This window comes from Oerskovia enterophila, from assembly GCF_044748475.1.
GTDB lineage: Bacteria > Actinomycetota > Actinomycetes > Actinomycetales > Cellulomonadaceae > Oerskovia > Oerskovia enterophila.
Genome location: NZ_JBIVFZ010000004.1, coordinates 99,307 through 155,057, shown reverse-complemented (window position 1 = coordinate 155,057; position 55,751 = coordinate 99,307). Strand labels below are relative to the sequence as shown.

At 72.4% G+C, this 55,751-nt stretch carries 52 protein-coding genes, 3 tRNA genes and 1 riboswitch (1 of these 56 running past the window's edge); of the genes, 42 read left to right on the top strand and 13 right to left on the bottom strand.

The features are described from left to right. The 13 genes from ACIPWA_RS13760 to ACIPWA_RS13700 all read left to right on the top strand — a co-directional run. A protein-coding gene (locus ACIPWA_RS13760; protein ID WP_400290989.1) for a DUF1684 domain-containing protein crosses the window boundary here: on the top strand, positions 1–846 show its 3' portion. It extends 99 nt beyond the left edge of the window; only the last 846 of its 945 coding nucleotides appear in the window; its start codon lies beyond the left edge, outside the window; it ends in the stop codon at positions 844–846. Continuing rightward, entirely contained in the window at positions 843–1,541 is a 699-nt protein-coding gene (locus ACIPWA_RS13755) for a GNAT family N-acetyltransferase (protein WP_068626079.1), read from the top strand. Before ACIPWA_RS13760 ends, ACIPWA_RS13755 begins: the two co-directional genes overlap by 4 nt. Before the next feature lie 95 nt (positions 1,542–1,636). Further along, positions 1,637–2,791, top strand: coding sequence for an amino acid ABC transporter permease (locus ACIPWA_RS13750; RefSeq protein ID WP_400290987.1), 1,155 nt, complete (start codon positions 1,637–1,639; stop codon positions 2,789–2,791). Further along, positions 2,788–3,645: an amino acid ABC transporter ATP-binding protein gene (locus ACIPWA_RS13745; protein WP_400290985.1), complete on the top strand. Its 858-nt coding sequence runs from the start codon at positions 2,788–2,790 to the stop codon at positions 3,643–3,645. Before ACIPWA_RS13750 ends, ACIPWA_RS13745 begins: the two co-directional genes overlap by 4 nt. Before the next feature lie 76 nt (positions 3,646–3,721). Then, positions 3,722–4,777 carry an ABC transporter substrate-binding protein gene (locus tag ACIPWA_RS13740; protein WP_083201436.1) on the top strand — a complete coding sequence of 352 codons (1,056 nt, stop codon included), beginning with the start codon at positions 3,722–3,724 and terminating at the stop codon, positions 4,775–4,777. 82 nt (positions 4,778–4,859) lie between these two features. Beyond that, positions 4,860–6,032 (top strand): FAD-dependent oxidoreductase, encoded by a 1,173-nt coding sequence (locus tag ACIPWA_RS13735; protein ID WP_400290982.1) that lies wholly within the window; start codon positions 4,860–4,862, stop codon positions 6,030–6,032. Positions 6,033–6,109: 77 nt separating this feature from the next. Next, a complete protein-coding gene (locus ACIPWA_RS13730) occupies positions 6,110–6,931 on the top strand; it encodes an NADPH-dependent oxidoreductase (RefSeq protein ID WP_400290980.1) in 822 nt (273 codons plus the stop codon). Positions 6,932–6,996: 65 nt separating this feature from the next. Beyond that, positions 6,997–8,283, top strand: coding sequence for an LLM class flavin-dependent oxidoreductase (locus ACIPWA_RS13725; RefSeq protein WP_400290977.1), 1,287 nt, complete (start codon positions 6,997–6,999; stop codon positions 8,281–8,283). A 99-nt stretch (positions 8,284–8,382) separates the two neighbouring features. Next, positions 8,383–8,793: a rhodanese-like domain-containing protein gene (locus ACIPWA_RS13720; RefSeq protein WP_056764690.1), complete on the top strand. Its 411-nt coding sequence runs from the start codon at positions 8,383–8,385 to the stop codon at positions 8,791–8,793. Beyond that, the gene (locus ACIPWA_RS13715; RefSeq protein ID WP_400290973.1) at positions 8,790–9,545 is read left to right on the top strand and encodes a GNAT family N-acetyltransferase; all 756 of its coding nucleotides are present in this window, start codon (positions 8,790–8,792) and stop codon (positions 9,543–9,545) included. The genes ACIPWA_RS13720 and ACIPWA_RS13715 overlap by 4 nt, the downstream gene beginning before the upstream one ends. A 56-nt stretch (positions 9,546–9,601) precedes the next feature. Continuing rightward, a complete protein-coding gene (locus tag ACIPWA_RS13710) occupies positions 9,602–10,759 on the top strand; it encodes an LLM class flavin-dependent oxidoreductase (RefSeq protein WP_400290970.1) in 1,158 nt (385 codons plus the stop codon). A 110-nt stretch (positions 10,760–10,869) separates the two neighbouring features. Then, positions 10,870–11,967 carry an LLM class flavin-dependent oxidoreductase gene (locus tag ACIPWA_RS13705; RefSeq protein WP_400290967.1) on the top strand — a complete coding sequence of 366 codons (1,098 nt, stop codon included), beginning with the start codon at positions 10,870–10,872 and terminating at the stop codon, positions 11,965–11,967. A gap of 199 nt (positions 11,968–12,166) precedes the next feature. Further along, positions 12,167–12,583, top strand: a complete 417-nt coding sequence (locus ACIPWA_RS13700; protein WP_400290964.1) for a hypothetical protein — start codon at positions 12,167–12,169, stop codon at positions 12,581–12,583. A 73-nt stretch (positions 12,584–12,656) separates the two neighbouring features. Here the strand turns inward: ACIPWA_RS13700 and ACIPWA_RS13695 are convergent, their stop codons facing one another. Together ACIPWA_RS13695 and ACIPWA_RS13690 are read right to left on the bottom strand one after the other, a co-directional pair. Further along, complete coding sequence (locus tag ACIPWA_RS13695; protein ID WP_400290961.1) at positions 12,657–13,223, bottom strand: flavin reductase family protein; 567 nt, start codon at positions 13,221–13,223, stop codon at positions 12,657–12,659. Further along, positions 13,220–13,936: an NADPH-dependent FMN reductase gene (locus ACIPWA_RS13690; protein WP_400290959.1), complete on the bottom strand. Its 717-nt coding sequence runs from the start codon at positions 13,934–13,936 to the stop codon at positions 13,220–13,222. Before ACIPWA_RS13690 ends, ACIPWA_RS13695 begins: the two co-directional genes overlap by 4 nt. A 20-nt stretch (positions 13,937–13,956) precedes the next feature. Then, positions 13,957–14,068, bottom strand: a riboswitch (SAM riboswitch). Positions 14,069–14,395: 327 nt separating this feature from the next. On the opposite strand from ACIPWA_RS13690, the gene gdhA reads away from it, so the two are divergent. From gdhA to ACIPWA_RS13630, 12 genes are all read left to right on the top strand, one after another. Continuing rightward, the gene (gene gdhA, locus ACIPWA_RS13685; RefSeq protein ID WP_056652431.1) at positions 14,396–15,733 is read left to right on the top strand and encodes an NADP-specific glutamate dehydrogenase; all 1,338 of its coding nucleotides are present in this window, start codon (positions 14,396–14,398) and stop codon (positions 15,731–15,733) included. 274 nt (positions 15,734–16,007) lie between these two features. Next, positions 16,008–16,763 (top strand): copper homeostasis protein CutC, encoded by a 756-nt coding sequence (locus ACIPWA_RS13680; RefSeq protein ID WP_056652428.1) that lies wholly within the window; start codon positions 16,008–16,010, stop codon positions 16,761–16,763. 377 nt (positions 16,764–17,140) lie between these two features. Then, a complete protein-coding gene (locus ACIPWA_RS13675) occupies positions 17,141–18,826 on the top strand; it encodes an ABC transporter substrate-binding protein (protein WP_400290956.1) in 1,686 nt (561 codons plus the stop codon). Positions 18,827–18,872: 46 nt separating this feature from the next. Continuing rightward, positions 18,873–19,868, top strand: coding sequence for an ABC transporter permease (locus tag ACIPWA_RS13670; RefSeq protein ID WP_400290953.1), 996 nt, complete (start codon positions 18,873–18,875; stop codon positions 19,866–19,868). Further along, positions 19,861–21,030 carry an ABC transporter permease gene (locus tag ACIPWA_RS13665; RefSeq protein WP_157257661.1) on the top strand — a complete coding sequence of 390 codons (1,170 nt, stop codon included), beginning with the start codon at positions 19,861–19,863 and terminating at the stop codon, positions 21,028–21,030. Before ACIPWA_RS13670 ends, ACIPWA_RS13665 begins: the two co-directional genes overlap by 8 nt. Then, positions 21,027–21,938: an ABC transporter ATP-binding protein gene (locus tag ACIPWA_RS13660; protein WP_400290951.1), complete on the top strand. Its 912-nt coding sequence runs from the start codon at positions 21,027–21,029 to the stop codon at positions 21,936–21,938. Before ACIPWA_RS13665 ends, ACIPWA_RS13660 begins: the two co-directional genes overlap by 4 nt. Continuing rightward, positions 21,935–22,822 carry an ABC transporter ATP-binding protein gene (locus tag ACIPWA_RS13655; RefSeq protein ID WP_400290948.1) on the top strand — a complete coding sequence of 296 codons (888 nt, stop codon included), beginning with the start codon at positions 21,935–21,937 and terminating at the stop codon, positions 22,820–22,822. Before ACIPWA_RS13660 ends, ACIPWA_RS13655 begins: the two co-directional genes overlap by 4 nt. Before the next feature lie 215 nt (positions 22,823–23,037). Further along, a complete protein-coding gene (locus tag ACIPWA_RS13650; protein WP_400290945.1) occupies positions 23,038–24,636 on the top strand; it encodes an RNB domain-containing ribonuclease in 1,599 nt (532 codons plus the stop codon). A 96-nt stretch (positions 24,637–24,732) separates the two neighbouring features. Continuing rightward, positions 24,733–25,110 (top strand): sterol carrier family protein, encoded by a 378-nt coding sequence (locus ACIPWA_RS13645; protein WP_068625975.1) that lies wholly within the window; start codon positions 24,733–24,735, stop codon positions 25,108–25,110. Positions 25,111–25,308: 198 nt separating this feature from the next. After that, on the top strand, positions 25,309–26,178 hold the full coding sequence (locus ACIPWA_RS13640; protein WP_400290943.1) for an META domain-containing protein: 870 nt from the start codon (positions 25,309–25,311) through the stop codon (positions 26,176–26,178). 370 nt (positions 26,179–26,548) lie between these two features. Next, on the top strand, positions 26,549–31,255 hold the full coding sequence (locus tag ACIPWA_RS13635) for an ExeM/NucH family extracellular endonuclease (protein WP_400290941.1): 4,707 nt from the start codon (positions 26,549–26,551) through the stop codon (positions 31,253–31,255). A 203-nt stretch (positions 31,256–31,458) separates the two neighbouring features. Further along, positions 31,459–31,887 (top strand): hypothetical protein, encoded by a 429-nt coding sequence (locus ACIPWA_RS13630; RefSeq protein WP_068625973.1) that lies wholly within the window; start codon positions 31,459–31,461, stop codon positions 31,885–31,887. 137 nt (positions 31,888–32,024) lie between these two features. Here ACIPWA_RS13630 and ACIPWA_RS13625 read toward each other — a convergent pair whose 3' ends face one another. Next, the gene (locus tag ACIPWA_RS13625; protein ID WP_400290938.1) at positions 32,025–33,389 is read right to left on the bottom strand and encodes a hypothetical protein; all 1,365 of its coding nucleotides are present in this window, start codon (positions 33,387–33,389) and stop codon (positions 32,025–32,027) included. A gap of 117 nt (positions 33,390–33,506) precedes the next feature. On the opposite strand from ACIPWA_RS13625, the gene purF reads away from it, so the two are divergent. Further along, on the top strand, positions 33,507–35,054 hold the full coding sequence (purF, locus tag ACIPWA_RS13620) for an amidophosphoribosyltransferase (protein ID WP_056652405.1): 1,548 nt from the start codon (positions 33,507–33,509) through the stop codon (positions 35,052–35,054). A 57-nt stretch (positions 35,055–35,111) separates the two neighbouring features. Further along, entirely contained in the window at positions 35,112–36,230 is a 1,119-nt protein-coding gene (gene purM, locus ACIPWA_RS13615; RefSeq protein WP_400290934.1) for a phosphoribosylformylglycinamidine cyclo-ligase, read from the top strand. Between the two features lie 175 nt (positions 36,231–36,405). Here the strand turns inward: purM and ACIPWA_RS13610 are convergent, their stop codons facing one another. Beyond that, positions 36,406–36,705: a DUF3073 domain-containing protein gene (locus tag ACIPWA_RS13610; RefSeq protein ID WP_369800640.1), complete on the bottom strand. Its 300-nt coding sequence runs from the start codon at positions 36,703–36,705 to the stop codon at positions 36,406–36,408. Between the two features lie 351 nt (positions 36,706–37,056). Here ACIPWA_RS13610 and ACIPWA_RS13605 point away from each other — a divergent pair, with 351 nt between their 5' ends. After that, positions 37,057–37,269 (top strand): BldC family transcriptional regulator, encoded by a 213-nt coding sequence (locus tag ACIPWA_RS13605; protein WP_030151000.1) that lies wholly within the window; start codon positions 37,057–37,059, stop codon positions 37,267–37,269. 165 nt (positions 37,270–37,434) lie between these two features. On the opposite strand, the gene ACIPWA_RS13600 is transcribed toward ACIPWA_RS13605, so the two are convergent. The 5 genes from ACIPWA_RS13600 to ACIPWA_RS13580 form a co-directional block, all read right to left on the bottom strand. Beyond that, positions 37,435–37,722 carry a DUF3618 domain-containing protein gene (locus tag ACIPWA_RS13600; protein WP_056652396.1) on the bottom strand — a complete coding sequence of 96 codons (288 nt, stop codon included), beginning with the start codon at positions 37,720–37,722 and terminating at the stop codon, positions 37,435–37,437. After that, positions 37,719–38,141 (bottom strand): phage holin family protein, encoded by a 423-nt coding sequence (locus ACIPWA_RS13595; protein WP_068625971.1) that lies wholly within the window; start codon positions 38,139–38,141, stop codon positions 37,719–37,721. The genes ACIPWA_RS13600 and ACIPWA_RS13595 overlap by 4 nt, the downstream gene beginning before the upstream one ends. A 301-nt stretch (positions 38,142–38,442) precedes the next feature. Then, positions 38,443–38,515, bottom strand: a tRNA-Phe gene (locus tag ACIPWA_RS13590). 45 nt (positions 38,516–38,560) lie between these two features. Beyond that, a tRNA-Asp gene (locus ACIPWA_RS13585) sits at positions 38,561–38,634 on the bottom strand. Between the two features lie 88 nt (positions 38,635–38,722). Next, positions 38,723–38,795 (bottom strand) — tRNA-Glu (locus ACIPWA_RS13580). Between the two features lie 173 nt (positions 38,796–38,968). Here ACIPWA_RS13580 and ACIPWA_RS13575 point away from each other — a divergent pair. From ACIPWA_RS13575 to ACIPWA_RS13530, 10 genes are all read left to right on the top strand, one after another. Continuing rightward, positions 38,969–39,331, top strand: coding sequence for a metallopeptidase family protein (locus tag ACIPWA_RS13575; RefSeq protein WP_068625970.1), 363 nt, complete (start codon positions 38,969–38,971; stop codon positions 39,329–39,331). 68 nt (positions 39,332–39,399) lie between these two features. Further along, positions 39,400–39,834: an ArsR/SmtB family transcription factor gene (locus ACIPWA_RS13570; protein WP_400290931.1), complete on the top strand. Its 435-nt coding sequence runs from the start codon at positions 39,400–39,402 to the stop codon at positions 39,832–39,834. After that, positions 39,831–40,757: a cation diffusion facilitator family transporter gene (locus ACIPWA_RS13565; protein ID WP_400290929.1), complete on the top strand. Its 927-nt coding sequence runs from the start codon at positions 39,831–39,833 to the stop codon at positions 40,755–40,757. The genes ACIPWA_RS13570 and ACIPWA_RS13565 overlap by 4 nt, the downstream gene beginning before the upstream one ends. A gap of 65 nt (positions 40,758–40,822) precedes the next feature. Beyond that, the gene (gene galE / locus ACIPWA_RS13560; protein WP_400290926.1) at positions 40,823–41,806 is read left to right on the top strand and encodes a UDP-glucose 4-epimerase GalE; all 984 of its coding nucleotides are present in this window, start codon (positions 40,823–40,825) and stop codon (positions 41,804–41,806) included. Positions 41,807–41,942: 136 nt separating this feature from the next. Further along, positions 41,943–43,127, top strand: coding sequence for a polyprenyl synthetase family protein (locus ACIPWA_RS13555; protein ID WP_400290924.1), 1,185 nt, complete (start codon positions 41,943–41,945; stop codon positions 43,125–43,127). A gap of 55 nt (positions 43,128–43,182) precedes the next feature. After that, on the top strand, positions 43,183–44,082 hold the full coding sequence (locus ACIPWA_RS13550; protein ID WP_400291606.1) for a phytoene/squalene synthase family protein: 900 nt from the start codon (positions 43,183–43,185) through the stop codon (positions 44,080–44,082). 17 nt (positions 44,083–44,099) lie between these two features. Next, on the top strand, positions 44,100–45,821 hold the full coding sequence (gene crtI / locus ACIPWA_RS13545) for a phytoene desaturase family protein (protein ID WP_400291605.1): 1,722 nt from the start codon (positions 44,100–44,102) through the stop codon (positions 45,819–45,821). Next, a complete protein-coding gene (locus ACIPWA_RS13540; RefSeq protein ID WP_400290922.1) occupies positions 45,818–46,237 on the top strand; it encodes a lycopene cyclase domain-containing protein in 420 nt (139 codons plus the stop codon). Before crtI ends, ACIPWA_RS13540 begins: the two co-directional genes overlap by 4 nt. Further along, positions 46,234–46,548 (top strand): lycopene cyclase domain-containing protein, encoded by a 315-nt coding sequence (locus tag ACIPWA_RS13535; protein WP_068625964.1) that lies wholly within the window; start codon positions 46,234–46,236, stop codon positions 46,546–46,548. The genes ACIPWA_RS13540 and ACIPWA_RS13535 overlap by 4 nt, the downstream gene beginning before the upstream one ends. Beyond that, a complete protein-coding gene (locus tag ACIPWA_RS13530; protein WP_400290920.1) occupies positions 46,545–47,465 on the top strand; it encodes a prenyltransferase in 921 nt (306 codons plus the stop codon). The genes ACIPWA_RS13535 and ACIPWA_RS13530 overlap by 4 nt, the downstream gene beginning before the upstream one ends. A 202-nt stretch (positions 47,466–47,667) precedes the next feature. On the opposite strand, the gene ACIPWA_RS13525 is transcribed toward ACIPWA_RS13530, so the two are convergent. The 4 genes from ACIPWA_RS13525 to ACIPWA_RS13510 all read right to left on the bottom strand — a co-directional run bounded on the left by ACIPWA_RS13525 (position 47,668) and on the right by ACIPWA_RS13510 (position 51,315). Continuing rightward, complete coding sequence (locus ACIPWA_RS13525) at positions 47,668–48,972, bottom strand: M15 family metallopeptidase (protein ID WP_400290918.1); 1,305 nt, start codon at positions 48,970–48,972, stop codon at positions 47,668–47,670. After that, positions 48,972–49,100 (bottom strand): hypothetical protein, encoded by a 129-nt coding sequence (locus ACIPWA_RS13520; RefSeq protein ID WP_400290914.1) that lies wholly within the window; start codon positions 49,098–49,100, stop codon positions 48,972–48,974. Before ACIPWA_RS13520 ends, ACIPWA_RS13525 begins: the two co-directional genes overlap by 1 nt. 290 nt (positions 49,101–49,390) lie before the next feature. Further along, on the bottom strand, positions 49,391–50,662 hold the full coding sequence (locus ACIPWA_RS13515; protein WP_400290912.1) for a threonine/serine exporter family protein: 1,272 nt from the start codon (positions 50,660–50,662) through the stop codon (positions 49,391–49,393). Between the two features lie 203 nt (positions 50,663–50,865). Next, positions 50,866–51,315: a hypothetical protein gene (locus ACIPWA_RS13510; protein ID WP_400290909.1), complete on the bottom strand. Its 450-nt coding sequence runs from the start codon at positions 51,313–51,315 to the stop codon at positions 50,866–50,868. A gap of 197 nt (positions 51,316–51,512) precedes the next feature. Here ACIPWA_RS13510 and ACIPWA_RS13505 point away from each other — a divergent pair, with 197 nt between their 5' ends. The 4 genes from ACIPWA_RS13505 to ACIPWA_RS13490 all read left to right on the top strand — a co-directional run bounded on the left by ACIPWA_RS13505 (position 51,513) and on the right by ACIPWA_RS13490 (position 55,593). Continuing rightward, positions 51,513–51,872 (top strand): iron chaperone, encoded by a 360-nt coding sequence (locus tag ACIPWA_RS13505; protein ID WP_056652365.1) that lies wholly within the window; start codon positions 51,513–51,515, stop codon positions 51,870–51,872. A 125-nt stretch (positions 51,873–51,997) separates the two neighbouring features. After that, complete coding sequence (locus ACIPWA_RS13500) at positions 51,998–52,594, top strand: antibiotic biosynthesis monooxygenase (RefSeq protein ID WP_400290906.1); 597 nt, start codon at positions 51,998–52,000, stop codon at positions 52,592–52,594. Between the two features lie 80 nt (positions 52,595–52,674). Further along, the gene (locus tag ACIPWA_RS13495) at positions 52,675–54,375 is read left to right on the top strand and encodes a mechanosensitive ion channel family protein (protein WP_400290903.1); all 1,701 of its coding nucleotides are present in this window, start codon (positions 52,675–52,677) and stop codon (positions 54,373–54,375) included. A gap of 78 nt (positions 54,376–54,453) precedes the next feature. Next, the gene (locus ACIPWA_RS13490; protein ID WP_400291603.1) at positions 54,454–55,593 is read left to right on the top strand and encodes a VanZ family protein; all 1,140 of its coding nucleotides are present in this window, start codon (positions 54,454–54,456) and stop codon (positions 55,591–55,593) included. The last annotated feature ends 158 nt before the right edge of the window (positions 55,594–55,751 follow it).

Genomic DNA, 55,751 nt, shown 5'->3' with positions numbered 1-55,751 from the left:
GCGGCCGCGTGGGCCGCCTGGCACGCCGAGCGCGAGCGGTCGCTGCGCGAGCCGCACGGCTGGCTCACGCTCACCGCGCTGCGCTGGGTCCCGGAGTCCCCGACGACGTTCGCCGGCCTGCCCGGTCAGTGGTGGTCGGACGCCGAGGGCGTGCACCTGCGTGCGGCCGCGGCCGACGCGATCGTCCCGGCCGGCAGCCAGGACGCGCTGCGCGGCACCCACGTCCAGGACGTCGCGGAGGGCGCGTCGCGCATCGTCGCGACCTTCGTGCCCGACGGCGCCGACCCGGCCTCCGCGGTCGCGGTCGAGCTCGTGCGGCGCACCGGGCGCTACGGGCTGCGCGTGCGTGACCCGAGGGCCCGTGCCCGGGTCGCGTTCGAGGGGGTCCCGACCTTCGCCTACGACCCGGCCTGGGTCCTCGACGCGCCGGTCCGCTGGTACGACGAGCCCGTCGCCGAGGTCGTGGGCGGCGCGCAGCCGGGGCTCGAGCACCACGTCCAGGTCGTGGGCGAGGTCGACGTGGTCCGCGACGGTGTCACGACGACGCTCCGGCTCACGGGCAAGCCCGGCGGCGGTGCCACGCTGCTGTTCACCGACCCGGCCCCCGGCGTCGCGGACTGGCGGATCCTGTTCGTCGACCGTGACGCTGCGGGCGGAGGAGCCGACGAGGACGAGGCAGGAGAAGGCGTCCGCAGCGACGGGCAGCCCGGCCCGACGCTGCGCCTCGACCTGAACCGCACGCTCAACCTGCCCTACGCCTTCAGCGACTTCGGCACGTGCCCGCAGCCCGTCGCGGGCAACGTCCTGCCGTTCTCGGTCGAGGCGGGGGAGAAGGTCCCCCGATGAGCGCGCCCACCACGACGAGGGAGACCACGACCGGGACGGGGGCGGCAGCGCACCAGGCCGCAGGGTCGGTCGCCGCACCCGTCGAGGTCCGGTCGGTGACCCTGCACGACCCGCTCGTGCGCCCGCTCCTCGACGAGCTCGCCCACGAGTACGCCACGCGCTACCGCAACCTCCTCGACGAGGACGACCTGCGCGCCGAGATGGAGCACTACCCGGCTGCCGACTTCGCAGCGCCCGACGGCGATCTCGTCCTGCTCCTCGCGGACGGCGAGCCGGTCGCGGGAGGGGCGTTCCGCCGTCGGGCAGAGCCTGAGCTCGGAGAGCCCGCGCGCCGGACCCGGCCCGGGGACGGGCGGTCCGCCCTGCGTGACGACCCCCGCCCGGACGCTCACGAGACGCACAGCGAGGACGGCACGCCCCTCGTCGCGACGGCCGAGCTCAAGCGCATCTGGACCCACTCGGCCCACCGGCGCCGCGGGCTCGCGCGCCAGGTCCTCGTCGAGCTCGAGGACCGCGCTGCCGAGCGCGGCTACGCGCGGATCTACCTGACGACCGGCCCTCGCCAGCCCGAGGCCGCCGGGCTCTACCTGAGCGCGGGCTACACCCCGCTGTTCGACGTGAGCCGGGACCCCGAGGACGTCGGGCCCCTGGCGTTCGAGAAGTGGCTCTGTCCGCACGTGTCAGCACCGGCGTGACCTCGACGTCCCGCTCGCTCTGACACGGCACGACCTGGCCCCGGCTCCCGCCGCGGCGCCCTCGCCCGACCCCTTCTCACCCGCCCGAGGTCCCCATGAGCACCCTGTCCCTGCCACAGGACGAGTCCCGCCAGCTCGTCCCGCCCCCCGGGGCGCTGCCCGACCTGCCGGGCGCGACGCCGCTCGCGCCCGCCACCCCGACGACGACCAGCACGACCAGCACGACCGACGTGTCGCCCACGCGCTGGGAGGACCTCAAGGTCGTCCCTGCCCGCCACCCGGGCCGCTGGATCGCGACCGCGGGCGTCGCGGTCCTGCTCGCGATGGTCGTGAGCTCGCTCGTGACGAACCCCCGGTGGGAGTGGTCGATCGTCGCGCAGTACCTGACGTGGCCCTCGGTCCTCGCGGGCCTGTGGGGCACCATCCGCCTGACCGCGGTCGCCGCAGTCCTCGGGTTCGGCCTCGGGACGATCCTCGCGCTCATGCGCCTGTCGCGCTCGCCCCTGCTCCAGGCCGTCTCGTCGGCCTACACGTGGGTGTTCCGCTCGGTGCCCCTGATCCTGCAGCTCCTGCTCTGGTACAACCTGGCCTACCTCTACCCGACGCTCTCGCTCGGCATCCCGTTCGGGCCCGGCTTCCTCGAGTTCGGGACGCTCGACGTGATCGACAAGTTCGGCGCCGCGATCCTGGGCCTGGGCCTCTCGCAGGCCGCGTACTCCTCGGAGATCGTGCGCGCCGGGATCCTCTCGGTCGACCAGGGGCAGCACGAGGCCGCGGCCTCGCTCGGCATCCCGCGCTCGCGCCAGACGCTGCGTATCGTGCTGCCGCAGGCCATGCGGACCATCGTGCCGACGTCGGTCAACGAGATCATCGGCCTCGTCAAGGGCACGTCGGTCGTGTACGTCCTCGCCTACGGCGAGCTGTTCTACACGATCGGCGTGATCTACGGCCGCAACCAGCGCGTCGTCCCGCTGCTCATGGTCGCGGCGATCTGGTACCTGGTCATCACGACCGTGCTGACGATCGCGCAGTACTACGTCGAGCGGCACTACGCCAAGGGCGCGGTGCGCACGCTGCCCCCGACGCCGGTCCAGCGGGTCCGCTGGACGCTCCAGGTCGCGTGGTCCCGCCTCTCGGGCCGCCCCGCGCCCGCCCACCTGCCCCCCGCCTACGCGGCCCGCGCCACGGTCGGCCGCGGCCACCTGCTGCGCACGGGGACGAGCGACCGCACCACCGGAGGTGCCGCATGACCGCCACGACCACTGCTGCTGCGACGGCCCCGGTGACCCGGACGACCGTGGTCGCCGGCGCCGCGACGACCACGTCCCCGGCCGGCTCCCCGGCCACGGGCCTCGTCGAGGTCCGGGGCGTCCACAAGTCCTACGGCACGCTCGAGGTGCTCGCGGGCATCGACCTCGAGGTCCGACCGGGCGAGGTCACCGTGATCCTGGGTCCGTCGGGCTCGGGCAAGTCCACGCTCCTGCGCGTCATCAACCACCTCGAGAAGGTCGACCGCGGGTTCATCGCGGTCGACGGCGACCTCATCGGCTACGCCCGCAAGGGCGACACCCTGCGGGAGCTCAAGGAGAAGGAGATCTTGGTCCAGCGGACCCAGATCGGCTTCGTGTTCCAGAGCTTCAACCTCTTCCCGCACCTCACGGCCCTCGAGAACGTCGTCGAGGGCCCCGTCTCGGCCCAGGGCAGGGACCGGACCAAGGTCGAGGCCGAGGCGCGCGAGCTCCTGGCCCGCGTGGGCCTCGCCGACAAGGCCGACGCCCGGCCCCGCCAGCTGTCAGGCGGTCAGCAGCAGCGCGTCGCGATCGCCCGCGCGCTCGCCATGCGCCCGCGCGTCCTGCTCTTCGACGAGCCGACCTCGGCGCTCGACCCCGAGCTCGTCGGGGAGGTGCTCGACGTCATCAAGGACCTCGCGCACGGCGGCACGACCATGCTCGTCGTGACGCACGAGATCGGCTTCGCGCGGGAGGTCGCCGACACGGTCGTCTTCATGGACGCCGGTCGCATCGTCGAGCAGGGACCACCCGCACAGGTCCTCGACGCACCCCGCCACGACCGGACCAAGGCCTTCCTCGACAAGGTCCTGTGACGCCCGGAGCCCGGCACACCCGCTGCCCGGGCCGCGTCACCCCACCGCACGTCCACCCACCACGAAAGAGAACACGATGACCCTGCACACCTCCGGCGTGGCCGCCGGCACCGCCCGATCCACGGCTGCGTCCCGCGCGGCCCGTCGTCCCTCCCGCCGCGCCGGCCGCGTCCTGGGGATCGCCGCGACCCTGCCGATCCTCGCGCTGCTCGCGGCGTGCGCCACGAACGCGGACGCCGACCCGGTGGGCGACGTCAACGCCGAGAACGCCGCGGCCGCCGGGCTCGTCGTCGACACCTCGCCCGAGCAGGACCGCATCCGCACGACCGAGTCGGCCGAGGCCGTCGCGCTCCTCCCGGCCGCTTTCGCGGACAAGGACACGATCAAGGTCGCGGTCAGCGCGTACGTGCCGCCGCTCGCTTTCCTGGCCGACGACGAGAAGACCCCGATCGGCAACGAGACCGACATCGCCCAGCTCATCGGCGACGCGCTCGGCAAGAAGGTCGAGTGGGAGGTCAAGGCCTGGGCCGACTGGCCGCTCGCCGTCCAGTCGGGCGACGTCGACGTCGTGATCTCCAACGTGACGGTGACCGAGGAACGCAAGGAGCTCTTCGACTTCTCGTCCTACCGCAACGACCAGCTCGGCTGGCTGACCAAGGCCGACAGCGACCTCACGTCCATCACCGAGGCCAAGGACGTCGCGGGCCTCACGGTCGCGGTCGGGTCGGGCACCAACCAGGAGAAGATCCTGCTCGCGTGGGACGAGGAGAACAAGGCCGCAGGGCTCGAGCCCGCCACGATCGAGTACTTCGAGAACGACGGCGACACGATCCTCGCGCTCCAGTCGGGCCGCATCGACGTGACGTTCGGGCCCAACGCGACCGCGTCGTACAAGGCCAAGGTCTCGCCCGAGGACTTCAAGGTGATCGGCACGCTCAACGGCGGCTGGCCCGCGACCGCGCAGATCGCGGTCGGCACGCTCAAGGGCAACGAGCTCGCCCCCGCGGTCACGGCCGCGCTCAACCACGCGATCGAGGACGGCAGCTATGCCGAGGTGCTCGAGCGCTGGGGCCTGGAGGACGAGGCCATCGAGACCTCCGAGACCAACCCCGCAGGGCTGCCCAAGTCCTGACCAGCACGGCCGACCGGCCCGCGGAATCCTCCTGGGACCCGCGGGCCGGCGGCACCCCACCTACCGACCGAGAGGCAGCCAGATGACCGAGCACGTGTCCCACGTCGTCGTCGGCGGCGGCGTCATGGGCTCCGCCGCGGCGTGGCAGCTCGCACGTGCGGGGCACGACGTCGTCCTGCTCGAACGCTTCGAGCCCGGCCACACGCAGGGCGCCTCGCACGGGGCGTCGCGCATCTACCGGACCACGTACACCCAGCCCGCCTACCTCGACCTCGCGCAGGAGGCGTTCGGCCTGTGGCGCGACCTCGAGCGCGACGCGGGCCTGGCCACCGGCGACGTCCTGACCCTGACGGGCGGCGTGAGCCACGGCTTCCCGCGCCCCGGCCAGATCGGCGACGCGTTCGTCGCGCGCGGCGTCGCGCACGAGTGGTTGCGTCCCGAGGAGGCCGGCGAACGCTGGCCCGGCCTGCGGTTCGAGGGCGACGTGCTGCACGAGACCGCGACGGCCGGGCGCGTCCACGCCGACCGCGCGGTCGCCGCCTTCCAGGCTGCGGCGCGCTCGCACGGCGCCGACGTGCGCCACGGCGTGCACGTGCGCCACGTCCATCCGGGCACCGGCTCGGTCCGGGTCGTCACCGACCGGTACGACCTGGTCGCGGACACGGTCGTGGTCGCGGTGGGCGCGTGGAGCGCGGGCCTGCTGGGTGCGGCCTTCACGGTGCCCGACGGCGGCCCGCCCGTCCCGCCCCTCGTCGTGACCCAGGAGCAGCCCGCGCACTTCGCGCTCGCTCCGGGAGCGCCAGCGGAGGACACGTGGCCCAGCTTCACGCACGCCCCCGCCGAGCCGCACCCGTGGCCGAGCGGGGTCTACGGGCTCGCGACGCCCGGCGAGGGGATCAAGGTCGGATTCCACGGGGTCGGGCCGCGCACCGACCCCGACCGGCGGACCTACCGTCCCGAGCCCGGGCAGCTCGCACAGCTCCAGGACTACGTGCGGACGTGGGTCCCGGGGGCCGACGCCGACCGGCTCGTGCCGATCTCCTGCACGTACACCACGACCCCGGACCACGACTTCGTGCTCGACCGCGTGGGCCGTGTCGTGGTCGCCGCGGGATTCTCGGGCCACGGCTTCAAGTTCGCGCCGTCGATCGGCCGGGTCCTGGCGGAGCTGGCTCGCGAGGAGCCGGCCGCCCAGCCCGTCGCCGCGGACCGGTTGTTCTCGCTGGCCCGGTTCGCGGGGGTGCCGGCGGGCTGACGCGGCCGGTCTGCATCCTCCTGCCCGGCCCCCGCATGCGCACTCGCGCCCCCCGCCCGCACGACCGAAAGGCCAGCATGTCGACCCTCACCACGGCCTCGCCCCTGACCGAGCGCTACGGCGCCCACCAGCCCGACGACGTCGCCCCGCTCACGGACGCGATCGCCGGCATCCTGCGGCACCGCACGGTCCGGGCCTACCTCACCGACCCGCTCGACGACACGGTCCTGCCGACCCTGGTCGCCGCCGCGCAGTCCGCGCCGACCTCGTCCAACATGCAGTTCTGGAGCGTCGTCGCGGTGACCGACCCGGCCCGCAAGGACCGGCTCGCGGCGCTCGCCGGAGGGCAGGCGCACGTCCGCCAGGCTCCGCTGCTGCTCGTGTGGGTCGCGGACCTGGCCCGCGCCCGGGCGATCGGGGCGGCCGACGGCACGCACCTGGCGGGTGCCGACTACCTCGACTCGACGGTCGTCGCGTTCGTCGACGCGGCGCTCGCCGCGCAGAACGCGGTCGTGGCCGCCGAGTCGCTGGGGCTCGGGACCGTCTACATCGGCGCGCTGCGCCACCACCCCGAGCAGGTCGCGGCCGAGCTGGGCCTGCCCGAGGGCACGGTCGCGGTCGTCGGCCTCGTCGTCGGGCATCCCGACCCCGCAGGCGGCGAACGGGTCAAGCCACGGCTTCCCCAGGCCGCGGTGCTGCACCACGAGACCTACGACCTGGCCGTCCAGGCGCCGTACGTCGACGCGTACGAGGACCTCATCGCGCCCTTCTACCGCGAGGAGGGGCTCGCGCAGAGCTGGCGCCGCCGCGTGGTCGACCGGCTCGCGGTCCCCGGACCCGAGCGCGGCCACGCGCACCTGCACTCGGCGCTCGCAGCGCGCGGGCTGCCCTCGCGCTGACCGGCGGACCGCCCGCTCGACCCCCCGCTCGACCAGGACACCCCCACGACCACCGAGGAACCCCGATGACCGTCTCCGACCAGCCGACCACCCCGCAGACCCCGCACCCGACCCGGGTCCCGCTGTCGATCCTCGACCTCGCGGTCGTGAGCGAGGGCTCGACCGGCGCCCAGGCCCTGCGCGACACCCTCGACACCGCGGTCCGCGCCGACGAGCTGGGCTATCGCCGCATCTGGTTCGCCGAGCACCACCTGTCCCCGGGCGTCGCCTCGGCGTCCCCCGCGGTCCTCGCGGCCCTCGTCGCCGAGCGCACGACGCGCATCCGCGTGGGGTCGGGCGCCGTGCTGCTGAGCACCACGAGCCCGCTCCTCGCAGCCGAGCAGTTCGGGACCATCGCGGCCCTGCACCCGGGCCGGGTCGACCTGGGACTCGGCCGGGCCTTCACCCCGCCCCTCGCGAAGAGCGAGGCGAGCACGGGAGCCGAGGCTCCGTCGTCGGGCACGCAGGCGACGACGGCGGGCGAGCCCGCGCCCGCCCCCGCGCAGCCCGCCGGGACGCGCGTGGTCGACGGCCTCCTGATCCCCGCCGCGCCCGGCGTCGCCTTCACCGACACCGCGCTGCGCCAGCGTCTGCTCGCTCAGAAGGAGGTGGTCGGTGCGAGCCGGACGCCCGCGGAGTTCCGCGACGAGCTCGAGCTGGTCCTGGGCCTGCGTGCGGGGACCTTCACCAACAGCGCGGGCACCGCGTACACGAGCCCGCCCGTCGAGGGCGCGGCGTTCGACCTGTTCGTGCTCGCGTCGAGCGGCGGCGTGAGCGCGCGCGTCGCGGGCGAGCTGGGCCTGCCGCTCGCCGCGAACTACCACGTGGGCCCGTCCGCGACGCTCGACACGATCGCGGCCTACCGTGCGGCGTTCCGGCCGGGCGTGCTCGACAGGCCGTACGTCGTGGTCTCGGCCGACGTCCTGGTCGCGGACACCGACGCCGAGGCCCGCCGGATCGCGGACCCCTTCACGGCCTGGGTCCTGTCGATCCGCCGCGGGGCCGACGGCGCGATCGCCTACCCCGCGCCCGGCACGACGCCCGCGTGGGACGACCTGTCCGACGCCGACCGCGCGGCCGTCCAGGACCGCGTCGACACGAGGTTCGTCGGGTCGCCCGAGACGGTCGTCGAACGCCTCGAGACCCTCGCGCGCGTGACGGTGGCCGACGAGATCGTCGTGACGACCGTCGCGCACGACCCCGCCGACCGGGCCCGGTCGTTCGAGCTGCTCGCGGCCCGCTGGGGCCTGTCGGCGGCGGACGCGGCCGGGCCCGAGGTCGCGGCCGACCGCGAACCAGCCCTCGCGAGGTAGAGGGAACCCGTCGAGGTAGAGGGCTCCAGACCTCTACCTCGACGGGAGGCCTCTACCTCGGCAGCAGCACCACCTGCACCACCCGACCCAGGAGACGACATGACCCAGCACCAGCCCCTGCTCACCCCGGCCACCGACGCGGGCGACCGCGTCGCAGCCGGAGCCTTCCTCGTCGACGTCCGCAGCGCGGGAGGCCGTGCGAGCGCGGGCGCCATCCCGGGCGCCACGGTCACGGACCGCGAGGACCTCGACGCGATCTTCGGCTCGGTCGCGGCGCCCGCAGTCTCTCTCGACACCCCGATCGTCGTGGTCTGCGGCTCCGAGCGTGGCTCGGGCCCCGTCGCCGAGGCCCTCGCCGCTCGCGGCTACACGAACGTCTCGCACGTCGAGGGCGGCTTTCCCGCCTGGCGCGACGCGGGCCTCCCGGCCGAGCCGGGCGCGGGTGCGCAGGACGCGGCGGGCGAGCCGGCGTCGTCGGGCCCGCACGAGCCCGTCCGGCAGCGCGCATGAGCGCGCCCACCACGTCGCGCGCGGGCGTCGGGAACCCGCCCGACGGCCTGGCCGACCCCCGCGAGTCCTCGCGCCGGGCCCAGCGGGTGCGCGAGGTGGCCGACGGCGTCGCCCGCCTCGTCGAGTCGGCGCGCCGCGACGGTCACGGGGGCAGGGCGCCCGACGGCGCCGCTCGCCCGGACGAGAGCCGTCACGGAGGAGCAGGGTCGCCCGGGGACGGCGCCGGGGTGACCGTCCGGCTCGTGACGCCCGCCGAGCACGAGGCCGTCGCCGACCTGCTCGAAGCGGCGTACGGGTTCGAGTACACGATCTCGGAGTCGTACCGGGACGTGCTGCGAGACGTCGCGAGCCGCGCGGCCGAGCACGACGTGTGGGTCGCGGTCGACGACGAGACCGGAGCGCTGCTCGGGACCGTCGCGACCCCGCCGCCTGGTCGGCACATCTCACCCCTGGCGCTCGACGGCGAGCTGGACTTCCGCCTCCTCGGCGTCGCCCCCGCCGCACGGGGACGGGGGGTCGGGACGACGCTCACGCGGCACGTCCTCGACGTGGCTCGTGCCCAGGGGGCGCAGCGGGTCGTCATGAACTCGGGTCCGCAGATGACCCGGGCGCACCGGCTCTACGAGGCGCTCGGGTTCAGGCGGCTGCCCGAGCGCGAGACCCGCGTGATCGAGGGAGAGGGCGGCGGGCGGCTGCACGCGTACGGCCTGGACCTCCCGCCCGTCGAGGCTCCCGCCCCGCAGTCACCCTGACCGCTCGTCCGCCACAGGGCACCCCACCCGCGCCCACCGTCCCGCTGAGGTGGTGCGTGCCTGCCGAGATCCCCACCCCACCTGAACCGGAGAAGACCATGCCCGTCGAGTTCCTCGGCATCGCCACCACGAGCGACGCCTCCGAGACCACGTCCCGCACGACCGCACCGTTCGACAAGCAGTACCTGGAGCGCATCGTGCGCGCCCACGAGGACAACGGCTGGACCCGTGTCCTGTTCGCCTACGGCTCGAGCGGACCCGAGCCGTCGGCGCTCGCGGCCTGGACCGCGGCCCGCCTCGACACGGTCGAGCTGCTGCTCGCGCACCGCCCCAACGTCTCCTACCCGACGTTCGCGGCCAAGTCCTTCGCGACCCTCGACCAGCTCTCCGAGGGTCGCCTGTCCGTCCACTTCATCACGGGCGGCAACGACCACGAGCAGCGGCGCGAGGGAGACACCCTGACCAAGGACGAGCGCTACGCCCGCACCCAGGAGTACATCCAGATCGTCAAGAAGGCCTGGTCGAGCGCCGAGCCGTTCGACCACCACGGGAGCTTCTACGACCTCGACGACTTCGTGCTCGACACCAAGCCCTTCGAGGGGCGCACGCCGACCATCTCGTTCGGCGGGTCCTCGGACGCGGCGTTCAAGGTCGGTGCGGCCGAGGCCGACATCTACGCGGTGTGGGGCGAGCCGCTCGACCGCACGGCCGAGCAGATCCAGCGCGTCCGCACCGAGGCCGCGGCTGCCGGGCGCTCCACGCCCCCGCGCATCCACGCCGCGTTCCGCCCGATCCTCGGCGCGACCGAGGAGCTGGCCTGGGAGAAGGCCCACCGCGTGCTCGACCGGATCGAGGAGCGCAAGGCCGCGGCGGGCGGCGTGCTGAGCCGTCGCCACCCGATCGACAAGCCCGAGAACGCGGGCTCGCAGCGCCTCCTGGAGATCGCGGCCCAGGGCGACCGGTTCGACACGGCCCTGTGGACCGCGACGGCCAAGGCCACCGGGGGCGCGGGCAACTCGAACGCTCTCGTCGGGACGCCCGAGACCGTCGCGCAGGCGCTGCTCGCTTACTACGACCTGGGCGTCCGCATCATCTCGGCGCGCGGCTACGACCTGCTCGACGACGCGACCGACTTCGGCCGCTACGTCATCCCGATCGTGCGCGAGGAGGTCGCCAAGCGGGACGCCGAGGCGGCGTCGGCGCAGGCGGCCTGAGCCTCCTTCCCCGCGAGGTAGAGGGCACCCGTCGAGGTAGAGGGCCCGAGCCCTCTACCTCGACGCCCGCCCTCTATCGCGGCACACCCCACCCCCACCAAGGAGCATCCGTGCGTTTCCAGGTCCTCGACATCGTCTTCAACCCGCCCCACCCCGTCACGGGCGAGGCCGTGCCCGCGGCCGACCGACTCGAACGCGTCGTCGAGACCGCGGTCCTGGCGGAGGAGCTCGGCCTCGACGCGTTCGCGGTCGGCGAGCGGCACGCGGGGGACGTGCTGTCGTCGTCGCCCACCGTGATCCTCGGGGCGATCGCCGCGCGCACGTCGCGCATCCTGCTGAGCACGGGCGTGACGGTGCTGTCCCTGCTGGACCCCATCCGCGTCGCGGAGGACTACGCGACGATCGACCAGCTCAGCCGGGGCCGGTTCGAGATGGTCATCGGCAAGGGCAACGAGGCGCTCCAGTACCCGCTGCTGGGCCTCGACATCGACCGGCAGTACGAGTACCTCGAGGAGAACTACGAGCTGCTCCGCCTGCTCCTGAGCGGTGAGGAGGTCGACTGGGAGGGCCGCCACCGCCCCGACCTGCAGGGCGCCACGACCCTGCCCCGCCCGTACGACGGCGCGTTCCGGATCTGGCACGGGTCCGCGACCTCGCGCTTCGCGGTCGAGCTCGCCGCGAGGTGGGGCGACCCGATCGTGAGCGCCAACGCGTTCCAGCCCCGCGAGAACTACCAGGTGCTGATCGACCACTACCGCGAGCAGTACGCGGCCGCGGGCCACGACCCGGCGTACGGGTTCGTCGGGTCCGGCTCGGGCGGGCTGTTCCTCGCGGACACGACCGAGCAGGCGATCGAGGAGTTCCGCCCCATCTACGAGGGAGCCGTCGCGCGCGCAGACCTGCGCAAGCACGACCCGGCCGCGGTCGGCAAGGTCACGAGCTTCCGGACCATCGAGGAGGCCGTCGAGCGCGGCCCGGCCCTCGTGGGCTCGCCCGAGCGCGTCGCCGAGAAGATCCTCGACTACCACCAGAGCTACGGGCACGACCTGCAGTCGGTCTCGATCAACCACCTCCTGGAGCCGGCGCGGCAGGACGACGTGCTGCGCCGGTTCGCGGAGGAGGTCGTGCCGCTCGTCAGGGCCGAGGTCAAGACCGACCTGTGGGGCCCGGCCGACGCCCGCCGGGCCAAGGGGTTCACGGCGGGCTAGCACGGGGCGTCGCCAGGCGATGCCCTACGAGACGCGAGAGGCGCCCGCCCGGACCCCGGTCCCGGCGGGCGCCTCCCGTCTCCCGCGCAGGGCCACGTGGCCGTCCCCGACCCTGGCGGAGCGCTCCCACACGTCCTAGGCTGGAAGTGTCCTGCGGGCACGTGCGCGGCGCGCAGGGGCGCGGAAGAAGGCTCCGACGATGTGGCTTCTCGTGATCTCCGGCGTGGTGGGCGCGGCGACAGTCGCCGTCATCGCGTGGCTCACGGTGCGCCACGACCGACCCCCCGTGGACGTCCTCCCTCCCCTCCGGCCGCACCGGACCACCTGGCGCGACCGGCGCCGTCGGGCACCCGACCCCCTCGTGGCGCTGGGCCTCCAGATCCGCCTGGGCCAGCTCGCGCACGAGCTGCGCGACGTCCAGGACGACCCGGGCGTCTACGCCCGGGCGCACCACTACCTCGCCGCGCAGGGCGCGTACGACGCCCTGCTGCGCGAGGCGTGCCGGCTCAGCGGTCTCGAGGTCGACGCGGACCCGCTCGCCGCGGGCCTGCGCAGCGACGAGGACGAGCGGCTGCGCGAGGAGCTCGAGCTCAGCGCGCGCGGCTGGACCTGGTAGCCGACCCACGACAAGGACGAGGGGCCCGACGGCGGTGCGCACCGCCGTCGGGCCCCTCGCCCTTGCCGTGGCCTCAGAGGGCCGAGTGGTCCCCGATCCGGTGGTAGGACCGGTCGTGGTAGACCAGCGGCGTCGCGTCGCTGCGCGTCCCCGACGCGAGCGCGCGCAACGAGACCAGGTAGCTGTCGCCCACGGGCGTGCGCTGGATGATGCGCCCGCGCACCCAGGACAGCGCGCCGTCGATCACGGGCTCCCCGGAGTCGAGCGGTGACCATCCGCCGGCTGCGAAGCGGTCGATCCCGCTCGTCGCGAAGCGCGCCGACACGTCGTCCTGGTCGGCGCTGAGGAAGTTGACCGTGACCGTGCGGGCCGCGGAGATCGCGGGCCACGACGACGACGTCGACGCGAGCGAGAACGCGAGCAGCGGCGGCGCGGCCGAGACCGAGATGACCGACGTCGCGGTGAAGCCCACGGGCCGCCCCTCGTGGTGCAGCGCGACGACCGCGACGCCCGCGGGGTGCTGCCGGAACACGGCCTTGTAGGCGTCGGGGCTGAGCTGGGGCTCGTCCTGCTCGTGGAGCAGGGCCTCGAGCCCGGCGAGGCCCGCGACGTCGGAGCGGGTGGTGGGGTCGGCGGTCATCGGGTCACCTCGGCGAGCTCGGGGGCGGTCTGGTGGGTGGGGACGTCCTGCCCGACGGCGGCGCTCGCCGCCCGGAGCAACGGGCCTCCCGCACGGTCGAGCCAGGCGTCGACGGTGCTCGCGAGCTCGGCCTCGCTCAGCTGGGAGTCCAGCAGGGCGAGCGTGCGCGCGGGGACCGTCGCGCCGAGCTCGACGAGGAGCGGGCGCAGGTGCACCTCGCCGGCCAGGGCGTGCGCCGGGTTGCCCGACACCACGACCGGCACCGCGACGACCCCGGCCAGGCCGTCCGGACCGTAGAGGTCGAGGAACGCCTTGAGCAGCCCGGTGTACGAGCCCTTGTAGACGGGCGTCGCGACGATCAGCACGGTCGCGCCCGCGACGATCTCGCGCGCGGCGTCCGCACGCGGGTGCACGGGGGTCAGGATCTCGGCCGCGATCTCGGCGAGGTCGATGGTCGCGGTGGTCGGGTTGCCCGGGGAGCTCGCGGGGTCTGTCGAACCCGCCTCTGCCGGCCCGGCCGCGAGGCCCAGGTGGTCGGCGACCCGGGCCGCGACGGCCTGTGCCGCGCCCAGGGTCCGTGACCCCGGGCGCGGGTTGCCGACCAGGGTGACCACGGCGGGCCGGGGCGGAAGGGGCGAGCCGTCGGCAGGGCCGGGTCGGGAGCCGAGGGCGCTGTCGGCTGGGTCGGTGGGCGGTGCCTGGTGCTGCGTCATGGTGTCCTCGCTGTCGTCGTGCTGCACGCTTGCCGCGCCGGTGCCGGCGCGACCAGGTCATCTCCCGGAGCACCCCGTCGTGGGAGGGGTTGCTGACCAGCGAGCCGGGGCTTGGCGCTGGTGCTCGTGACCGTTGGGTAGGGGTATAGCCCGGTCGGCGCGAATCTGTACCGATCCGGTCGAGATTTCTCACGGCGTGGACGGTTGTTTCGTGGCGGGGCCAGGGTGGGGCGCGGTCGGGGCTCTGGCGGGTGCCGTCCCGCGGGGTGCTGGCCGGGACGCGGCCCGGCCGCCGCCCGCGCTAGCCGGGTCCGGGGCGCGCCACGGGAAGTGGCCCCGGGCAACGGCGATGTCCCAGGTCGTGAGCCTGCCGTCTTTCAGAGTGGGACAGGAGTACGGCCGTGTTTACACGTACGTAACCTGGTGCAGTTAAGAGCCAGCCCTGCCGAGGAGCACTTCATGGATAGTCGTCTGCACTCCGTCTACGACGAGGTCCTCGCCCGAAACCCTGGTGAGGCCGAGTTCCACCAGGCGGTGCGCGAGGTCTTCGACTCGCTCGGCCCGGTGCTCCAGAAGAACCCCCAGTACGTCGACGCCGCCGTGCTCGAGCGCATCTGCGAGCCCGAGCGCCAGATCATCTTCCGCGTGCCGTGGGTCGACGACAAGAACCGCGTGCAGATCAACCGCGGGTTCCGCGTCGAGTTCAACTCGGCTCTCGGCCCGTACAAGGGTGGTCTGCGGTTCCACCCGTCGGTCTACCTGGGCATCGTCAAGTTCCTCGGGTTCGAGCAGATCTTCAAGAACTCGCTCACCGGCATGCCCATCGGCGGCGGCAAGGGCGGGTCGGACTTCGACCCGCGCGGCAGGTCCGACGGCGAGGTCATGCGCTTCTGCCAGTCGTTCATGACCGAGCTCTACCGCCACATCGGTGAGTACACCGACGTCCCGGCCGGCGACATCGGCGTGGGTGGCCGCGAGATCGGCTACCTGTTCGGCCAGTACAAGCGCATCACGAACCGCTACGAGTCCGGCGTCCTCACGGGCAAGGGCATCAGCTGGGGCGGGTCGCTCGTGCGGACCGAGGCCACGGGCTACGGCACGGTCTTCTTCGCCGACCACATGCTGCGCACCAAGGGTCAGAGCTTCGACGGCCAGCGCGTCGTCGTCTCGGGCTCCGGGAACGTCGCGACCTACGCGATCCAGAAGGCCCAGCAGCTCGGCGCGAACGTCGTGTCGTTCTCCGACTCGTCGGGTTACGTGGTCGACGAGGCAGGCGTGGACGTCGAGCTCCTCCGCCAGATCAAGGAGGTCGAGCGCGGACGCGTGGCCGACTACGTCGAGCGTCGCCCCGGTGCGCGCCTCGTCACGGGCGGCAGCATCTGGGACGTCCCCGCGACCGTCGCCCTGCCCTGCGCCACGCAGAACGAGCTGACCGAGCAGGACGCCAAGCAGCTCGTCGCCAACGGTGTCCTCGCGGTCGCGGAGGGCGCCAACATGCCCACCACGCCGGGGGCCGTGGCCCTGCTCCAGGAGGCCGGGGTGCTCTTCGCGCCCGGCAAGGCCGCGAACGCAGGCGGCGTCGCGACCTCGGCCCTCGAGATGCAGCAGAACGCTTCGCGCGACGCGTGGACGTTCGAGTACACCGAGGAGCGCCTCGCGCACATCATGGAGGGCATCCACTCGCGCTGCGAGGAGACGGCCGACGAGTACGGCGAGCCGGGCAACTACGTGCTCGGTGCGAACATCGCAGGCTTCACCAAGGTGGCCGACGCGATGATCGCCCAGGGCGTCATCTGACGGTCGTCCTGACGGGCCGCTGAGCCGGCCCGGGCACTGCCCGCACGACCAGGAGCGGTGCGTCCCCGTGTGCCTCGAGCACGCGCGGGGCGCGCCGCTCTCGTCGTCCCCGGCGGGGCGTGAGGTGGGCTCGCGGGCCGCGCTCGCGGGCGGGCGACCCGACGACGTCACGTACGGGACGCCGTCGGGCCGCGGTCCTGCGCGGGTCTACGCTGGCCGCTGACCCGCCGGTGCGCCGTCGCGCGCCGGCCCCCGAGGCAAGGAGCACCAGCACATGGCACGCGAGGTCGCGCTCGAGATCGCCGTCCAGGACACCGACGGCGTACGGATCGCCACCGAGGTCGGCGCCAGCCGGGTCGAGCTGTGCTCGGCGCTGGGGGCGACGGGTGGGCTGACGCCGAGCGTCGGGCTGCTCGAGGCGGCCGTCGCGGTGGCCGCAGAGGCCGCGGGCGGGGGAGTGCCGGTCGAGGTCCACCCGCTGGTCCGGCCGCGCCCGGGAGGGTTCGTCTTCAGCACGGCCGAGCTCGACGTGCAGGTGCGCGACGTCCGCGCGGCCGTCGCAGCAGGCGCCGCCGGCGTCGTGATCGGGGCGCTCACGTCCGACGGTCTCGTCGACGAGGCCGCGGTCCGCGCCCTGGTCGCGGCCGCAGACGGGCGCGAGGTGACCTTCCACCGGGCGATCGACGTCGTCGAGGACGTCACCGCGGCCCTCGACCTCCTCGCGGGACTGGGGGTCACGCGCGTGCTCACGTCGGGTGGTGCGGCTCGCAGCATCGACGGGGTCGACCGGCTGGGTGCCATGGCTCGGCACTCCGCAGGGCGCGTGCAGATCCAGGCGGGTGGGGGAGTGCGAGCCCAGGACATGGGGGACCTCGTGGCGGCGGGCGTGGACGCGGTCCACCTCTCGGCCAAGGGCATCCGGCCCGACGACGGCGGCCCCGGCGGCGGGGGCGGGTCCGGCTACGAGGTCACGGACCTGGGAGCGGCACGTGAGGCCCGCGCTGCGCTCGACGTGGCGCTGGGCTCCTGAGCAGGGGGCGCGTCGGATCCTGACGCCCTGAGATCCGCGCTGCCTCGTACCTGACCGACCGGTCGGGTGAGGGGCAGAGCGGCCCGTGGTGCGTGCCGGGCAGGGCGTCCGTCACCCTCGATGGGAGGCTCTTGACCGTCGCGGCGGGCGCCTCCGGGGTCCTGGTTGCGTCCCCCGGCCCACCGAGCGCGGTCGGCGACGCGCGAGATCCCCGGATTCCTGCGGATCCTGCCGCGTTCGACCCTTCACGTGTTTCATTTAGGTAACTTTCCTGTTGTATTGCTCCGTGGGGCCCGATTGATTCGTTAGTGTTCCTGCACATACCCGCCGAGCGGGGCTGATCGACGTGATGAGGCGTCGACGACTCGAAAGGACCGATGATGATCCGAAGCAAGGGGCGCAAGCGCCTTCTCACCGCGGTGGCGCTCGCCTCCGGCCTCACGCTGCTCGCCACGGGCTGCGGCTCGTCGGGTGACGACGGCGACCAGGGCACAGCGAGCAAGGGCGACGGCGTGCTCACGGTGTGGGCAGGCAGCCAGACGCCGATCGTTGCGAACTTCAACCCGTACGCACCGACCGTCCTCCACGCTGCGCTCGGTGGCGTGTACGAGACCCTCTTCTACTACAACAAGGCCAGCGCAGAGGCTCCTACCCCGATGCTCGGGGAGTCCTTCGAGTTCAACGAGGACGGCACCGAGCTGACGGTGAAGATCCGCGAGGGCGTCACGTGGAACGACGGCAAGCCGTTCACTGCCGAGGACGTCGTCTGGTCCTTCTCGAACGAGACCTCCAAGCCGGAGTACCTCGCGTCCGCCGAGGTCGTCGACCCCACGACCGTCAAGCTCACCTTCACGGGCCCGCAGTTCACCAACGAGTTCGCCCTCCTCGGCGCTTCCTGGATGGTTCCCCAGCACGTCTGGAAGGACGTCCCCGACCCCGTGACGTTCGCCAACGAGGCGCCGGTGGGCACCGGTCCCTACACGGTCGCGAGCACGTCCGACGCGTCCTACACCATGGCCGCCAACGCCGACTACTGGGGCGGGGCACCGGCCGTCGAGAAGGTCCAGTACCTCGGGATCGACGCGAACACCTCGGCCGAGAGCCTCCTGAAGACCGGCAAGGTCGACTGGGCCGGCATGTTCGTGGCAGACCCCGACGGGCTGACCGCCGACGGCCGTCTCGGCTACATCAACACGCCGCAGGACCCGACGGTCCTGTACACCTGCGCCAACGTCGAGGCAGGGTGCGCCGGCGCACAGACGGACGTCGCGGTCCGCCAGGCGCTCAACGTCGCGATCGACCGCGGCGTCATCAACGAGAAGGCCTTCGTCGGCCTCGCCGGCGAGATCTCCCCGACGTTCGCCCTGCTCGGTCGCGACGACAAGTGGATCTCCCCTGACGTCGAGAAGGTCAGCCCGCAGGAGGCGAACGCTGCCGAGGCCGGCAAGATCCTCGAGGCCGCCGGCTACACCAAGGGCGGAGACGGCATCTACGAGAAGGACGGCAAGAAGGTCGAGCTGACCCTCACGTCCGTCGAGGGCTGGAGCGACTACAACGCCGCTGCCGAGCTCATCGCCGCGCAGGCCAAGGCCGCCGGCATCGGGGTCACGGCCAGCACCGTCACGTGGGACGAGTTCTCGGACTCGCGCCAGACCGGCAGCTTCGAGCTGATCATGGGAGGCGTCGTCGGCACCTCGGTCGCCGACCCGTTCCAGATCTACCGCGACTGGTTCAGCGGCGAGTACACGCAGCCCGTCGGGACTCAGCTCGAGTCCGGCGAGTGGAACTTCTCCCGGTACTCGAACCCCACGGTCGACGCAGCCGTCAACGCCGCAGCCGCGACGAACGACGAGGCGGCGAAGAAGGACGCCTACGCCACGATCCAGACCGAGATCACGCGTGACCTCCCGTACATCCCGCTGGTCATCAACGCGACGCAGACCTTCTTCGACCAGAAGGACTTCACCGGGTGGCCCACGGAGGACAACCTTTACGCCTTCCCGCCGTCGTGGGGTTCGGTGTCTGCCGGCGTGGTGCTGAGCACCATCAAGCCCGCCGAGTGATGTCGGGCCGAGGAGGAGCTTCGATGATGATGGGACGTACAGAACGGTGAAGTACTACGCTCGGCGGCTCACGTTCTACGTGATCACCCTGTGGGCCGCCATATCCCTCAACTTCTTCATCCCTCGGCTGATGCCGGGGAACGCGGAGGACATCTTCCGGGCAAAGATGGCCCGCAAGGGAGAGCTCACCCCCGCGATGGAGAAGAGCATCCAGCTCCTCTTCGGCTCCGACGACCAGGCGTCCTTGTGGGACCAGTACCTGCGGTACTGGAACAACCTCCTGCACGGCGACCTCGGGACCTCCATCACCAAGTTCCCCGCCCCGGTGTCCGAGCTGATCGGTCAGGCTCTGCCCTGGACCATCGTGCTCGTCGGCCTGGCGACCGTCCTGTCCTTCGTCATCGGGATCTCCCTGGGCGCGTGGGTCGGCTGGCGGCGGGGAACCTGGGTGGACGGGGTCATCCCGGCATCCACCCTCCTGCAGTCCGTGCCGTACTTCTGGCTCGCACTGATCCTCATCGCGGTGTTCTCCGTGAACCTGGCCTGGTTCCCGATCATCGGCGGCTACGACACGTTCATGTTCCCGGACGGCCCAGTGCCCACCTGGGAGTTCTTCTCGAGCGCCGTCTACCACGGGTTCCTGCCCGCGCTGACGATCGTCCTGTCCTCGGTGGGCGGCTGGCTCCTCGGGATGCGCAACATGATGGTCTCTACCCTGTCCGAGGACTACATCACCACGGCCGAGGCCAAGGGGCTGCGACCCTTCCGGATCCTCACGACCTACGCCACGCGCAACGCGGCCCTGCCGTCGCTCGCCGGGTTCAGCGTCTCGCTCGGCTTCGTGGTCGCCGGGTCGATCGTCATGGAGCAGGTCTTCACCTACCCCGGTGTCGGGAAGCTGATGATCAACGCGGTCCAGGACAAGGACTTCGCGCTCATGCAGGGGGTGTTCCTCGTCATCACCGTCACGGTGCTCGCGGCGAACTTCCTCATGGACCTTCTGTACGGCTTCATCGACCCGAGGGCTCGACACAATGGCTGACGACGACATCCGCACGCAGGAGTTCGTGACTCCCGCCACCAGCTCGTCCCCGGTCGCCGAGACGGTGGCCGACGGGATCGCTCCGAGGGACCGTACCGAGGGGCTCGTGCCCGACGTCCCGACCCCGAGGGACGTCTCGACGGCAGGACTGACGGCCGACGCACCGGTCGTCGCCCCGCCCCGGCGCGGGTTCCGCGAGATGCTGCCTCGCAGGTCGGGCAAGCTGATCGTCGGTCTGGTGCTCACGATCGGTATCGGCCTGTTCGCGATCATCGCGCCGTTCGTCACGCAGGATCCCTGGAACTACGACAACCCGGTGTTCGAGCCGCCGAGCGCGGCACACCTCCTGGGCACCAACAACCTCGGTGCGGACCTCTTCGCGCAGCTCGCAGAAGGCGCGGCCGGGTCGTTGACCGTAGGCCTCGTCGCGGGGGCCATCGCCGTCGTCCTGTCGCTGTTCTTCGGGATCGTCGCCGGCTACGTCGGCGGCTGGACGGACGAGGGCCTCTCGCTCGTCACCAACGTCATGCTCGTCATCCCGGGGCTCCCGCTGGTCATCGTGATCGCGAGCTACATGGAGAGCCGCAGCATGTGGATCATCGCGGTCGTCCTCGGCCTGACGAGCTGGGCGGGCTCGGCGATCGTGCTTCGTTCGCAGGCCAAGTCGCTGCGGAGCCGCGACTACGTGGCGGCGTCCCGCGTCGCGGGCGAGAAGCCGATGCGCATCATCACGGTCGAGATCCTGCCGAACCTCCTGCCGCTGCTCGCCGCACAGTTCCTCTTCGCCGTCGTGCTCGCGATCCTCGCCGAGGCCGGCCTGTCCTATCTCGGGCTCGGCCCGTCAGGGGCGATCACCTGGGGAACCATGCTCAACCAGGCCAGCCAGCACAACGCCTTCACGATCGGCGCGTGGTGGTGGTTCGTGCCGCCGGGCCTCATGATCGCGTTGTTCGGCTGTGGTCTCTCGCTCATCAACTTCAGCATCGACGAGATCATCAACCCGAAGCTGCGCACGGCGCCGGCGGCGGTCAAGAGCGTCCGCAAGGCGCGCAAGGCGCAGGTACGGGACGAGGACACGCGCCCGGACCCCGAGGCCGACGCCCCCGTCGACGGCGACGACACCGGCGGCAACGCCAAGGAGAAGGAGAGGGTGAACGCATGACGGCGCTCACGACCGGGCCGCTGACGACGCCCGACCACGCGGAGTCGATCGCCGGCCTCGCGCCGGTCCTCACAGCGCGCAACGTCTCGATCGAGTACGAGGTCACGCCCCCGGTCAAGGCTGTCAAGGACGTGTCCCTGACCCTGCACCGTGGCGAGATCCTCGGCCTCGCCGGAGAGTCGGGATGCGGCAAGACGACCCTGGCCTACGGGATCAACCAGCTCCTGAAGCCACCCGCCCTGCGTACCGCAGGGGAGATCGTCTTCCACGACCAGGACGGGACGGACATCGACGTCGCCGCGCTCGAGGGGGACGCGCTGCGGGCGTTCCGGTGGGACAAGATCTCGATGGTCTTCCAGGGAGCCATGAACTCCTTGAACCCGGTCATCAGCGTGCGGTCCCAGCTGTTCGACGTCTTCACCACGCACCGTCCCGGCATGTCGAACGCCGAGAAGCTCGAGCGCAGCCGGGAGCTGCTGCAGCTCGTCGGTGTGGACCCGAACCGTCTCAACAGCTTCGCCCACGAGCTCTCGGGCGGCATGCGCCAGCGCGTCATGATCGCCATGGCGCTCGCGCTCAACCCGCAGGTCATGATCATGGACGAGCCGACGACCGCTCTCGACGTCGTCGTGCAGCGGGGGATCCTCCGAGAGATCATGCGCCTGCGCGAGCAGTTCAACTTCGCGGTCGTCTTCATCACGCACGACCTGCCGCTGCTGCTCGAGATCAGCGACCGGATCGCGGTGATGCGGCACGGCGAGATCGTCGAGCTCAACACCTCGGCGAACATCTTCGCGAAGCCGCAGCACGAGTACACGCGCAAGCTTCTCGCCTCCTTCCCCAGTCTCACCGGGGACCGTGGCTCGTTCGTGCGCAGCGGTGAGAGCACGGAAGGGAACGCACTGTGAGCACGCTCGAGGTCAAGAACCTCATCAAGGACTTCCGCGTGCGCGGCAGCGGGGCGGGCAAGAAGTTCCGTGCCGTGGACGACGTCTCGTTCACGCTCGAGCCCGGCCGGACCATCGCCCTGGTCGGAGAGTCCGGCTCGGGCAAGTCGACCGTCGCCCGGATGATCTCCAAGCTCGAGACGCCGACGTCGGGCGAGATCCTCATCGACGGCAGGAAGAGCGCGACCCGCGGGCGCGCGCTGGCGGAGTACCGCCGCAACGTGCAGATGGTCTTCCAGGACCCGTTCGCCTCGCTGAACCCGTTCCACACGATCGCGCACCACATCGAGCGTCCCCTCCGGCTGCACGGCAAGGCGAAGGGGCGCACGGAGATCGACGCACAGGTCCACCAGCTCCTCGAGCGGGTGAACCTCACGCCCGCACCGATCGTGGCGGCGAGACGGCCGCACGAGCTCTCCGGTGGGCAGCGACAGCGTGTCGCGATCGCCCGTGCGCTCGCCCCGGGAGCCCGCTTCCTGGTGGCGGACGAGCCGGTCTCGATGCTGGACGTCTCGATCCGGTTGTCCGTGCTGAACCTTCTGGCCCGGCTGCAGCGCGAGGAGAGCCTGGGCGTCCTGTACATCACGCACGACCTCGCGACCGCTCGTCACTTCAGCGACGAGATCATCGTGATGTTCCGCGGGAAGATCGTGGAACGTGGGCCGTCGGACGAGGTCATCCTCAACCCGCAGCACGACTACACGAAGCTCCTCCTGGGGGCGGCGCCCAACCCGGAGAACCACGGGCGGCTTCGCGAGGAGGTGCGCAGAGAGCTCGCGTCGGCATCGGCAACCTCGGGGGATGCCGGTGCGGTGCGCGACCGCTTCGGCACAGCCGACCTCTGAGGTCGGCCGCCGGAGCGGTGCCGGTGGCGAGCAGGCGACCGGCAGGACGAGGAACGGCCCCGGGCAGATGCCCGGGGCCGTTCCTCGTCGCCAGTGCGGCGGCCTCGCCGGCACACGGCCCCACCGGCGGCTCACCCGGCTCTGCTGGTCGGCGATCCCGTCGCGTCACCGTCGCGCCACCGTCCGACGCCGGAGCGACGGCCTAGAGTCGGGACGTGCCCACCAGGAACCTGCGCATCGCGCCCACCACCGCCCCCGTCCGGCCCGCGGCCGACCCGGTCCTCGCGGCGCTCGCATCGCTGCGTGCCGAGATGGAGATCCCCGCGGGCTTCCCGCAGGACGTGCTCGACGACGCAGCGGCCGCGGCCGCGACCGACGTGTCGCCGGGACGGGCGGACCTGCGTGCCGTCGGCTTCGTGACGATCGACCCGCCGGGTTCCATGGACCTCGACCAGGCCGTCCATCTCGAACGAACCTCCGGGGGATTCGTCGTGCGCTACGCGATCGCCGACCTCGGAGTGTTCGTGACCCCGGGCGGTGCGCTGGACGCCGAGGTGAACGAGCGGGGCATGACGCTCTACGGCCCCGACGAGCGGACCCCGCTGCACCCGGAGGTGCTGTCGGAGTCGGCCGCGAGCCTCCTGCCGGACGCGGACCGGCCCGCCGCCGTCTGGCACGTCGAGCTCGACGAGCGCGGAGAGATCGTCTCCGCGCGGGTCGAGCGTGCCCTCGTGCGCAGCACGGCGCGACTCACCTACGAGGAGGTCCAGGCCCGCCTCGACGCCGGCGACGCGGGCGAGATGCTCGACCTGCTCCGCGAGATCGGGCTGCTGCGCGAGGCGCGCGAGCGGGAGCGTGGCGGCGTGTCGCTCAACGTGCCCGAGCAGGACGTCGTGGCGCACCCGGACGGGACGTTCGGGCTCGCGTTCCGCTCGACGCTGCCGGTCGAGGGGTGGAACGCCCAGATCTCCCTGCTCACCGGGATCGCGGCGGCACGGCTCATGCGCGCGGGCGGTGTCGGGATCTTCCGCACCCTGCCCGCGGCGGACCCGCGTGACCTCGCGCGCCTGCGGCGTACGGCCCGGGCGCTGGGCATCGACTGGCCCGAGGACATCGCGTACGGCGACCTGCTGCCGACGCTCGACTCGGGGACCTCGCGGCACGCCGCCTTCCTCAACGAGGCGACGTCGCTGTTCCGGGGAGCCTCGTACGCGCCGTTCGGTGGGGTGGGGCAGCCTCCGGAGGTGCCCGACCACGTCGCGCACGCCGCCATCGCGGCCGAGTACGCGCACGTGACCGCACCGCTGCGCCGCCTGGTCGACCGCTACGGCACGGAGATCTGCCTGGCCCTCAGTGCGGGCGCGCAGGTCCCGACCTGGGTGCGCGAGGCACTTCCGGGACTGCCGCGGACCATGGCCCGCACGGGGCAGAGGGCCGGCTCGTACGAGCGCTCGAGCGTCGACGTCGTCGAGGCCGCGCTGCTCGTCGGCCGCGTGGGCGAGGAGTTCGACGCGGTCGTGGTCGACGTCGAGAACGACGACGAGCGCCGACGCCGCGCGACCAAGGACGCCGAGCGAGCCGCGAAGGTGTCGGCCCGCGACGGGTCGGCCACCTCCGCGGCCGGCGATCCCTCTACCGGAGCGGCAGCACCGGCGACGGCCGGCCACGACCTGGTGCGCGGTCAGGTCGTGATCGCCGAGCCCGCGGTCCGTGCGAGCGTCCAGGGCGTCGGCCTGCCGCTCGGCGACCCGGTCCGGGTGCGGCTGCGCGAGGCGTCGATCGAGCTGCGGAAGGTCGGGTTCGACCTGGTCTGAGGCGCCCTCCCCGCCGAGTGCACGATTCCGCTGCGAAACGCCCGGCGAGTCGCAGCGGAATCATGCACTCGGCGGGGCAGAGGGGAGGATGGACCCATGCCTCCTCGTCGTCGCACCGACCCGGCCGTCGGCCGTACCGCCCTGGCCGCCTGGCAGGACGGTGCAGCCGGCCGTCCCGAGGTCACGACCGCCGTCCGCTTCACGCTCGAGGAGCTCGCCGAGGTCTCGCCGGGGCACGCGGTCGAGGTCCGGGTCCCCCCGTACGGGGCGGTCCAGGCCGTCGAGGGACCGCGGCACACCCGTGGGACCCCGCCCAACGTGGTCGAGACGGACCCCGAGACCTGGCTCGGCCTGGTCACGGGCGCCGTGGCCTGGGCCGACGCCGTCGCTGACGGACGCATCAGCGCGTCGGGCGAACGGTCGGACATCTCGGCACTGCTGCCGTTGCAGGCCGCCCGCCGCCGCGACCGCTAGGGCGAGCCGACCGCGCGGACCCGCGCGCCGCCGTCGGGCACGCGGACACCTCCCGACCAGCGGGTGAACTTCGCCCCGCGACCCGTGCCGGTCCGGGTGGGTGACCCACCGCGCGAGCCGGGGCGCTGCCGTCCGTCGTGGCGTCTCGTGGGCGGGGACGGGCTGCAAGATGTGGGGTCGTCGCGACATCATCGGGGTATGGCCCCGACCGAACCCGTTCGCGTGCTCCCGCTGCTCGCCGTGGCGGCTGCCGTCGTCCTGATCACGTCGTGCACCGCTCCTGACGGCGGTGGCGCCAGCGCCCCGACGGCGGGCGTCAGGGCAGTGCAGGCCGACCCGATCGAGCTCGTCGGGATGTGGCGGGTCGTCGGGGCGCAGGGCGAGGGGCCGGACACGTGGTTGCGGCTCGAGGCAGGGACCTACCAGCTCTGGAGGGACTGTGGTGCCTTCGTCGAAGGAGGCTGGCAGGCGGCGGGGCGCGCCTTCGTCGCGTCGGATCCGTACAGCGCCCTCGCGGCGTGCGCGGTGGAGGGGATACCCGAGGTGCCGTGGCTGCGCGCAGCCGTGGCGTACGAGTCCGAGGGCGTCGGCGGCTGGCGCCTCCTCGACGCGGCAGGTGACGTCGTTGCCGGCCTGCGGGTCGACGGTGCCCCGGAGCCGGTCCCGGACGCCGCGGAGCTCTACGCGCGAGCACCCGAGGTCACCGACGAGGTGCGCGCGGCGCTCGCTGGGCCGGTCCCCCTGCCCGACGGCCTCGAGCCTGTCACCGGGCAGGATCTGATCGGGCGCTGGGAGCCGACCCGTGGCTCGTCCACCGACCCTCACGTGGTGTTCCACGACGACGGGACCTGGACGGGCTTCGACGGGTGCAACGGCGCGGGCGGTTCGTGGGCCGTGGACGTCGACGGTCGCCTGCTCTCCACCGCCGGCCCGCAGACCATGATCGCCTGCGACGGGGACGCGGTGCCCGGCGACGTGGCGCGAGCGGCTCGGGCCGGCATGGTCGACGGCCGACTCGTCCTGGTCGATCCCGACGGTACGGAGATCACGCGACTCGCTCGCGGCTGAGAGCGCGCCGGGACCTCGGTCGACGGGACCGGCGAGGGTGCGGGTGAACTTCGCCCCGCGACCCGCACCCCCGAAGTTCCCAGTGTCTGCATCGTGAGATAACGTGCCAGGACGAACGGGCGACGGCGCCCGTCGACCGGTCTACGCACGACGACGTCGCGCACCCCGGCAGGACAGTGCCGTTCGTAGGGGGAAGTGGGCGTTCGACCGGAAGTGACCGGCCGGACACCGCGCGTTCATCAGCCTGCTGTTGGATTCCAGAGCCCGCACCTGCGCCACCCGCGCCGAGGTGGGCGCGCCGGGAACCCGGCCACGACACGAAGGAGTCAGCGTGATCGGTAGTCACCATCAGTCCCGACGCAGGAGAGGTGTGGTCGCGGCCACCCTGTCCGCGTCGCTCGTCGCCACGGCGGCGTTCAGCACGGTAGCCGCGGGGGCTGCCTCTGCTGCGGTCGACGGGTCGTCCGTCGTCATCAACGAGGCGTACCTCAACGGTGGCAGCGCCAACGCCCCGTACCTCAACAAGTTCGTCGAGCTCTACAACCCGACGGCTGCGGACATCGACCTCACGGGCTGGTCCGTCCAGTACCGCTCCGCGACGGGCACCGGTGCCTCGAACGGCGTCGTCCCGCTGTCGGGCAAGATCAAGGCCGGTGGCTACTACCTGGTCCAGGGCGCCTCGAACGGTGCCAACGGCGCCGCTCTCCCCACCCCGGACGCGACGGGCACCATCGCCCCGCAGGGCCAGAACGGCACGCTCGCGCTGGTCAAGTCGCCCTCGGCGATCACGCTGACGCCGGGCTCGCTCGTGGGCAACCCGCAGGTCGTCGACCTCCTGGGCTACGGCTCGTCCAACACGTTCGAGACCGCTGCGGCGCCTGCGGGCACCGCGAACAACGTGCCCAGCTCGCTCAACCGTGCGGCCGGCGCGGACACGGACGACAACTCCGTGGACTTCGCGGTCAGCAGCACCGTCACCCCGCAGAACAGCGGTGGCGGCTCGGGCCCCGGCCCGGACCCCGAGCCCGGCACGGCCAGGACCATCGCCGAGATCCAGGGCACGGGCGCCGCGAGCCCCCTCGTGGGACAGACCGTCACGACGCGCGGCGTCGTGACCGCGACCTACCCCTCGGGCGGTTTCGACGGCCTCTACATCCAGACGGCCGGCTCGGGCGGCGACCTGGACCTCGCGACGCACACCGCGTCGGACGGCCTCTTCGTGTACTCGAAGGCTGCGGCGACGGCGCTGCAGGTCGGTCAGCACGTCGAGGTCACGGGCGTCGTCTCGGAGTACTTCGGCCTGACGCAGGTCACGCCTGCCGCGGGCGGCTGGAAGGTCCTGACGGACCCCGCCGAGGTCGTGAAGCCCGCGAACGTCGCGTACCCCGCGACCGACGCGGACCGCGAGAAGCTCGAGGGCATGCTCGTCCAGCCCGCCGGTGACTACACCGTCGCCGACAACTACGACACGAACTACTACGGTTCGGTCGTCCTGGCCAGCGGCACCGAGCCGCTCCGTCAGCCCACGTCGGTCGGCCGCCCGGGCAGCGCGGAGGCCGCAGCCGCGGTCGCCGACGCGAACGCCCGCCGGGTCAACCTCGACGACGGCGCGACGACCAACTTCAACAACGCGGCCAACAAGGCCAAGCCCCTGCCGTACCTGACCGGTGGCGCACCCGTGCGCGTCGGAGCCCTCGCGACGTTCACGTCGCCCGTGGTCCTCGACTACCGGTTCGACGGCTGGAACTTCCAGCCCGTCACGGAGCTGACCCCGGCCAACGCCGCCGCGGTGCAGCCCGCGACGTTCGCGAACACGCGCACGGACTCCCCGGAGGACGTGGGCGGCGACGCGACCGTGGCGACGTTCAACGTCCTGAACTACTTCACCACGACGGGCGACCAGCTCAGCGGGTGCCAGTTCTACACGGACCGCGAGGGCAACCCCGTCACGGTGCGCACGGGCTGCGACGCCCGCGGCGCGGCGAACGCGACCAACCTGCAGCGTCAGGAGACCAAGATCGTCGCGGCGATCAACGCGCTCGACGCGGACGTGGTCTCGCTCGAGGAGATCGAGAACTCGAAGGCGTTCGGCAAGGACCGCGACTCGGCGCTCTCGACGCTCACCTCGAAGCTCAACGCCGCGGCTGGCGCGGGGACCTGGGCGTTCGTGCCCTCCCCGGCCACGCTGCCCGCCTCGGAGGACGTCATCCGCACGGCCTTCATCTACCGTCCGGCGGCCGTCGAGCCCGTGGGGGCCTCGGTCATCCACGACGTCGCGGCCTTCGACAACGCGCGTGAGCCGCTCGCCCAGACCTTCCGGGTCGCCGGGGGAGAGGCCTCCTCGGACTTCGTCGTCATCGCCAACCACTTCAAGTCCAAGGGCTCGGGCTCGGGTGCCGACGCCGACCAGGGCGATGGGCAGGGCGCCTCGAACGCCTCGCGCGTCAAGCAGGCCACGGCGCTCGTCACGTTCGCCGACCAGGTCTCCACGGCCGCCGGCACCGACAAGGTGCTGCTCGCGGGCGACTTCAACGCCTACGCCCAGGAGGACCCGATCAAGGTCCTGACGGACGCGGGCTACGTGGACCTCGGCCCCACCACGGGCAAGGAGACGTACCTGTTCGACGGCCTCGTCGGCTCGCTCGACCACGTGCTCGCCTCGCCCGGTGCCGCCGCTGCCGTGACGGATACCGACATCTGGAACATCAACTCGGTCGAGCCCATCGCGAACGAGTACAGCCGCTACAACTACAACGTCTCGAACCTGTACGACACCACGGCGTTCCGCTCGTCCGACCACGACCCGATCGTGGTCGGCCTCGAGCTGGGCGGCGAGGAGCCGGGCGGGGTCAAGGAGCTCGACCTGCTCGCGATCAACGACTTCCACGGTCGTATCGACGCGAACACGGTCAACTTCGCCGGGACCGTCGAGCAGCTGCGCGCCGCCAACCCGGCGGGCACCGCGTTCCTCTCGGTCGGCGACAACATCGGCGCGTCGCTCTTCGCGTCGGCGCTGCAGGACGACCAGCCGACCATCGACGTGCTCAACGCCCTGGACCTGTCCGCCTCCGCGGTGGGCAACCACGAGTTCGACAAGGGCTTCAGCGACCTGGCGGGGCGCGTGACCGACGCGGCCGACTGGTCCTACCTGGGCGCCAACGTCTACGCCAAGGACACCACCAACCCGGTCCTGCCGGAGTACGCGGTGATCGACGTCGACGGCGTCAAGGTCGGCGTCATCGGCGCCGTCACCGAGGAGACCCCCACGCTCGTGACCCCGTCCGGGATCGCGGACCTCTCGTTCGGCGACCCCGTCGAGGCCGTGAACCGCGTGGCCGCGCAGCTGCGTGACGGCGACCCGGCGAACGGTGAGGCCGACCTGCTAGTCGCGCTCTACCACGAGGGTGCGAGCGCCGGCACGCCGGACGGCTCCTCGCTCGAGCAGGAGCTCGCCCACCAGGGCGCGTTCGAGCAGATCGTCAACGACACGGACGCCCGTGTCGCGGCGATCTTCACGGGCCACACCCACAAGCAGTACGCGTGGGAGGCGCCGATCCCCGGCACCGACAAGACCCGTCCCGTCCTGCAGACGGGCAGCTACGGCGAGAACATCGGGCACGTGAGCCTGACGTTCGACACCGCGACGGACGAGGTCACCGACTACTCGGTCGCGAACGTCAAGCGCACCACGACGCCTGCTCCGGAGCTCGTCGCGGCGTACCCGCGCGTGGCCGAGGTCAAGACGATCGTCGACGCGGCGCTCGCGCAGGCCGAGGTCATCGGCGCTCAGCCGGTTGGCTCGGTCACCGCGGACATCACGACCGCCTTCCTGGGCGGCTCGTACGTCGACGGCAAGTACAAGGGCTCGGGCCCGCTGCCCTCCACGGGTCGTGACGACCGTGCCTCGGAGTCGACCCTGGGCAACCTCGTGGCGACCTCGCTGCTCGACACGCTGGCCGACCCGGCCCGAGGCGGCGCCGACTTCGGTGTCGTCAACGCGGGCGGCCTGCGCAACGAGCTGTTCTACGGCGACGACGGCGTGATCACCTACGCCGAGGCCAACGCGGTCCTGCCGTTCGTCAACAACCTGTGGACCGTGTCCCTCACGGGCGCGCAGGTCGAGACGATGCTCGAGCAGCAGTGGCAGACCAACCCCGACGGCACGCGCCCGTCGCGCCCGTTCCTGGCGCTGGGCCTGTCGGACAACGTCAAGTACACGGTCAAGACGACCGACGTGAACGCCACGCCTGGCGACAACGTCACCTCGGTCCTGGTCGACGGCGAGCCGCTCGACCCGGCCAAGACGTACCGGGTCGCGACGTTCTCGTTCCTCGCCACGGGTGGTGACAACTTCCGGGTCTTCGCGCAGGGCACGGACGCGCGCGACTCGGGTCTGATCGACCGCGACGCGTGGATCTCCTACCTGCAGACCCACCCGAACCTCAGCCCCGACTTCGCTCGTCGCAGCGTGGTCGCGGACGGTCTGGGGACGGTCACCGCGGGCGAGTCCGTGACGGCCCAGGTCTCGCGCCTGAACCTCACGTCGCTCGGCAGCCCGCTCAACACGGGCGTCTCGGCGTACCTCGTGCCTGCGGGCACGGCGTTCGACGCGGCCAACCCGGGCACGCCCGTGGCCACGGGCACGGTCACGAACGGGGCTGCGAGCCTCGAGGTGCCGGTCCCGGCAGAGACCGCGGGGGGCGAGTACGGCGTGTACGTCGTCGCCGCCCCGAGCGGGACGGTCACGCGGCTGGCCCTGACGGTCGAGGGTGCAGACCTGCCCGACGTCGTCATGGACGGCCTGACGGCCACGACCCAGTGCGTCGCGGGTCGCGTCCAGCTGTCGGTCAAGGGCACGAACGGCGAGTCGCTCCCGATCGACGTGCGCTACACGACCGCGTTCGGCGAGAAGAAGTTCACCAAGCTTCTCCCGGGCAAGATCGCGGCGCAGTCCTTCAACAGCCGTGCGACGTCGGTGCCCGCGGGCACGGTGCGCGTCGCGGCGTACAAGTGGCAGGACGGTCAGGGCTTCTACGAGACCTACGACCTGGCCTACCCGGCGGTCACGTGCGGCTGACGCAGCGCGTGTGACGGTCTGAACGTCGTCGGGCCTGCTCTCCTGGTCGCCAGGGGAGCAGGCCCGACGGCGTCCCGCCCCCGGGGTGCGCGGGCGCACCCGCGCGGGCCGCGCCAGGGAGACCGCGCACGGCGAGCGCGGGCCTGCCACCGGTCGGGTGGAGGGCACAGGGGATTCCCAGTGGGACGGGGTACTGTCGGCGCGTGAGCACGAGCACCCCCGATCCCGACGTGAACGAGACCCCGACCGGCCTCGACGCCGCTTCGACGCCGGAGGCCGGCTCGACCGGCAGCACCAGCACTGCCGGCAGCACCGACCCCACGACGTTCGGCGCACCGCGCGACGACGCGAACCAGGGCCTTCGTGGTGACGAGGTCGAGATCGAGTCGGTCATCGACCCGACCACGGTCCGCCGCGCTCCGCGCTACAAGGCGTTCTTCCTGACCGGTGCGCTGGCAGGGATCGTGCTGGGCCTGGCCGTCGGCATCTCCTGGCTCGTCTCTCCCGCTGCGAGCGGCGTCCTCAAGCCGGGGGTCTATCTCAGCGTGATCGTCCTCGGTGCGACGACGCTCACGACGCTCGTCGCGGGCGCCCTGGCGATCTGGGCCGACAAGCGCAGCCTGCGCCGCTGACGCCTTCGGTGTCGCGCGGTGCGCGGCTCGTCGAGTCCGCGCGCCGGCCCCGCATGCCCTTCGCCGTCGAGCGGTGACATCGGCCGGCCGGAAACGCGTGCCGTCGGAAAGCCGTGCCGGCGGGAAGGCCGCCCGCGTCAGGAGCCGGTGACCGCCGCCGGCGCGGGATCGTCCCCCGGGTGCCACGCCTCGCGGAGCAGCTGACGGAACCCGACCCCCACCGGCATGCCGACGGTGACCGCGACGGCCCCGAGGAGCGCGACGGTGAGCGACACCGCGCCCGTGGCCTCGATCGTGCTGCGGTAGGTCGTCAGAGGGTGCGCGGGATCGCCCGTGACCTGGAGCAGTGCCAGGACGGCCGGGACGACGACGGTCGCGAGCCCGAGGAGCAGGACGCCTCCCGCCCAGAGCAGAGGTGGCCCGTCGAGAGCCTGCCGGAGGAACGCGTCGTCGGGCCGCCACGAGCCTGCGTCGTCGGCCAGCGCGTGCCTGCGCAGCGCGCCGCGCTCGAGGGCCCTGACCACGGTGGTCGCCACGAGGGCGAGCAGGAGGGCCGCCGATCCTGCGAGCGCGAGCACGGCCCCCGACGTGATGAGCACGTCGATCGCCGCCTCACCCTTCTCGTCGTAGTACAGGGTGTCCGCGTTCCGCCCCGGTTGTCGGAGGAAGACCGCCACGAACCCCACGACCGGTCCCGCACCGAGCAGGACGCCGCCGACGACGGTCAGCGGCCTCTGTGCCCTGGCCGTCAGGCGGTGCACCCTGCCGAGGTCGATCGTCCGCTCGTCGGAGGGGCGGAGGCGCTTCTCGGTGCGCTCGGCGTTCCGCACGACCCCGTCGTTCCAGGCCTGTCGGGGCCGGTCTGTCAGGAGCGTCCACGCCCGTCGTCCCCGGCTCCTCAGCGCGGAGAGCGCCGAGCCGACGAGCCCGGCGAGGAGGAGTGCACCGGCGAGCACCGCCAGCCCGACCGCCACCATGTCGCTCTCGAAGATCATGATGGGGGCCACCAGGAGGGCGGCGACCCCGACGGCGATCAGGAGGGCGACGCACAGACCCACGAGGGGCGCCGTGGGAGTGATGCCGTCGACGAGGGCTCGAGCCCGTACGGTGCGCACCGGCACGCGCTCGGGAGCCGTGCCCGCGAGCGAGTCGAGCCTGCGCCCGAGCAGCGTGCGCGACGCGGCGCTCGACAGTGCGTACAGGATGCCGCCCGCGCCGAGGACCGCGCACACGTAGGCGATCGAGGCCCTGCTGACGGGGTCGAGGTGCAGGTCGCGCCACACGTCCGGGAATCCCTCCTCGAGCGTGAGCCATGCGCCGAGGAGGACCAGGAAGCCGAGACCGGCCGAGGTCAGGACGGTCCTGGAGATCGTCAGCAGGCCGTCGGCGAGGACCTGCGGGCCGCTCGGTGCGGGCTCGGCGAGCCGGAGCGTGCTCGTCGGGACCGGGCGACCCAGCACCGAGATCGTGCGGCCCGGGGAGTCTTCGGAGGAGTCGGTCACTGCGTGAGGGTAGCGACCACGGTGGGGCACGTACAGGGGCGGGCCCGCGTCGGGGCGAGCGGTCCATCTCCTGATCGCGGCTTCTGGCGAACGGCGACCGTATGGGAGACTGGAGCCGTGGCCCCCCGCGGAGATGGACTTCTTAACCACGACCTCATGCCCGGCGAGAAAGGCCCTCAGGACGCTTGCGGCGTCTTCGGTGTCTGGGCGCCCGGCGAAGAGGTCGCCAAGCTTGCCTACTTCGGTCTGTACTCGTTGCAGCACCGCGGTCAGGAATCAGCCGGGATCGCGACCAGCAATGGTGAGCAGATCCTCGTCTACAAGGACATGGGACTCGTCTCCCAGGTCTTCGACGAGCGTGCGCTGAACGCCCTGACCGGGCACATCGCCGTCGGGCACTGCCGGTACTCCACCACGGGTGGGGTGACCTGGGAGAACGCGCAGCCGACGCTCGGCGCGACGTCCGCCGGGACGGTGGCCCTGGGCCACAACGGCAACCTGACCAACTCGGCCGAGCTCGTGAACCTCGTCGCCGAGCGCTACGGCGCGCAGCGCCGGGGCGAGCTGGCCCGTGGCAACACGACCGACACGGCGCTCATCACCGCGCTCTTCGCGGGCGACGACGACCACTCTCTCGAGGACACCGCGATGGAGGTCCTCCCTCGTCTCCGCGGTGCCTTCAGCCTCGTCTTCATGGACGAGAAGACGCTCTACGCGGCGCGCGACCCGCAGGGTGTGCGCCCCCTCGTGCTGGGGCGTCTCGAGCGCGGCTGGGTCGTCGCGAGCGAGACCCCGGCCCTCGACATCGTGGGCGCCTCGTTCGTCCGTGAGGTCGAGCCCGGCGAGCTCATCGCGATCGACGGCGACGGCCTGCGTTCGCAGCGGTTCGCGCCGGTCGAGCGTGCGGGCTGCGTCTTCGAGTACGTCTACCTCGCGCGCCCGGACACCTCGATCAACGGTCGCTCGGTCCACGCGGCGCGTGTCGAGATGGGACGCCAGCTCGCCCGCGAGCACGGCATCGAGGCGGACCTCGTGATCCCGGTCCCGGAGTCCGGGACGCCCGCGGCCGTCGGGTACGCGCAGGAGTCGGGTATCCCCTTCGGGCAGGGGCTGACCAAGAACGCCTATGTGGGACGCACCTTCATCCAGCCCTCGGACACCCTGCGCCAGCTCGGGATCCGGCTCAAGCTGAACCCTCTGCGGGACGTGATCCGGGGCAAGCGCCTCGTCGTCGTGGACGACTCGATCGTCCGCGGCAACACGCAGCGCGCACTGATCCGCATGCTTCGCGAGGCCGGAGCGGCCGAGGTCCACGTCCGGATCAGCTCCCCGCCCGTCAAGTGGCCCTGCTTCTACGGGATCGACTTCGCGTCCCGTGCCGAGCTCATCGCGAACGGCCTGTCCCCGGACGAGGTCGGCGCCTCGCTGGGCGCGGACACTCTCGGCTACATCTCGGAGGAGGGCATGATCGCGGCGACCGAGCAGTCGGCGTCGCAGCTGTGCACCGCCTGCTTCACCGGGAAGTACCCCATCGAGCTGCCGCCGGACGACCAGCTGGGCAAGCACCTCCTCGAGCAGGCCGAGCTCCCGCTCGGTGCCCCCGAGGACGGCCTGCGCTCGCTCTCCGTGGGAGTGGGCGGCGGGACCGCCCTCGACCACCCCTGACCCCGTACGACGCACCGCCCGGACGCCGGGCGCGCCGCAACCACCAGGAGTTCATTCGTGTCTGAAGGTCTCACGTACGCCGCAGCCGGTGTCGACACCGAGGCGGGCGACAAGGCCGTCGAGCTGATGAAGGATGCCGTGCGCCGCACGCACGGCCCCCAGGTCCTCGGAGGAGTGGGCGGTTTCGCCGGGCTCTACGACTTCAGCGAGGTCGCGACCTACACCAAGCCGCTGCTCGCGACGTCGACTGACGGCGTGGGTACCAAGGTCGCGATCGCGCAGGCCCTGGACATCCACGACACGATCGGCTTCGACCTGGTCGGCATGGTCGTCGACGACATCGTCGTGGTGGGCGCCAAGCCGCTCTTCATGACGGACTACATCGCGTGCGGCAAGGTGGTCCCGGAGCGCATCGCGGGCATCGTCCGCGGCATCGCGGCCGCGTGCGAGGTCGCCGGTACGGCCCTCGTCGGCGGCGAGACGGCCGAGCACCCGGGCCTCCTGGGCGAGGACGAGTACGACGTCGCGGGTGCCGCGACCGGGGTCGTCGAGGCGGACCGTCTGCTCGGCCCCGAGCGTGTCCGTGAGGGTGACGTCCTGATCGCGCTGGGCTCGTCGGGTCTGCACTCGAACGGCTACTCGCTCGTGCGCGCGGTCGTCAAGCACGCGGGCTGGGAGCTGGACCGCGAGGTCGAGGAGTTCGGCCGCACCCTCGGCGAGGAGCTCCTCGAGCCCACGCGCGTCTACGCGAGCGACTGCCTCGCCCTGGCGCACGACGACGCCGCGCAGGTCCACGCGTTCACGCACGTCACGGGTGGTGGGCTCGCGGCGAACCTCGCCCGCGTCCTCCCGGCAGGGCTGGTCGGCACCGTGGACCGCGGCTCGTGGGACGTCCCTCCGGTCTTCACCGTGGTGCGGGACCTGGGCAACGTGCCTCGTCGCGACCTCGAGAACACGCTCAACCTGGGCGTCGGCATGGTCGCGATCGTGGGTGAGGACGGCGCCGACGCGGCGCTCGCGCGGTGCGCGGAGCTGGGTCTGCCCGCCTGGGTCCTGGGGACGGTCAGCGCTCTCGACGAGTCGACCACGGTCTCCTCGCTCGGTGAGGACCTCGTCGTGGGCACCAAGGGCGTGCACGCCGGCGCGGTGCGTCTGACAGGCGACTACCGCAACTGAGTGCGGTGACGACGAAGGCGCGTCCTTCTTCCTCGGGCCCTGGAGCCTGGGGGAGAAGGACGCGCCTTCGTCGTACGGGGAACGCCTCGCGGGTCGGTCGGTCGACTGACGAACTCGCGATCATACGGACCTGCGGTCCCCTGGGGCCTGCTGGTCGCAGGGGGACGAGATCGTGTCAGCGGTCGTCGGACCAGCCGGCGAACGGCTGGTCGTAGTCTCCGTTGTTGTCCTCGGAAGACCTCGCTCCGTAGCGAGGATCTGTCGCGAGATCCGTGTGGCTATGACCGGTGAGCTCTTGTTCGAGAGCTTGGTAGTTCGTCTCGGGGCTGTAGTACTTCAGCGCACGAGCGACCTTGGTCTGCTTAGCCTTCTGACGGCCGCGGCCCATGGCTCCGACCCCCTCAACGTAGAAGCGGGGCGGCAACGTACTCAGACGTGCGGCCCCGGGGTGTTGTTTCGTCTGTTCAGAGTCCAACGGTACATGCTCGGGATACATTCCAGCCACTCGGATGGTCCGAACGGGTGCCTTGTCACACTGTCTCCACACAACGACGTGACCGGGGGAGTGCCTCGTGGGTCTCGTGGGCTCGGGCGAGCGGGCCGCGCCGGGGGTGGTGCGGAGGCTGTCCGGCTCCGCACGGAGCCTCCGCCGAGAGGGCTCCCGGCGAGGCCGAATCACCTGTACCGGCCATACCCCGTCTAATTCACCCTGTCTGCCAAGTCGCCCAAAATCGTCATGCTGCGACAATAGAGGGGCTAGCGCAGTGCTGTCGTCGCGTTCCGACGTCACCGTCGGACCAGCCAGTCGCTAGGAGGAGGTGCAGTGATGTCCGTCCATGGAGAGTCCGAAGTTCTGCTCACACCGGCCGAGGTCGCGAGCCTGTTCCGCGTCGATCCCAAGACCGTCACTCGCTGGGCCAAGGCCGGCAAGCTGTCGTCGATCCGGACCCTCGGGGGGCATCGTCGCTACCGCGAGTCCGAGGTCCGCGCACTCCTGGGTGCCGCGAGCGAGAACGCCGAGGGCGTCGACAAGGGCTGACCGACGGCGCGGTGGACACTCCTGCGCCCAGCCCACGCTGTCGGTCCGTTGAGGAGCTCCGGGACCAGTTTCCCGGTGCTCCCCGTCGCGTCCGCAGCCTCTTCCACTTCGACCAGCCGACAGCCCGGCGCCGGTGGCGCCGGGCTCGGTCGTGTTCAGGGCCGGTCAGGACCTCTTGCGGAGGATCGCGGCGACGACCAGGGCGATGGTCGCGACGGTCCCGGTGACGAGGATCTTCACGTTGCGCGCGCGCGTCGGGTCGTGCTCGGGCAGCCCGCCACCGGTGAAGAAGCTCCCGGTGTCGGCGGCAGCCTGCTTGGTCTGGTGCGCCACGTTCGCGGCCTGGGTGCGCGGGTCGAGCCGGGTGGTCAGCTCGTCGATCGTGCTTGCGAGCTCGGCCCGGGTCCGTACGATCTCGGCTTCCAGCTCGGCCTGGGTCGGTTCGGTGCTCACGGGCGCAGTCCTTCCTTGACGGTGGCGACGTCTTCCTTGAGGTTGGCGATGGTCGCCTCGGGGGTCGGCGGCATGCCCTTGGTCAGCTGCTTCTTGCCCACGAACGCCAGGAGGCCGGCGACGAGGAGCAGAGCGACGCCGACGATCAGCGCGGCGAGCCACAGCGGGACGGCGTGCGCGAGGCCGACCATGGCCGAGTGCAGGAGGAAGCCGAGCGCGTACAGGGAAAGGACGCCGGCGACCACGAACATCCCGATCCCGATGCCTGATCGGGCGGCCTTGGTCGTCAGCTCCTTCTTGGCGAGCGCGATCTCCGTGCGGACCAGGCGCGTGGCCTGCTCCGACATCTGCTCGACGAGCTTGCCGATCGAGGGCTTCGGGTTCGGGGGAGGTGTCTGCCCGTCGTCCCAGTCGCTCATGGTGGTCACCTTCCTGGCACGTCCGGATGGAGCGCCTGTGCACGCAGGGGATGCCTGCGGCTCGAAGAGTCGTTCTTCATGTCCCACTCAACCGGTCAACGGCGTCCAGGGCAATTCCGCGCGCCGAGGGTGCGAGCGGGAGTCCGATGTGCCATGCGCTCGGGACGCACGGGTGGCCGGAGTCGAGACGGCGTCGTGGGTGGTGGTCGAGCGGCGCGGTGCGGGTCGACGGTCGGAGCGTCGGGTGCACGGGAACGACGAAGCCCCACCTCGAGTGAACGAGATGGGGCTTTCGTGGAAGTGGCTCCGACCGGCGTCGATCCGGTGACCTTTCGATTTTCAGTCGAACGCTCTACCAACTGAGCTACAGAGCCTTGACACGAAAGCCCGGTCGTGATGACCGGGCAGTCGCTGTCGAGCGACCCTGACGGGACTTGAACCCGCGACCTCCGCCGTGACAGGGCGGCGCGCTAACCAACTGCGCTACAGGGCCTTGCATGAGTTTCTCCCGGCCTTTGCCGTTCGAACCTCGAGAATCGTATCTCACTTCCGGGCCGATCCGTTAATCGGATCTTTCCGAGTACCCCCAACGGGATTCGAACCCGTGCTACCGCCGTGAAAGGGCGGCGTCCTAGGCCGCTAAACGATGGGGGCCTAGTTTCCTGGACAACCCGTACCGCCTACGGGGCACGAGTCGCCGAGAGACCTCCGTCAGCATACGGGGAACTGGGGGCGCGGTGCAAAACGGCAGGATCCCGGGGCTGCGGACTCCCGGCAAGCGTTGCCGAACCTGCCGGGCGACCCCTCCGTCCGGTCGGCGGGGGAGGATGGTGCTCGTGGTGGAGATGACGCGCGAGGACTTCGAGGACGCGGTGCGCGATGCGCTCGACGAGATCCCGGAGGAGCTGGCCGAGCAGATGGACAACGTCGTGGTGCTCGTCGAGGACGATGCCCCCGACGACGACCCCGAGCTCCTGGGGCTCTACGAGGGCGTGCCGCTCACCGAGCGGGACCTCATGTGGGCTGCGGGTGCGCTCCCGGACCGGATCACGATCTACCGCCGTCCCACGCTCGCGATCTGCGAGACCCGTGAGGAGGTCGTCGAGGAGGTCGTCGTCACGGTCGTGCACGAGATCGCCCACCACTTCGGCATCGACGACGACCGGCTGCACGAGCTGGGCTGGGCCTGACGAGCCGCCCGCTTCACTGCCGGTGCACAGGGGTTTCATTCATCGTCGATTGGCGATAATATCGACGCATGGCGATGAGACGTGAGACGACCCCGCGGACGCACCTCCGCTCGCGGAGTGCCGCAGCCGCCGCGGCGGGGGTGGGGCAGGTCGACGTGGGCGGCGCGCCGGTCGCTGTGGCGGTCGAGCCGGCCCTGCCGTCGGCCCCCGGGCACGACCACGCGGCCGTCGCCCGCCTCCTGCACGCGCTCGCCGAGCCCCACCGCCTCTCGATGGTGCACCTCCTGGCGCGGGCCGAGCACCGCGTCGTCGACCTGACGAGCGAGCTCGGGCTCGCGCAGTCGACCGTGTCGGTCCACCTCGCGACGCTCCGCGACGCGGGCCTGGTCGACGTGCGCCGCGAGGGACGGTCCTCCTGGTACCGGCTCGCGCGGCCCGAGGTCGCGCACATCCTGGCCGACGCCGAGCGCGTCGTCGAGGCGACCAGAGGCGGCTCGCGATGAGCGGCCACTCCCACTCCCACTCGCACGGCGCGGCGACCGCCACGGGCGCGCACCGCCGTCGGCTCGTGATCGTCCTGGCCATCACGCTCGGCGTGATGGTCCTCGAGGTCGTCGGTGCGCTGGTCTCGGGCTCGCTCGCGCTCCTCGCCGACGCAGGGCACATGCTGACCGACGCGACCGGGATCGGGATCGCCCTGTTCGCGAGCTGGCTCGCGACGCGCCCGGCGTCGGCGACCCGGACCTTCGGGTGGCAGCGTGCGGAGATCCTCGCGGCCATGACCAACGCGCTGATCCTCGGGGTCGTCGCGGTGCTCGCGATCGTCGAGGGGGTCTCGCGGGTCCGCGCCCCCGACCCGCACGTCGAGGCCGGCCTCATGATCGGGGTGGCGGTCGTCGGGCTCGTCGCGAACGTGGTCGGGCTCCGCCTCCTGTCGGCCGGTCAGGGCGAGAGCCTCAACGTCCGGGGGGCCTACCTCGAGGTGCTCGGCGACCTCCTGGGCTCGGTCGCGGTGATCGTCGCCGGGGTGTTCGTCGCCCTCGGCTTCGCATGGGCCGACGGCCTGGCCTCGGTCGCGATCGGCATCATGATCCTGCCTCGCGCGCTGACGCTCCTGCGCGAGGTCGCCGCGGTGCTCCTCGAGTCGACGCCCGCAGGGGTCGACCTCGAGAAGGTGCGGACGCACATGGAGGGCATCCCCGGGGTCGTCGGCGTCCACGACCTGCACGCCTGGACCATCACGTCGGGCGTGCCCGTCATGTCGGCCCACGTGGTGGTCGAGGCCGAGATGCTCGAGCAGGGGGAGGGGACAGCGGTGCTGCGACGGCTCAAGGAGTGCCTGGGCGGGCACTTCGACGTCGACCACTGCACGTTCCAGATCGAGCCCCCCGAGATGCAGGAGACCGAGTCGTCGGTCCACCTGTGAGCCCTGTGCGTCTCGCCGGAGGCCGCGCGCTCCGAGGCTCAGGGCGGAGCAACTAGGCTGCCCCCATGACGATTCTGGTGACCGGCGGAGCGGGATACATCGGTGCGCACGTGGTGCGCCTGCTGCAGCAGCGGGGGGAGAAGGTCGTCGTGGTCGACGACCTGAGCACGGGGCAGGAGGGCCGCATCGGAGGGGCGCCGCTCGTGCGCCTGGACGTGTCCAGCCCGGAGGCCGTCGAGGTCCTGACCCGTACCCTGACCGAGCACGAGGTCACCGCCGTGGTGCACTTCGCGGCCCGCAAGCAGGTCGGCGAGTCCGTCGAGAAGCCCGCCTGGTACTACCAGCAGAACGTCGGCGGCTTCACGAACCTCGTGACCGCGATGGAGGCCGCCGGCGTGGACCGCCTGGTGTTCTCCTCCTCCGCGGCGACCTACGGCATGCCGTCGGTCTCGATGGTCGAGGAGAAGCTGCACGCCGAGCCCATCAACCCCTACGGCGAGACCAAGCTCATCGGGGAGTGGCTCGGCCGGGCTGCGAGCCGCTCGTGGGGTCTGCGGTTCGTCGCGCTGCGCTACTTCAACGTCGCGGGCGCCGGTTGGCCGGACCTGGGCGACCCCGCGGTCCTCAACCTCGTCCCCATGGTCCTCGACCGCCTCGAGCGGGGCGAGCAGCCCAAGATCTTCGGCGACGACTACCCGACGCCGGACGGCACGTGCATCCGCGACTACATCCACGTCCTGGACCTCGCCGAGGCGCACCTCGCGGCGCTGGGCTACCTGGACGAGGACGAGCGCGCGTACGACGTCTTCAACGTCGGCACCGGCACGGGTTCCTCGGTCCGGGAGGTCATCGACGAGATCGGCAAGGTCTCGGGCCTGGACGTGACCCCGGAGATCCTCCCGCGCCGTGCGGGCGACCCGCCCCAGCTCGTCGCGTCGCCCGAGCGCATCAACAAGGTGCTCGGCTGGACCGGCACCCAGGGGCTCGAGCCGATCATCGCGTCGGCCTGGGAGGCCTGGCAGGCAGGGCCGCGCCGCATCGACGTCTGAGCCACCTCGCGCACTTCCCGGAGGGGCCCTCTCGCACCACGCGAGGGGGCCCTTCGGCGTACGGCGCTGACACGGACTCGAATCCTCAGTATGCTGAGCAAAATACTCAGTACGCTGAGGAATCGAGGGGTAGGTCATGTCCGGAAACAGCACGACCATCGACGACGTCGCCGAGCGGTCGGCGTCCGGGACGTCCCCGCACGGGCCCAGGGCCACCGTCGCGGCACCGCGAGAGTCCGCCCGCGATCACGGGCCGGCGACCCACGAAGGGTTTGCCGCCCGGCTCGACGAGGCGCTCGCCGCGACGCAGGCGGCACTGAACGAGCACCTCACGCGGGGCGCTGCACGCGCCTCAGCCGGAGGCCGACCGGTCGCCGATCTCTGGACGGACCTCGCAGACCAGGTAGGCGGAAAGCTCGTGCGCCCCCGGCTCACGCTCGCGGCCTACCTCGGGCTCGGCGGACGAGACCTCGGGGATGTGGCTCCCGTCGCCGCTGCCCAGGAGCTGCTGCACACCGCGATGCTCGTGCACGACGACCTGCTCGACCACGACGAGACCCGGCGCGGGCGCTCGAACCTCGCGGGAGCGACGCGTTCTCGGTTCGCCGAGGCAGGGATCGACGACTCTCGCGCCGACGTCCACGTCCAGGCGGCGGCGCTGCTCGGAGGTGACCTGGCGATCGCCGGCGCGTTCGAGCTCGTCCTGGGATCCACGGCAGGTCCGGGCGAGAAGCTCGCGGTCGCAGGTCAGCTCGTGCGCGCGGTGCAGGTCGCCGTCGCGGGCGAGGTCCTGGACGTCTCGGGCCCGCTGCTCGCTCCGAGCGACGTGGACCCCGAGCTCGTCGCCGAGCTCAAGACCGCGACCTACACGTGCGTCGTCCCGCTGAGGAGCGGGGCGATCCTCGCGGGCGCGGACGCTGCGACCTGCGCCCTCCTCGAGACCTACGGGCGGGCCCTGGGCGTCGCGTTCCAGCTGGTCGACGACCTGCTCGGGGTCTTCGGCGACCCTCGGGTCACCGGGAAGTCGACCGTCTCCGACCTGCGCGAGGGCAAGCGCACGCTGCTCCTGGCCTGCGCCTACCGGGGTGCCGAACCGGCGGACGTCGCCCTGCTCGACCAGCACGTGGGGCGGGCCGACCTCACCGATGCGGGAGCCGCCGTCGTGCGGGCGGTCATGCGGCGAACTGCTGCCCCCGAGGCCGTGCGCGCGACCGTGACGCGTCATCTGGACGAGGCCCGCGCCGCGGCCGCCGAGCTGCCCGCCCCCCTGGGGCCGTACCTGCTCGACCTGGCCGACTCGTTCGCCGACAGGGCGGCCTGAGGTGCGAGGGGGCGGGAAGGCCGTCACGATCGTCGGGGAGGCCCACGTGTCGCAGATGCTGTACGACCGCACCGCCGCCCGCGCGAGCCGGGCGGTCCTCACGGGGTACTCGACGTCGTTCGGGCTGGGGTCCCGGCTGCTCGGCAGCGCCGCACGCCGCGACATCGACGCGGTCTACGGGCTGGTACGCGTGGCCGACGAGGTCGTCGACACGCGTCGCGGCGAGGGCGCCGACGAGCTCCTCACGGGGCTCGAGGAGGAGACCGCGCGCGCCCTCGTGAGCGGGTACTCGACCAACCTCGTGGTCCACTCGTTCGCGCGCACGGCACGACGCACGGGGATCGGGCACCCCGAGATCGACCCGTTCTTCGCCTCGATGCGCATGGACCTCACGGTCCAGGTCCACGACAAGGCCAGCTACGAGCAGTACGTCTACGGCTCGGCCGAGGTCGTCGGGCTCATGTGCCTCGCGGTCTTCCTCAACGCCGGGCGACGCCCGGGCGAGCCGGTCGTGCGGGCGAGCGACGCCGTCGTGCACGGCGCGCGCGGCCTGGGCGCCGCGTTCCAGAAGATCAACTTCCTGCGTGACCTGCGTGCGGACCACGAGGACCTGGGCCGCAGCTACTTCCCCGGGATCACCCCCGCGGACCTCACGCAGGAGGACGTCGACGCGATCCTCGCGGAGATCGAGAGCGACCTCGACGCCGCCCGCGCCGCGCTCCCGTCGCTGCCGCGCCGTGCCCGGATGGCCGTCGCGGCGACCCTCGCGCTCTACGACACCCTGCTCGGCCGCCTCGCGTCGACGCGCCCCGAGGACCTGCTGCGTGCCCGGGTCCGTGTCCCCGACCCGGTCAAGCTCGTGGTCGCGGCCCGCGCGGTCGCGCGCGAGTCCCTGCGACGCGACGTCCGACCCACCGTTCAGACCGCACGTTCGACGACCCGAGGAGCCCCGTGACCCACGCACCGCCCGAGATGCCGCACGTCGTGGTCGTGGGCGGGGGGATCGGCGGCCTGGCAACGGCCACGCTCCTCGCGCGAGGCGGCGCCCGCGTGACGCTGCTCGAGCGGCACGACCACGTGGGCGGGCGCGCCGGGACGCTCGAGCTCGACGGGTTCCGGTTCGACACGGGTCCCTCTTGGTACTTCATGCCCGAGGTGTTCGAGCACTGGTTCGCGCTCCTGGGCGAGCGCGTCGAGGACCACCTGGACCTGGTCCCGCTCGACCCGTCGTACCGGGTCTTCTTCGAAGGGTCCCCGTCCTCCGAGCAGGCTGACGCCACCCGCGCCCGGACCGTCCTCGACGTCACGCGCGACGCGGAGGCCAACTGGGCACGCTTCGACGCGCTCTCGCCGGGCGACGGAGAACGCGTGCGCGCGTACGCCGCGGAGTCGAGCGAGGCCTACCGGCTGGCGCTCGACCACTTCCTCTACACGACCTTCGAGCGGCCCGACCGCGCGATCGACGGCTCGGTGCTGCGGCGCCTCCCGCGCCTCGCGGCCCTCCTCGGTCGCTCGCTCGCCGACCGCGTCGAGCGCCGGGTGGAGGATTCGCGCCTGCGCCAGGTCCTGGGCTACCACGCGGTCTTCCTCGGCTCGTCGCCCTACCGCGTACCCGCGCTGTACTCGCTCATGAGCCATCTCGACCTCGTCGAGGGCGTCCGGTTCCCGCGCGGGGGCATGTACACGATCGTCGAGGCCATGGAGAAGCTGGCCCGCTCGGAGGGCGTGACGATCCGCACGGGGAGCGACGTCGTCGAGATCGAGGTCGCTCCGGCCGTCCCCGGGCCCGACGGCGGAGCCTCGCCCCGGGCGCGGACCGCCCGCTCCCGGCGGCGCGCGCGAGGCGTCGCGACCGGGGTGCGGCTGCGGGACGGCGAGGTCGTCCCCGCGGACGTCGTGGTGTCGGGCGCGGACCTCCACCACACGCAGACCGCGCTGCTGCCGAGCGCGTACGCCGACCTGCCCGCCGCGTCGTGGGAGGACCGCGGGCCGGGCATCTCGGCGCTGCTCGTGCTCGCGGGCGTCCGCGGCGAGCTGCCCGAGCTTCCGCACCACTCGCTGTTCTTCACCGAGGACTGGCGCGGCAACTTCGAGGCGGTCCTGGGGCAGGGGGCCTCGAGCGACGTGGGCACGTTGCGCGTGCCCACCCCGGCCTCGCTCTACGTCTCGCGGACCTCGGCGACCGACGACGCGAGCCTCGATCACCCCGCAGCGCCACCCGGCCACGAGAACCTCTTCGTCCTGGTGCCGTTCCCCGCAGACCCGGCCCTCGGCGGCGACGCGCCCTCGCAGGCTGTGCTCGAGGACCTCGCCGACGGGTACCTCGACCAGGTCGGCGCCTGGGCCGGGATCGACGACCTGCGCGGACGGGTCGTGACGCGCAGGGTGCTGGGGCCCGCGCACTTCGCGACCGAGTTCTCCTCCTGGCGCGGTACCGCCCTGGGCATGGAGCACACGCTCGCGCAGAGCGCGATGTTCCGGCCGCCCGGCCGCTCGCGCGCGGTCCCCAACCTGTACTTCGCGGGCGCCGGGACCGCGCCCGGCGTCGGGCTGCCCATGTGCCTCATCAGCGCCGAGCTCGTCGTCAAGCGGCTCCTCGGCGAGACCTCGTCCCGGCCGCTGCCGACGCCTCTGCGCCGCGGCTTCCTCGCGGCGAGCCGGCGGCCCGACCGGCTGCGGGGCGGTGCCTCGTGACCGGGTTCGCCTACCTCGGTGCGCTCGTGGTCTCTCTCGGGGGGCTCGCGGTGCTCGACCGACGGTTCCGCCTCGCGTTCTGGGCGGACCCCGCCAGGACTGCGATCACGCTCGTGGTCGGCGTGCTGTTCTTCCTCGCGTGGGACGTCGCCGGCCTCGCCCTGGGGATCTTCGCGCGCGGCGACTCGCCCCACATGACGGGGCTCCAGCTCGCGCCCGAGCTGCCCGTCGAGGAGGCGGTCTTCCTGACGCTGCTCTGCTACAACACGCTGCTGGTCTGGCGGTTCCTGGACCTGCGGCTGCGGGGGAGGGACCGTCGAGAGGAAGTTCGTGCGGCGGCCGGCACGGCGGGGTCGGCAGGGACGACCCAGGCAGGCGAGGCCGCGGACGGACCGACGACGGGGGCCGACGCATGACCAACATCGTCCTCAACATCGTGGTGGTCCTGCTCGTCGTCGCGGTGACCTGGCAGGCGCTGCGCCGGCACCGGGCCGGTCCGCTCCTGTGGACGGCCGCGGTGATGGTCGTCCTGACGCTCGTGTTCGACACGATCATGATCGCGGTGGGGCTCTACGTGTACGCGCCGGACAAGATCCTGGGCGTCTACCTGGCCGGTGCGCCGCTCGAGGACTTCGCCTACCCGATCGCCGCGGTGCTCCTGCTGCCGGCGGTGTGGACCTGGGTGGGGGACGGTCGCCGTCGGCGGCACGCGGGAGGCCAGTCATGACGCGGGTCGCCGTGGAACCCGGGGCGTCGCCGGGGCCGCTGGTCGCCCTGCGCGAGATCGCGGCGGCGTCGCGCCCGTTCTCCTGGATCAACACGGCATACCCCTTCGCCGCGGGGTACCTCGTGGCGACGGGAGGACGGATCGACGCCGCGCTCGTCGTCGGGACGCTGTACTTCCTCGTCCCGTACAACCTGCTCATGTACGGCGTCAACGACGTGTTCGACTACGCGTCCGACCTGCGGAACCCGCGCAAGGGCGGCATCGAGGGGGCGCTCGCCGACCCCGCGACCGCGCGACGCACGCACCGACGGATCCTGTGGGCGTGCGTCGTGACGAACGTCCCGTTCCTCGCGTGGATGCTGCTCCAGGGCGACGCGGGCGCGAACCTGACGCTCGCCGTCGTGGTCTTCCTCGTCGTGGCCTACTCCGCACCCGTGCTGCGCTTCAAGGAGCGGCCCTTCCTCGACTCGTTCACCTCCGCCATGCACTTCGTGGGGCCGCTGCTCTACGCGCTCGTGCTGGTCGGTGCGGACCTGGGCGCGCGGTCCGTGTGGCCCGTGCTGGTGGCGTTCGTGCTGTGGGGAGCCGCGTCGCACGCGTTCGGCGCGGTGCAGGACGTGCAGGCGGACCGGGCCGGCGGGATCGGCTCGGTCGCGACCGTGATCGGGGCGCACCGGACCGTGGTGGTCGCCTCGGTCGCCTACCTGGTGGCCGCGCTGCTGCTGGCGTTCCTCCCGTGGCCCGGGTGGCTCGCCGCCCTGCTCCCGCTGCCGTACCTCGTGAACGTCGCGTCGTTCTGGTCCGTGCGTGACGAGGACTGCGAGCGGGCCAACGCTGGGTGGCGACGCTTCCTGTGGCTCAACCTCGTGACCGGGTTCCTCGTGACCATGCTGCTCATCGGGATCACCTGGACGTGAGCCGGGAGGGTGGCTCGGATGCCGGCGTGTGCCGGGCCACGATGCCGGCGTGTGCCGGGCGGCATGCGCTGGTGTGTGCCGCGCGACCAGGGGAGACAGCACCGCCGAGGGCGGGGCACCGGGTTCCGGTGCCCCGCCCTCGGCGGTGTCATGAGCTGCTGTGCGTGGGTCGGCGCAAGCCGTTCTCGGCACGACGCACGGGTCAGTACGTGACGCCGTACTCCCAGTGCCAGGGCTCGGGCTTGGAGCCGCCCTGGCGAGCCCACTCGGGGTTCTCCCAGCCGTAGGCCGGGGCGTTCGCACGCATCCAGTCGTACTGCGCGCTGCCGAAGCTGCTGATGCCGCCACCCAGGTCGAGCGCCTGGGCCATGCCGTGGTTCGACGTCCCGGGGGCCGCCGCCAGGAAGCCCTTCTGGGCCTTCACGGCGACCTGCGAGGCGTACGAGCGGTACGACGACGTCACGGTGATGTTCGTGCCGAACGCCGCCACGTAGGCCGCGTTGAGCTGCTCGAGCTGGTACGCGGCGTCGCAGCGCACGAGCTCACCGGGAGCGAAGCTCGGGGCGCACAGGAGGTTCGCGGGGATGGTGCCGTTGGCGTACCCGGCCGTGCTCGCGGCCCAGGCGGCGAGCTGCTGCGCCATGGCGGCGCGCTCGGCGGCCTGCTGGGCCGCGATCTCCTCGGCCGTCGGCGGAGCCGGCTCGACCGCCACGGCGACCGCCGTCGCGTCGAGCAGCCCGCGCAGAGCGGTGGTCGCAGCGTCGATCTCTGCGACCGAGGGGACGACCTCCGCAGTCGTCGGCGTCTCCGCGGCAGGTGCCTCGGGGGCAGGTGCGTCGGCGGGCGTCTCGGCAGGTGAAGCGGTCTCGTCGCCGGCCGGCGCGGCTGTCGTCTCGCCGGCAGCTGCTGCGTCCGCGAGAGCGGCCTCGGACGGGGTCTCGTCGGTGGCTGCTTCCGCGGTGCCGTCGGTCGTGAGCGCCTCGCGGCCCTCGGATCCCGCACGGCTCGCGCGGAACGTGTCGCGACCGTCGAGCGTGTCGTCGGCGCCGGCCGCGTCGAGCGTGGTGCTCGTGGCCGCGTCCGCGGTGCTGTCGGTCGGGGCCCCCGACGCCTGGGCGGCGTCCGTGGTCGTCGCGGCGCTCACGAGCTGGCGGAGCTGGTCACGGGTCGCGGTGATCTGCGCGAGCTGGTCGGGCGTGAGGCGCGATGCGCCCTCGCCGGCGAGGAACTCGGCACGGACGAGCTCGGTGCTGGCGGCGTCGAGCGCGGCCTGCTCTTCCGGGGTGGACGCGCTCGCTCCCGAGACGCTCGTGACGGCCGGGGCGGACACGCCCGCGGTCGAGGCGGACTCGGGGGCGGTGCCCGGCGAGGTCACCAGGCTCGCAGCGCCTGCGGTCGTGCTGATGGCGACCGCCGCGAGGGCAGCGGCCACCGCGAAGGGTGAGCGCCGCCTGAGCGAGCGACCGGGCAGGGAGGCGGCGAAGTGCCGCTGGGAGTGACGACCCATCAGCGGTCACCTCCCACGCCGACGACCGGGAGGTCGGCGACGCCGAGGAGGTTCGTGGTGCGGTGGTCGGTGCTACGGGTCGAGAGGCGCCCGACGGGCGCGGCAGAGCTGATCGATGCAGTTGTCACGATGTTCCGGTGTTCCGTTCGTCGGGCCGAGGCCGGACCGCGTGCGCACTGCGGCTGTCGAGCGTGGGCTCGACGCCGTACCGTGCCGTCGCGGTGACGGGGATCGTGCTGGGGCCTCAGCGGCCTGGGTCGCGGCGCGTCCGGATGACGTGGGAGCCGCAGTGCGTCGGCAGACGGGATGCGAGGACGGTCCTCGGTGCCTGCCAACTCGTTCCATCTTCAACTACGTTTGTGAGCGGCCTGGCGTCGATGCGCAAGGATCTGCGGGTGATGGCGTGCCTGGTCTGGGCTTATTCGGTGAAGAAGGTACGACCGACGCGTCTCGCGTCGCGAGTCAGCGCCGTTCCCACGAGCATGCCCAGCGCGATCGCGAAGACGGCGACGACCGCGTTGGCGATGTCCGACACCGACCCGGTGTTGCCCGCCACGAGCTCGGACAGCCCCAGGAAGCTCAGCGCACCGGGGACGAGGAGCCAGAACGCGGGGAGGGTCGTGATGATCGCGGGCGGGCCCGTGCTGGTCCGCTCGACGAGCGTCGCGAGCGGCACGATCACGAGCGCGCCGAAGAACCCGGAGATCTCCGGGGCGACGAAGGACCCACCGAGCTGGGCTGCATAGGCGGCGAACAGCACCACGAGCACCCAGGGCAGGCTCCGACGCGGGGTCGAGGAGAAGAGCATCTGTCCTAGGCCCACCATGACGATCCCCACCCACGGGGCCCACCAGCCCAGGCGGTCGCCGCTGTGCCCGGCGATCAGGTCGCCCGCGACCGCCGCTCCGGCGACGACGCCGAAGACCAGCAGGAGGAGCTGGGCGATCCCGTACAGGAGCCTGCTCGCTCCCGAGACGATCTGGTTGCTGGTCAGCTCGATCGCGGCGACCGTGAGCACCGAGCCGGGCAGGAAGCTGATGAGCGGCGGCACGAGGACCTGCAGGGGGCTGTCGCCGAGCCACGGATGGACCACCTGGATCGCGACGACCGTCACGAGGAACGCCGCGACGACGGGCAGGGCCGTGCTGAGCGTGGGCCAGCGCCCGGCCAGCCACCGCAGGATCCCGACGCCGAGCCCCAGCACCAGGAAGACGGGCAGCAGGTCGAGGGTCGGGTTGAGGATCAGCCCGAACCCCAGCGTCAGGATCGCGTGCCCGACGATCGTGAGCACGGCGCCGAAGCGCGGCGGCCGTCGCCGGATCGCGCGCAGCTCGGCGCGAGCGTCGGCGAGCTCGATCGTCTGGGTCCGCAGCCCGCGGATCACGCCGTAGAGAGCGCCGATCTGGTCGAGGTTCAGGCCGCTCCCCGCGGCGTCGGTGAAGTCGGTGACGACGCCCGTCGCGGTCTGCGCGCGGATGAAGACGCACGTCGGCAGCACCAGGGTCTGCACCGTGCGTGCTCCGTGCAGGTCGGCGACCTGCTCCAGGACGTCCTGGGCGTCGTTGACCGACTGGCCCGAGTCCAGCATGGCCCGTCCGAGCTCGCGCAGCAGCGGGATGAGGTCGGGGGAGATCTCGGGGACGTCCGGCTGCTCCTCGGGCGGGCTCTGGTTGCCGAGGGCTTGGAGCACGCGGCGAAACGTCGCCGGGGCCCGGCGCAGGCCGGCGAACCGGCGCGGTCCCCGGCGAGGTTGCCTGGGCGGCGCGTGGTCCGGCTCGGCAGGGGGGTGGGCGGCAGGCGCCGGGATGGCGGTGGCGGCCTCCGCGCTGGGCGACGGAGACTCGGCCGACGAGGCGTCGTCGGCCGTCTCCGCGGGTCGCGACTCCCCGGTGGTCAGGTCGTCACCTCGCGCCCGCTCTCCGGGCCCGACGACGCCATCACGAGGTGCAGGAGAGCCTCACCGTAGGCGTCGGCCGGGTCGTGCCCGCGGAAGGAGACCTTGCGCCCGGCGAGCTCGATCTCGACGAGGTAGGCGGGGTGGTCGTCGTCCTCGACGAAGCGTTGGAGCCAGCGGAAGGTCCCGCCGAGCAGCGCGCGGAGCTGGGACTCGAGGGGGTGCCACAGCGCGTCCTCGAGGGCCACGGAGTCGAGCGCCCACTCGGTGGTGCCGTTGAACCCGAGGACGACCCCGGTGTCGAACTCGTGGGGCTCGATCGTCATGTCGCTCACGGTGAAGACGTCGCCCTCGGGTCCGACGCCGAGGAGCCGGAAGCGGTCCCCCGAGGCAGGGTGCCAGCGGACCCCCGCCTCGCGGAGGGCCAGCGCCAGGTCCCAGGAGATCATCTGGCCAGTATGGTCGCGGCGGCGGGCACCGGCGCGCTGACGGTGTCGCACGTGCCCGCCGAGGGTGATCGGACGACCCGTCGAGCACGTTCCCCAGCCCGTCGGTGGTGACCTCCCGCAGGCCGGTCGCGCGCTCGCGCGGGACAGTAGGAGGTGAGCCCCCGCGTCCGGGCGGGGCGCACCCTGGGGAGGCAGGCATGACCGCGACGTTCGCGACCGTCGACGACTACATCGGCTCGTTCCCGCCCGAGACCCAGGAGATCCTGCAGGAGATGCGTCGCACGATCCACCGGGTCGTGCCCGACGCGGGCGAGAAGATCAGCTACCAGATCCCCGCCGTGACGGCGAAGGGGCGCGTCATCGTGTACTTCGCAGGCTGGAAGCACCACGTGAGCCTGTACCCGGTGCCCGACGGCGACGAGGACTTCGAGCGTCTCGTCGCCCCGTACCGGGCGTCCAAGGGGACGCTCAAGTTCATGCTCAAGGAGCCCGTGCCGTACGGCGTGATCGAGACGGTCTCGCGGCACCTGCTCGACCAGCACGGCGCCTCGGCGTAGCCGAGGAGCGGGGAGCGCCTCCGCGGGGCTGCCCGTCGGGTGCGAGCGTCCACCTGTCGGGACCTGCCGTCCCAGGACGGCCCGAGTTCACACCTCGGAAGCTCGGGCGTCGTGTACTCGCCCTCATGACCGCTCCTTCCGCGGGCACGGCCGGGCGATCCCCGGACCGGCCCGTCACCGTCTCCATCCACCGCCGCATCCACCCCGACCTGGTCCCGGACGCGACGCGCTGGGTCCAGGCCGGCGTCAACATGGCCAACACGTACCCGGGGTTCCTCGGCTCCGGCTGGGTGCGCGCCGCGAAGGACTCGCACGACTGGCACATGCTCTACCGCTTCGCCGACGAGTCGACGCTCGACGCCTGGGACTCCTCGCCCGAGCGAGTCGCCTGGCTCCAGGAGGGGCAGGGTCTCGTCGAGGAGCAGCGCGTCGAGCGCCGCACGGGCATCGAGGGGTGGTTCGACGCGCCGGCCCGCGTCGAGGAGCCGCGGATCAGCGCCGCGCGCGCACCGGCACGGTGGAAGCAGTCGGTGAGCATCTGGCTCGGGTTCTTCCCCGTGAACCTCGCCTTTACGCTCCTCATGTCCTGGGCGGTCCCGCGGTTCGGAGAGCTGCCCGTGCTCCCCAGGGTGCTCGTCACGACGCTCGTGCTGACCCCGATCATGACGTACGCGGTGCTGCCGTGGGTGACCCGGCGTCTGGCACCGTGGCTGGCGCGCTGAGGCGCGTCCGCGCGCCCTGGACACGTGCGCGCACAGCGCCTGTCCAGGCGCCTCGCAGCCCGCGCGCCTAGCGTGGACGGATGGACGAGGAGATCGAGAACGCGACCGACGTCGCCCTGACCCTGGCCGCCGTCGCGGGAGCGCTCGTGGCCGCGTTCGTGCTGGGCACCATCATCTCGGCGATCGTGAACCGGATCGGGCGGCGCAGCGAGCTCGCCCGGGACATCTCGCGCAGGCTGCGCCGCCCGGACCGGGCCGTCCTCATGGTCGTGGCCGTGTGGATCGCGGTGCGGGTCACGACGCCCCCGACCGTCGAGTGGCGGGCGGCGGTCGAGCACCTGCTGCTGGTCCTGCTCATCGCGGCGGGAGCCTGGTGGGTGGGCGCGCTCGCGTTCGTGCTCGAGGACAGCGCGCTCAAGCGGTTCCGGGTCGACGTGGTCGACAACCGGCACGCGCGCCGCATCCGCACCCAGATCATCGTGGTCCGGCGGCTCACGGTCGCGATCATCGTCATCTGCGCGATCGCCGCGGTCCTCCTGACCTTCCCCGCGGCGCGGGCCGCCGGGGCGAGCATCCTGGCGTCGGCGGGCGTCATCTCGATCGTCGCGGGCCTCGCGGCGCAGACGTCGCTCGCGAACGTGTTCGCGGGCATGCAGATCGCGTTCACGGACGGGATCCGGGTCGACGACGTCGTGGTCCTCGAGGGCGAGTGGGGCCGGATCGAGGAGATCACCATGACGTACGTCGTGGTGCACCTGTGGGACGACCGGCGCCTCATCATGCCGTGCACCTACTTCACGACGACGCCGTTCCAGAACTGGACGCGCCGGGCCGCGGACCTGCTCGGCACGGTGGAGCTCGACCTCGACTTCCGGGTGCCGTTCGGCGCCATGCGCGCCGAGCTCAAGCGGCTCCTCGCGCACACCGACCTGTGGGACCAGCGCGTGGGCATCCTCCAGGTGACCGACGCGATCAACGGCGTCGTCCGGGTGCGCGCGCTCGTGAGCGCGCGCGACGCCCCGACCCTGTTCGACCTGCGGTGCTTCGTGCGCGAGGGGCTCGTCGAGTGGCTCCAGCGGTCGAGCGCCGACTCGCTGCCCCGCACGCGTTTCGAGGGGGTCGAGGAGGGGCGGATCAGCGAGGACCCGGACGTCGCGCCCGGCGGCGCGGCTGTCGCGGCGCAGCCCACGATCCCGGCCCGCGAGAAGCCGAAGCACGAGGGGAGTCTTCCTCCCGCGATCCCCGTGGGTCCTGGCATCCCCGGGCAGCCCCCGCTCTCGACCCGGCCCGCGACCCGACGCGTCTCGGTGCGCGACCAGGCCCGGGTCGTCGGGCGGGTCAGCGCGCCGCAGGACGTCGTCGAGACGCGCGTCATGTCGCCCGTCGAGGCGGCGCTCGCGGCCGCGCCGGACGGGACGGCGGACGTGGGCCCGGAGGACCAGCCCGGGGGCGCGTCCGAGTCGGCGTTCTTCAGCGGGACGGCCGAGGGGGTCGAGCGCTCCAAGGCGTTCGCCGGCCCCGGGCAGGACGTGATCGACGAGCGTGAGGAGACGGCCGAGCGGAACCGGGTCGAGGACGAGCGGGTCGAGCACGAGGAGAGCGCACACGAGGACCACGCGCACGAGGAGCGCGGGCGAGAGGGCGGCGAGGGCGACGCGGCGGTCGATCGCGACCGTGGTGCCCCTGATCGCGACCCTGACCGCGACCGGGCCCGCGACCACGGTCGCGACCTGGGCCGTGGCGAGTCGCACGGCGACGGCGGGCACGACGGCGACGCCTGAGCGGCCACCGGCGTGACGCACGCGACGCCGGTCCACCGCGCCGCGCCGTGCGCACCTGGCTAGGGTCTCGACGTGAGCATGTGGACCTGGCCCGCGTACGTGGGCGTGATCGGCGGCCTCGTCGTGTTCCTGACGATCCTGCTGCCCGTCGTGGTGTGGCAGTACCGACGGTACGGGCGGCTCAGCGGGCTGCGTCTGCTGGGGTCGGCCGCGGTCGCGGTCTACGGTGTCGCGCTCGTCGCGTACACGCTCCTGCCGCTGCCCTCGGGCGACCTGGCGCAGTGGTGCGCGCAGCACGGGTTCTCGGGTCCTCAGCTGAACCCGTTCCAGTTCGTCGAGGACATCCGCCGGGACACCGCGGGCATGAGCACGGCAGCGCGGTTGCGCAGCCCGGCCGTGCTGCAGACGGTGTTCAACGTGGTGCTGTTCATCCCGTGGGGTGTGCTGGTGCGCCGGTTCTTCGGGTGGCGGCTGCCGCTCACGGTGCTGTCGGCGTTCGCGGCCTCGCTGTTCATCGAGACGACGCAGGGCACGGGCATCTATGGCCTCATCCCGTGCTCGTACCGCCTGGCCGACGTCGACGACCTCCTGACCAACACGCTCGGCGGGTTGATCGGTGCGCTGATCGCACCGGTGGTGCTGCGGTGGATGCCGCGCGCGACGGACCTCGCGGCGCAGCGCGGTGTCCCGCGCCCGGTCACGGTGTGGCGGCGGTGGTTGGGCATGGTGCTCGACGCGTTGCTGGTCTCGGTCGTCGGGACGGTGCTGGTGCTGTCCTACCGGGTGGTCCTGGTCGCCACGGGCCAGGACATCCCGCTCGGCTCGGACGGCGTCGACGTCGCGCTCGGGACCGTGGTGCCCGTGGTGCTGGTCCTGTTCGTGCCGCCGTTCCTCGGTAGCGGGGCGTCGTGGGGGCAGCGCGCCCTGTGGCTCGAGCCGCGCTGGACGGTCGACGCCGCGGCGGGGTCCGTCGGGCCCGACGGGCTGGGCCGCGGGACGACGCTCCGCCGTGCGGTGCGCGGCTTCGCGTCGGGCGGGCTGTGGGGAGCGTGCCTGATCCTGGCGGAGGTCCCGGGTGGTGGCCCCGTTCCCGACGTCGCAGCACCCCTCGGTGGTCTCGTCGCCTTCGTGGCGGTCGTCTCGGTCCTGTGCACCCGCGACCGGCGAGGGCTCTCGGGAGTCGTGTCGGGGGCTCGGATGGTGGACGCGCGGAGCTGACGGTTTGACCCCGAGCCAGAACGAGTCCGCCGAGAAGTGAGCAGATGCTCCCAGATCAGCTGATCCAGGGGGCGCAGCTGACATCAGCGGGGGGGGCCCGCGCCGCGCGGCGGGGCGGCCCCGGCGCCCATACCCGCGCGCCCCCCCCCGGGCCCGGG

What these genes read in the sequence shown, in the direction of transcription:
- ACIPWA_RS13755 (WP_068626079.1), top strand. Translation starts at nt 843, where the DNA reads ATGAGCGCGCCCACCACGACGAGGGAGACCACGACCGGGACGGGGGCG.
- ACIPWA_RS13750 (WP_400290987.1), top strand. Translation starts at nt 1,637, where the DNA reads ATGAGCACCCTGTCCCTGCCACAGGACGAGTCCCGCCAGCTCGTCCCG.
- ACIPWA_RS13745 (WP_400290985.1), top strand. Translation starts at nt 2,788, where the DNA reads ATGACCGCCACGACCACTGCTGCTGCGACGGCCCCGGTGACCCGGACG.
- ACIPWA_RS13740 (WP_083201436.1), top strand. Translation starts at nt 3,722, where the DNA reads ATGACCCTGCACACCTCCGGCGTGGCCGCCGGCACCGCCCGATCCACG.
- ACIPWA_RS13735 (WP_400290982.1), top strand. Translation starts at nt 4,860, where the DNA reads ATGACCGAGCACGTGTCCCACGTCGTCGTCGGCGGCGGCGTCATGGGC.
- ACIPWA_RS13730 (WP_400290980.1), top strand. Translation starts at nt 6,110, where the DNA reads ATGTCGACCCTCACCACGGCCTCGCCCCTGACCGAGCGCTACGGCGCC.
- ACIPWA_RS13725 (WP_400290977.1), top strand. Translation starts at nt 6,997, where the DNA reads ATGACCGTCTCCGACCAGCCGACCACCCCGCAGACCCCGCACCCGACC.
- ACIPWA_RS13720 (WP_056764690.1), top strand. Translation starts at nt 8,383, where the DNA reads ATGACCCAGCACCAGCCCCTGCTCACCCCGGCCACCGACGCGGGCGAC.
- ACIPWA_RS13715 (WP_400290973.1), top strand. Translation starts at nt 8,790, where the DNA reads ATGAGCGCGCCCACCACGTCGCGCGCGGGCGTCGGGAACCCGCCCGAC.
- ACIPWA_RS13700 (WP_400290964.1), top strand. Translation starts at nt 12,167, where the DNA reads ATGTGGCTTCTCGTGATCTCCGGCGTGGTGGGCGCGGCGACAGTCGCC.
- ACIPWA_RS13695 (WP_400290961.1), bottom strand. Translation starts at nt 13,223, where the DNA reads ATGACCGCCGACCCCACCACCCGCTCCGACGTCGCGGGCCTCGCCGGG.
- ACIPWA_RS13690 (WP_400290959.1), bottom strand. Translation starts at nt 13,936, where the DNA reads ATGACGCAGCACCAGGCACCGCCCACCGACCCAGCCGACAGCGCCCTC.
- gdhA (WP_056652431.1), top strand. Translation starts at nt 14,396, where the DNA reads ATGGATAGTCGTCTGCACTCCGTCTACGACGAGGTCCTCGCCCGAAAC.
- ACIPWA_RS13680 (WP_056652428.1), top strand. Translation starts at nt 16,008, where the DNA reads ATGGCACGCGAGGTCGCGCTCGAGATCGCCGTCCAGGACACCGACGGC.
- ACIPWA_RS13675 (WP_400290956.1), top strand. Translation starts at nt 17,141, where the DNA reads ATGATGATCCGAAGCAAGGGGCGCAAGCGCCTTCTCACCGCGGTGGCG.
- ACIPWA_RS13665 (WP_157257661.1), top strand. Translation starts at nt 19,861, where the DNA reads ATGGCTGACGACGACATCCGCACGCAGGAGTTCGTGACTCCCGCCACC.
- ACIPWA_RS13660 (WP_400290951.1), top strand. Translation starts at nt 21,027, where the DNA reads ATGACGGCGCTCACGACCGGGCCGCTGACGACGCCCGACCACGCGGAG.
- ACIPWA_RS13645 (WP_068625975.1), top strand. Translation starts at nt 24,733, where the DNA reads ATGCCTCCTCGTCGTCGCACCGACCCGGCCGTCGGCCGTACCGCCCTG.
- ACIPWA_RS13640 (WP_400290943.1), top strand. Translation starts at nt 25,309, where the DNA reads ATGGCCCCGACCGAACCCGTTCGCGTGCTCCCGCTGCTCGCCGTGGCG.
- ACIPWA_RS13605 (WP_030151000.1), top strand. Translation starts at nt 37,057, where the DNA reads ATGTCCGTCCATGGAGAGTCCGAAGTTCTGCTCACACCGGCCGAGGTC.
- ACIPWA_RS13595 (WP_068625971.1), bottom strand. Translation starts at nt 38,141, where the DNA reads ATGAGCGACTGGGACGACGGGCAGACACCTCCCCCGAACCCGAAGCCC.
- ACIPWA_RS13575 (WP_068625970.1), top strand. Translation starts at nt 38,969, where the DNA reads ATGGTGCTCGTGGTGGAGATGACGCGCGAGGACTTCGAGGACGCGGTG.
- ACIPWA_RS13570 (WP_400290931.1), top strand. Translation starts at nt 39,400, where the DNA reads ATGGCGATGAGACGTGAGACGACCCCGCGGACGCACCTCCGCTCGCGG.
- ACIPWA_RS13565 (WP_400290929.1), top strand. Translation starts at nt 39,831, where the DNA reads ATGAGCGGCCACTCCCACTCCCACTCGCACGGCGCGGCGACCGCCACG.
- galE (WP_400290926.1), top strand. Translation starts at nt 40,823, where the DNA reads ATGACGATTCTGGTGACCGGCGGAGCGGGATACATCGGTGCGCACGTG.
- ACIPWA_RS13555 (WP_400290924.1), top strand. Translation starts at nt 41,943, where the DNA reads ATGTCCGGAAACAGCACGACCATCGACGACGTCGCCGAGCGGTCGGCG.
- ACIPWA_RS13550 (WP_400291606.1), top strand. Translation starts at nt 43,183, where the DNA reads ATGCTGTACGACCGCACCGCCGCCCGCGCGAGCCGGGCGGTCCTCACG.
- crtI (WP_400291605.1), top strand. Translation starts at nt 44,100, where the DNA reads ATGCCGCACGTCGTGGTCGTGGGCGGGGGGATCGGCGGCCTGGCAACG.
- ACIPWA_RS13535 (WP_068625964.1), top strand. Translation starts at nt 46,234, where the DNA reads ATGACCAACATCGTCCTCAACATCGTGGTGGTCCTGCTCGTCGTCGCG.
- ACIPWA_RS13530 (WP_400290920.1), top strand. Translation starts at nt 46,545, where the DNA reads ATGACGCGGGTCGCCGTGGAACCCGGGGCGTCGCCGGGGCCGCTGGTC.
- ACIPWA_RS13525 (WP_400290918.1), bottom strand. Translation starts at nt 48,972, where the DNA reads ATGGGTCGTCACTCCCAGCGGCACTTCGCCGCCTCCCTGCCCGGTCGC.
- ACIPWA_RS13510 (WP_400290909.1), bottom strand. Translation starts at nt 51,315, where the DNA reads ATGATCTCCTGGGACCTGGCGCTGGCCCTCCGCGAGGCGGGGGTCCGC.
- ACIPWA_RS13505 (WP_056652365.1), top strand. Translation starts at nt 51,513, where the DNA reads ATGACCGCGACGTTCGCGACCGTCGACGACTACATCGGCTCGTTCCCG.
- ACIPWA_RS13500 (WP_400290906.1), top strand. Translation starts at nt 51,998, where the DNA reads ATGACCGCTCCTTCCGCGGGCACGGCCGGGCGATCCCCGGACCGGCCC.
- ACIPWA_RS13495 (WP_400290903.1), top strand. Translation starts at nt 52,675, where the DNA reads ATGGACGAGGAGATCGAGAACGCGACCGACGTCGCCCTGACCCTGGCC.
- ACIPWA_RS13490 (WP_400291603.1), top strand. Translation starts at nt 54,454, where the DNA reads ATGTGGACCTGGCCCGCGTACGTGGGCGTGATCGGCGGCCTCGTCGTG.